Below are 55,579 nucleotides of genomic sequence, written 5' to 3'. Positions count from 1 at the left end.
GTTGGGCGTGGGGCAGGGTGAGGACGGCGGAGGTACGGTCCTCGGAGACCGTGACGCCCTTCGGGCCCACGTCACCGAGGTCCACGTAGGCGTCGACACTGCCGGCCCCCACGTAGAGCGTGCGCCTGCCGCGCACGGCATCGGGAAGGAACTTGGCGTCCTTCTCCAGGTCGACCACGACCTGGAACTGGCCACTTGCTCCTTCGAAGCGGCTCATGTCCTGGATCGCCTTGAGCACCACGGGACCACTGCGGTCCTTGGTCTCCTCGGCGAAGGGATTGGGCAGACCCGGTATCAGGTCCGCGCGCGCGACCAGGAACAGAAGTCCGCCGAGCACGACGAGCCCGGTGAGTGTACGCACCCACCACGGCAGTCTTCCGTCTACGTTCCTCAAGGGCATGACGAGGACACCTCCCATAACGTCTCTGCCCCTCAACTCCGCCTTTATGACGCCCGGGAGGGTGCCAACAGGAGGTCAACGACGGTCGAACGACTCCAGCGCGCGACGGGCCAGCGGATGCGTACGGACCAGCTCGGCGAGCGAGCTGGAACCGCGGGTGATCTTAGCGAAGGCGTTCCACGCCGGGGGGAGGGTTGTGAGAGCCGCGTGCAGCAGACCCGGACGCTTCTCGAAGACGCCCAGCATCCGGCGGCCGACGCCCATCTCGACCCCGAGGCCGGCCTTGACGGCGAACGCGTAGTTCAGGGCCTGGCGACGCGCGTCCACCGCGTCGCTCGCCTCGGCGATCCGCACCGCCCACTCCCCCGCCAGGCGGCCGGAGCGCAGCGCGAAGGAGATGCCCTCGCGGGTCCACGGCTCCAGCAGCCCCGCCGCGTCACCGCAGACCAGCACGCGGCCGCGGGAGAGCGGGGAGTCGTCGGCGCGGCAGCGGGTGAGGTGGCCGGAGGAGATGCTCGGCTCGAAGCCGGCCAGACCGAGCCGCCCGATGAAGTCCTCCAGGTAGCGCTTGGTGGCCGCGCCCTCGCCGCGCGCCGAGATGACGCCGACGGTCAGGGTCTCGCCCTTGGGGAAGACCCACCCGTAACTGCCGGGCAGCGGGCCCCAGTCGATGAGCACCCGGCCCGCCCAGTCCTCGGCGACCTCCGCGGGCACCGGGATCTCGGCCTCGAGCCCCAGGTCGACCTGGGCCATCTTGACGCCGACGTGGGCGCCTATCCGGCTCGCCGAGCCGTCGGCGCCGACCACCGCGCGGGCGAGGATCGTCTCGCCGTCGTTGAGGACCACCGCGACGGTCCGCCGGTCGGGGACGGAGGTGCCGTGCTGTTCGACCCGGGAGACCTGGGCCCCGGTCCGCAGCCGAGCGCCCGCGTCGACGGCCGCGTCCACCAGCTGGGCGTCGAACTCGGGCCTGTTGATCAGCCCGAAGAGCATCTGCCGCGACCGGCGGGTCCGGGTGAGCCGGCCGTTGAGGCTGAAGGTCACCGCGTGCACCCGGTCGCGCAGCGGGAGCTCGAAGCCCGGCGGCAACGCGTCGCGGGAGGGCCCGATGATGCCGCCGCCGCAGGTCTTGTAACGCGGCAGTTCGGCCTTCTCCAGCAGGAGCACACGGCGTCCCGCACTTGCCGCGGCGTAGGCCGCCGAGGCCCCGGCCGGCCCGGCACCCACCACGACGACGTCCCACACCGGCATGCCGTCGACGTCCTCCGCCGAACCGCCGTCCTGCGCCTGGTACTCGCTGCTCACGTGTGCTTCCCGCTCCCGTTCGACCTGCCGACTGCCGTCGCCCCTGCTCAGCCGCATACTAATCCGCGGCTGAGCGAGGCCGCCTGTGGCACCATCGATCACGACCACCGGTCCACGAACATCGCGTTCGGCCTGTCCCACCCATCAGGAGCGCCCATGTCCGCCGCACCACTCGCCGCAACCGTCGCCGCACTGATGCCGCGGGCCAGGACCGAGCTGGCCGAGCTGGTGTCGTACCGCTCGGTGGCGGATCCGCGGCAGTTCCCCAAGAGCGAGTGCGAGCGGGCCGCCTCATGGATCGCCGACGCGCTGCGCGCCGAGGGCTTCGAGGACGTCGCCCTGCTGGACACCCCGGACGGCACGCAGTCGGTGTACGGCTACCTGCCCGGGCCGGAGGGAGCGCCCACGGTGCTGCTGTACGCGCACTACGACGTGCAGCCGCCGCTGGACGAGGCCGGCTGGCTGTCGCCGCCGTTCGAGCTCACCGAGCGCGACGGCCGCTGGTACGGGCGCGGCGCGGCCGACTGCAAGGGCGGCCTGATCATGCACCTCACCGCCCTGCGCGCGCTGCGCGAGAACGGCGGGGTCCCGGTCGGCGTGAAGATCATCGCCGAGGGCTCGGAGGAGCAGGGCACCGGCGGTCTGGAGCGCTACGCGGAGGAGCACCCCGAACTGCTCGCCGCGGACGCGATCGTCATCGGCGACTCCGGCAACTTCCGCGTCGGCCTGCCGACCGTCACGGCGACCCTGCGCGGCATGGCGCTGGTCGACGTCAAGGTGACCACCCTGGAGGGCAATCTGCACTCCGGCCAGTTCGGCGGTGCCGCACCGGACGCGCTGGCCGCCCTGGTCCGCATCCTGCACACGCTCCACGACGACTCCGGTGCCTCCACCGTGGCGGGCCTCACCGCCGACGCCGCCTGGGACGGGCTGCAGTACGACGAGGGCGACTTCCGCGCCGACGCCAAGGTGCTCGACGGCGTGGAGCTGATGGGCACCGGCACGGTCGCCGACCGTCTCTGGGCCCGCCCGTCGGTCACCGTCATCGGCATCGACGCGCCTCCCGTGGTCGGCGCCACGCCGTCCGTGCAGGCCACCGCGGGTGCCAAGGTCAGTCTGCGGGTCCCGCCGGGCGTGGACGCCCAGCAGGCGGCCAAGCTGCTGATCGCCCACCTGGAGGCCGCCGCCCCCTGGGGGGCCCGCGTGGAGGTCACCCAGGTCGGCAGCGGCCAGCCGTTCCGCGCGGACACCTCCAGCCCGGCGTACGCCTCCATGGCGGAGGCGATGCGCACCGCGTACGGCACCCAGATGGAGATCGCCGGCATGGGCGGCTCGATCCCGCTCTGCAACACCCTGGCGACGCTCTACCCCGAGTCGGAGATCCTGCTGATCGGCCTGAGCGAGCCGGAGGCGCAGATCCACGCGGTGAACGAGAGCGTCTCCCCCGAGGAACTGGAGAAGCTCTCGCTCACCGAGGCGCTCTTCCTCCAGAAGTACGCCGCCAAGGCCGTCTGAGCCCCGGTGGGCGGCCGGGACGCGCCCGTCGCCCCTCAGCCGCCCACCGGCACGCCCGCCTCCAGGTTGAGCACGGTGGCCCGCTCCCGCGCCCGCAGCGCCCAGCACAGCCGGGTGTGCCGGACGGGCGGCAGCATGGAGGCGGCCTCGTCCTCCGTGGCGAAGCGCCAGCCCCGCAGCTCGGCGCCGGGCAGCAGGAGGCGCTCGGCGTCCGCGGCGGGCAGCCGCCCGCCGTCGAAGAGCAGCCGCAGACCGCCGTATCCGGGCGGCAGCGGCGGTTCCCAGTCGACGACCAGCAGCCGGGGCACCACCGGGAGCCGCAGGCCGAGTTCCTCGGCGACCTCCCGCATGCCGGCCCGGGCGGGCGGCTCACCGGGCTCGACGACCCCGCCGGGGAATTCCCAGCCGGGCTTGTAGGTCGGGTCGACCAGCAGCACCCGGTCGTCCTCGTCGAAGAGCAGCACGCCCGCCGCGAGGGTCTCGGCGGTGGGCTCCGGGGTCTGCACGATGTCGCAGGAGCCCGCGCCCTCCCGTATCGCCTCGGCGATCCGCTCGGCCGTCGCGCGGGAGGTGAGCCCCGCGGTGTCGACGACGTGGGCGTCCGCCGTGAGCCAGGGCAGTGCCTCCTGGTAGGCGGGCAGGTGGTCCAGACACCAGGCGCGGACCCCCGCGCTGGCCTCGGCGTCGCCCGGGATGTCGGCGCGCTGGTCGATCCGCTCCCGCAGAACCGTTTCCTCAGCGTGCAGCAGAACATGCCGCACAGTGATCCGGCGGGCCGCGAGCCCGCCGAAGATCTCGTCCCGGTACTCCTGCCTCAGCAGGGTCATCGGCACCACGAGCGGTCCCCCGCCCACCTCGGCGAGCAGTGCGGCGGCGGTGTCGACGACCAGCCGCCGCCACGCGGGCAGCTCCTGGTAGTCGGAGACCTCGCCCAGCCGCTTCTCCGGGAGCATCAGCCGCAGTCCGCTGCCGATGAGTTCCGGATCGTAGAGCACGCTGCCCGGCAGCAGTTCGAGCAGTTCGCGTGCCGCAGTGGTCTTCCCCGCGCCGAACGTGCCGTTGAGCCAGACGATCACGGTGCCCCCTCTTCCGTAGCCCGGTAGCCCCCTACGAATTGCCCGGATCATCGGCGTCGGCAAACGCGCAGACCCGGCCATCGGCGCATACCGGTGGCTTCGGCACCCGCGAACACCGTGGTCAGCCCTCGTTGGCCCCCGGGGTCAGTCCGGCGATGAACTGCCGCCGCAGCAGCATGGTGGTCCGGGTCCGCGAGGCCCTCGTCGTCGCCTCCCGCGACCACCACGACCACGCGGTGCCGGCCGAGGCGCCGAACGGGAGCCGCCCCGCCAACTGGTGGGCGCCTCCGAATCCCCCTCGCACGCAAGCAGGTGGTCGACGGATTCGACACGGTCCGCGTCAAGCACGTACGACCCGCCCGGAACCGTCGCCCACGAGCGCGCCTCCCTCTGGGGCATGCTCGACCACACGCCCCGGCCGATCTTGGAGATCCACGAGTTCCTGGACGGCGTCGGCACGCACCGCGACAACCGTCCCGTCGCGCTGTTCCGGGCCTACGAAACCTCCGCCGACCCGGTGGGCAAGTGCTATGACGCCCGGCACCTGCTCCTCGCTCGGCCAGGCCGTCCCCGGCGCGTCGGCGGCCGGATTCACGGCCAACCCGCTCTCGACGCTCTCCGCCTTCGTCCCGGCCGATCCGCAGCTGCGAGGTCGACAAGCCCGGGAAGCGGGCGCGGCTGACCGCGCCCACCGGGCCGTGACGGGGGCGTCGCGACAGGACGCGGTGGGCACGACTGCGCGCTCCCGCGCGAACGGGTGAATCTCCTCCTCCGCGAGGCACACCGGACCTCGCCCCCCGGCCGTAGGCCAGGAGAGGGACTGCGACGACCCGGACTAGGCGCCGGTCGCGAAGGCTTCCAGCCGCAGCGCCTGCGCCGCGGCGGCGGCCGCGCCGACCAGGCCCGCGTCCGTGCCGAGCACGGCGGGAACGACCTTCACCCCCGAGGCGAACGACAGCGTGGCGTACCGGCGCATGTGCGCGCGGAGGGGCTCGAAGAGCAGCGGGCCGGCGCCCGCGACACCGCCGCCGATCACCGCCACGTCGATCTCCACCAGGGTGGCCGTCGCGGCGATGCCCGCGGCCAGCGCCTGCGCCGCGCGGTCGTACGAGGCGAGGGCGAGGGCGTCGCCCTCACGGGCGGCCCGGGCGACGGCGGCGGCGTCGGACTCCTCGCCGTGGGCCGGACGCCAGCCGGACTCCAGGGCGCGCCGCACGATGTTGGGCCCGCTGGCCAGACGCTCGACACAGCCTCGGCTGCCGCAGGGGCACACGTCCCCGTCGAGGTTGACGCTGATGTGGCCGATGTGCCCGGCGTTGCCCGTCGGGCCGGGGTGGAGCTTGCCGCCGAGGACGAGACCGCCGCCGACGCCGGTCGACACCACCATGCACAGCGCGTTGTCGTGCCCGCGGGCGGCGCCCTGCCAGTGCTCTGCCGCGGTGATCGCGATGCCGTCGCCGGTGAGGACGACGGGCAGCCCACCGACCCGTTCGCCCACCTGGGCGACGACGGGGAAGTCCCGCCAGCCGGCGATGTTGACCGGGCTCACCGTGCCGCGGGAGGCGTCGATCGGCCCGGCGCTGCCGATGCCCACCGCGACGACCCGCGGCCAGCCCGCGGACTCCCGCAGTCCGGCCAGCACCTCCGCGAGCGATCCCATCACCGTCGCCGCGTCCCGGTCTGCGGGCGTCGGGCGCTGCACGCGTACGAGCAACTCGCCGCGGGCGTCCACCAGGGCACCCGCGATCTTGGTGCCGCCGATGTCCACGGCGGCGATCAGCGGGCCCGCACCGGCGGCACCCGACGGCGGGACGATGGACTCGGCAGAGCTCTCGAACGGCATGGGCGTAGTGTCGCCCTTTGTTGACAACGTTGTCCAGCCCATAGGATCACGCCGTGACCGATATTCCGCGTACCGCCCGTCCCACCATGAAGGATGTCGCGGCCCGGGCCGGTGTCGGCCTGAAGACGGTATCGCGTGTCGTCAACGAGGAACCGGGCGTCACCGAGGACACGATCTCGCGTGTCCAGGCGGCCATCGACGCCCTCGGATTCCGCCGCAACGACAGCGCGCGGCTGCTCCGCAAGGGCCGTACGGCCAGCATCGGGCTGGTCCTCGAGGACCTCGCCGACCCCTTCTACTCCCCGCTCAGCCGGGCCGTCGAGGACCTCGCACGGGCGCACTCGACACTGCTGTTCACCGGATCGAGTGCCGAGGACGCGGACCGCGAGCAGGAACTGGTGCTCGCCTTCTGCGCCCGGCGTGTCGACGGGCTGGTCATCGTGCCCGCCAGCGAGGACCACCGCTACCTCGAACCGGAGATCGCGGCCGGCGTCGCCACCGTCTTCGTGGACCGCCCCGCGGGCGGCATCGACGCGGACGTGGTCCTCAGCGACAACGCCGGAGGCACCCGCGAGGGCGTCGCCCACCTCATCGCCCACGGGCACCGGCGCATCGGCTTCATCGGCGACCTCCCCCGCATCCACACCGCGGCCGAGCGTCTGCGGGGATACCGGGAGGCGATGGCCGCCGCAGGGCTCCCCGTGCACGAGGGCTGGGTCTCCTGCGGGCCCACGGCCCCCGACCGCGTCCGCGCCGCCGTGGAGTCCATGCTGAGCGGCCCGGAACCGGTCACCGCCCTGTTCGCCGGCAACAACCGGATCACCGTGACCGCGGTCCGGGTCCTCGCCGACCGGCCCAGCGTGGTCGCCCTCGTGGGCTTCGACGACTTCGAGCTCGCCGACCTGCTGCGCCCGGCGGTCACCGTCGTCGCCCAGGAGCCCGGGCAGCTCGGCCGGACCGCTGCGGGCCTGCTCTTCCAGCGGCTCGACGGCTCGGCGGGCCCCCCCAAGCGGGTCGAGCTCGCCTGCCGCCTGATCCCGCGCGGCTCGGGCGAGCTCCCGCCCGTGCCGTGACGGCGCGGCGGGCGGTCAGGACGGCTCCTCCTCGACCAGCCCGCAGGTGAAGCCGAAGGACTCCAGGGCGCGGCGCCGCGCCGGGTCCGGCTCGGCCGCCGCCAGGTCGTCGAGCACCCGCAGGAACCGGGCGCGCTGACGGGGTGGCAGGTTGTGGAGCACCCACCCGGCGTGCTCCGCCGTCCTCACGGCGACATCGGGGGCTACCTCGTCGTCGGCGCAGGTGTCGAGGGAGTGGACGACGTCCACGACGATTCCGGCGAGTACCGGCACAAGCGGGTCGGTGTCCGTCGCGGGGGCACCGTGGCCGAGCGCGTGGCGCGGGCGCGCCGCGCCCGGACCGTCAGCAGGCATGTGCCATGGCGGTGAAGGTCAGCGCGGTGAAGGACCCCGGCCCGCCGTCGTACGCGACCGTCACCGTCCAGCCACCCTTGCCGAGGTTGACGTACGTACCGCCGCCGGGGCTGTTCTCCCGGCGCAGTTCCGTCCACCCGTGCTCGCGCAGGACCGCCGTCACGGCGGCGTACTCCCGCTCGCCCGCCCCCTCGGCGGCCGCCCAGGCGAGCATGCACTGCTCACTGGGCCGGTCGGACTCCTTGTCGGCGGTCACGGTCAAGCCCATCACCGTGTTCTCCGACCTGTGTACGCCGGACTGGTCCGCCGCCGCGTCGAGCTCCGCCTCCACCGCGGCACGGCTCAGCGGAACCGCCGTCACGGGCACGGCGCTTCCCGGTCCCGCAACGAGCCCCGCGAGCACGGTGACGGCACCCACCCTGAGCATCGCGCGCGTCACCGGCGAGCGGGGCGCCGGTGCCCAGCCGATCTCCTCCACGACGACACCCTCCCACGACGGACGGACAACCGGCACGCGTCGGGCGTCCGTTGACACCCCACCCCGTGAAACGATTCGATACCGGCCATGCCGCTCACCGACCTGCCGCTGGACGAACTGCGCCGCTACGCCCCGGAGATCGCCGAGCCCGGTGACTTCGACGCCTTCTGGGCCAAGACCCTGACCGCCGCCCGCGAGGCCGGCACCGACCCGGCCGAGTACCGCGCGGTCGACTCGCCGCTGGCCACGGTCGAGGTGTTCGACGTGCGCCTCCCGGGCTGGGGAGGCCAGCCGGTCGCGGCCTGGCTGCTGCTGCCCCGCGGGGCGGCCGCGCCGCTGCCCGGGGTCGTCACGTACATCGGCTACGGCGGCGGGCGCGGGCTGCACCACGAGAACCTGCTGTGGAGCGCCGCGGGCTACGCCCATCTGGTCGTCGACTCCCGTGGCCAGGGCCACGACACGCCGGACCCCGACCCCGCCCCGGGTCCGCAGTACGTCGGCGGGTTCATGACCCGCGGTGTGGAGGACCCGGAGCACTACTACTACCGCCGCCTGATGACGGACTGCGTACGCGCCGTGGACGCCCTGCGCGCGCACCCGGCCGTCGACGCGGGCCGGGTCGTCGTCTCCGGCGGCAGCCAGGGCGGCGGGCTCGCCCTCGCGGTGGCCGGGCTGGCCCCGGACGCGGTCGCGGCGGCCCTGGTCGACGTGCCGTTCCTCTGCCACTTCCGGCGGAGCGCGGAGACCGCCACCGAGGGGCCGTACCCGGAGCTCGCCCAGTACCTCGGCGTCCACCGGCGCATCGACCCCGAACGGCTCTTCGGCACCCTCGACTACTTCGACGGCGTCCACTTCGCCCCGCGCGCCACCGCGCCGGCGCTGTTCAGCGTGGGCCTGATGGACCCCGTCTGCCCGCCGTCGACGGTGTTCGCCGCGTACAACCGCTACGCGGGGCCCAAGGACATCACGGTGTGGCGGTTCGGCGACCACGGCGGCGGACGCGGCTCCCAGCCGTACGAGCAGATGCTGTGGCTGCGCGGCCTGGGACTCGCCCCTGCCACGGACCGGTAGCCGCCGCTCCCCCGGGTGGCGTGCTCAGGCGCAGGACGGGCACAGGCCGCGGTAGGTGACCTCGGCCTCGGAGACCGTGAAACCGAACCGCTCGCCGGCCGGGAGGTCTGCCAGCGGGTCGCCGGTGGGGTGGACGTCGCGGACGGTGCCGCACCTGGAGCACACCAGGTGCTGGTGCGGACGGTGCGCGTTGGGGTCGTAGCGCTTGGCGCGGCCGTCGGTGGAGACCTCTATGACCTCACCGAGGGAGACCAGCTCGCCCAGGGTGTTGTAGACGGTCGCCCGGGAGATCTCGGGCAGCAGCCGCGCCGCGCGGGCGTGCACCTCGTCGGCCGTGAGGTGCACGTGGTCGCCGTCCAGGACCTCCGCGACGACACGCCGCTGGGACGTCATGCGCCAGCCGCGCCCGCGCAGTCGCTCCAGCAGGTCGCTCATGTGTGCTCACCCGTTCCGCTCGGTGGACGTCCGGAATTCACCCCGTGGACGCGTCCGGGTTCTGATTGCCTATGGAATTGACGCTCTTCTTGACTTGGACTGCGTCCATCGTAGGATCGGTTCCGGCGCCAGCCAAGGGACAGGAAGACTCCAGTACGGCAGAAGAGAGGGACGTGACGGGACCACCGCCGAGCAGCCGCGCGGTGCCGCCTGGGAGTTACGGGCGCCCGCGTCGTACTGCCGTAGCCGGTCCTGGACCCGCTCTCCCTGTCATGCCGCCGGTGAGGCCCCCGTGCGCTCACCGCGACGACCCCCGCCAGAACGCGTCCGACGGCCCGCAGTCCTGAGCACCGTGATCCGCCAGGTCCGGAAGGATTCCCATGTCTGAGAACCACGAAGCAATCGTCACAGACGCCAAGACGGAGGGCGTGAACGGCTGCCCCGTCGCGCACGGGCGCGCCCCGCACCCGACCCAGGGCGGCGGAAACCGGCAGTGGTGGCCGGAACGGCTGAACCTGAAGATCCTCGCCAAGAACCCGGCGGTGGCCAACCCGCTCGGTGAGGACTTCGACTACGCCGAGGCGTTCAAGGCCCTCGACCTCGCCGCCGTGAAGCAGGACGTCCTCGAGGTCCTGACGACCTCTCAGGACTGGTGGCCGGCGGACTTCGGCCACTACGGCCCGTTCATGATCCGCATGGCCTGGCACAGCGCGGGTACCTACCGCATCAGCGACGGCCGCGGCGGCGCCGGCGCCGGCCAGCAGCGCTTCGCCCCGCTCAACAGCTGGCCGGACAACGGCAACCTCGACAAGGCCCGCCGCCTGCTGTGGCCGGTGAAGAAGAAGTACGGCCAGAGCATCTCGTGGGCCGACCTCATGATCCTCACCGGCAACGTCGCGCTGGAGTCGATGGGCTTCGCGACCTTCGGCTTCGCCGGCGGCCGCGAGGACGTCTGGGAGCCGGAGGAGGACGTCTACTGGGGCCCCGAGTCCACCTGGCTCGGCGACCAGCGCTACACCGGCGACCGCCAGCTGGAGAGCCCGCTCGGCGCCGTCCAGATGGGCCTGATCTACGTCAACCCGGAAGGGCCCAACGGCAACCCGGACCCGATCGCCGCGGCCCGCGACATCCGTGAGACCTTCCGCCGGATGGCGATGAACGACGAGGAGACCGTCGCCCTCATCGCCGGCGGGCACACCTTCGGCAAGACCCACGGCGCGGGCCCCGCGGACAACGTCGGTCCCGACCCCGAGGCCGCCTCGATGGAGGAGCAGGGCCTCGGCTGGCGGAACAGCTACGGCACCGGCAAGGGCGCCGACGCGATCACCAGCGGTCTCGAGGTCACCTGGACCAGCACCCCGACCCAGTGGGGCATGGGCTTCTTCGAGAACCTCTTCCGCTACGAATGGGAGCTGACGACCAGCCCCGCCGGCGCCAACCAGTGGGTGGCCAAGGACGGTGCCGGCGCGGGCACCATCCCCGACGCGCACGACTCCGCCAAGAGCCACGCCCCGACGATGCTGACCACGGACCTCTCGCTCCGGTTCGACCCGGTCTACGAGCAGATCTCGCGTCGCTTCCTGGAGAACCCGGACGAGTTCGCGGACGCCTTCGCCCGCGCGTGGTTCAAGCTGACCCACCGCGACATGGGCCCGGTCGTGCGTTACCTCGGTTCCGAGGTCCCGTCCGAGACCCTGCTGTGGCAGGACCCGCTGCCCGCGCGGACGCACGGGCTCGTCGACGCCGCCGACGTCGCCGCCCTCAAGGAGCAGGTCCTCGCCTCGGGCCTCACCGTGTCGCAGCTGGTGTCCACGGCGTGGGCGTCGGCCTCGTCCTTCCGCGGCAGCGACAAGCGCGGTGGCGCCAACGGCGCCCGTCTGCGCCTGGAGCCGCAGCGCGGCTGGGAGGTCAACGAGCCCGACGAGCTCGCCGTGGTGCTGCGCACCCTGGAGGGCGTCCAGGAGTCCTTCAACGCGGCGCAGTCCGGCAACAAGCGGATCTCGCTGGCCGACCTGATCGTGCTGGCCGGTTCCGCCGCCGTCGAGAAGGCCGCCTCGGACGGCGGTCACCGCGTCGAGGTGCCCTTCACGCCGGGTCGTGTGGACGCCGCGCAGGACCAGACGGACGTGGAGTCCTTCGCGGCGCTCGAGCCGGCCGCCGACGGGTTCCGCAACTACCTCGGCAAGGGCAACCGCCTGCCGGCCGAGTACCTGCTGCTCGACCGGGCGAACCTGCTGACCCTCAGCGCCCCCGAGCTGACGGTCCTCGTCGGCGGTCTGCGCGTCCTGGGCGCGAACCACGGGCAGTCGTCGCACGGCGCCTTCACCGCGACCCCCGGGTCGCTGACCAACGACTTCTTCGTCAACCTGCTCGACCTGGGCACGTCGTGGAAGGCGACCTCCGAGGACCAGTCCACCTTCGAGGGCCGTGACAACGTCACGGGCGAGGTCAAGTGGACCGGCACCCGTGCCGACCTCGTCTTCGGCTCCAACTCCGAGCTGCGCGCGGTCGCGGAGGTCTACGCGAGCGACGACGCGAAGGCGAAGTTCACCGACGACTTCGTCGCGGCGTGGGCGAAGGTCATGGACCTCGACCGGTTCGACCTCGTCTGACGGTCCACCTCTCCGGGACGTCCGGGCCGGCCCCAGCGGGGGCCGGCCCGGACGTCTTCGCGTGGAGGGTCCTCAGACGGCGGGGCCGCCGCGGCCCGCGAGGGCGTCGAGGTCGGCGCGGGTCAGCCCGGTGGCGGTGGCGACCTCCGCGAAGTCCACGGCGCCGCAGTCGAGTCCGCGCAGCAGGTAGCCGCTCAGGGCCCGGGCGGTGGCGGGTTCGTCCATGACGTCGCCGCCGGCCTTGGCGACGTACGCCGCGAGCCGGTCCGCCGCCGCGTCCAGGCCTTCGCGGTAGAAGGCGTAGACCGCGGCGTACCGTGTCGGCAGATGCGCGGGGTGCATGTCCCAGCCCTGGTAGTACGCGCGGGCCAGCGAACGGCGGACCAGGCCGTAGTGGAGCCGCCAGGCCTCGTGGACCTGGGGGCCCGGGCCGACGGGCAGCACATTGGTGGAGCCGTCGGAGAGCCGCACGCCCGTGCCGGCGGCCGCCACCTGCATGACGGCCTTGGCGTGGTCCGCGACCGGGTGGTCCATGGACTGGTACGCCGCGCTGACCCCGCACGCGGCGCTGTAGTCGAAGGTCCCGTAGTGCAGCCCCGTGACGCGGCCTTCGGCGGCGTCGATCAGCCGGGCGACCGTGGCCGTGCCGTCGGGCCCGAGGATGGACTGCGTGGTCTCGATCTGGATCTCGAACCCGAGGCGTCCGGCCGGGAGTCCCCGTGCCGTCTCGAACTCCTCGGCGAGCCGCACCATCGCCGTCACCTGCTGGGGGAAGGTGACCTTGGGCAGGGTCAGCACCAGGCCGCCCGGCAGCCCGCCGGAATCCATCAGGCCGGTGAGGAAGATGTCCAGGGTGCGGATGCCGCGGTCTCGCACGGCGGCCTCCATGCACTTCATGCGGATGCCGACGTACGGGGGCGCGGTCCCGTCCGCGACGGCGGCGGCCACGAGCCGCGCGGCGCGGGCGGCCGCCGCGTCCTCCTCGGCGTCGGGCCGCGGCCCGTAGCCGTCCTCGAAGTCGATCCGCAGGTCCTCGACCGGTTCGCGGCGCAGCTTGGCCCGTACGCGGTCGTGGACGGGCGCGGCGAGGGCGGGCGCCAGGCCCAGCACGCCGGCGAGCCGCACCGCGTCGGGGGCGTGCTCGTCCAGGGCGGCGAGGGCACGGTCGCCCCAGGTGCGCACGGTGTCGGCGGCGAAGGCGTCGGCAGGGACGTAGACGGTGTGCACGGGCTGCCGGGTGCCCGGGTCCCCGGGGTAGCGGCGGGCGAGTTCGGCGTCGACGGCGGCGAGCGAGGCGCCGATGTCCTGCCGGACCGTGTCGCCGAGCGATGTGCGGACCGTCTCGTTCTGCGCCATCGGGCACCCTCCCGGTCTTCAACAAATCGTTGAAGTGAAGCTAACGCCCCCTCCGTCGCACCGTCAACGACCCGCGGGGACGCCGGGAAGCGCCGGAGCCCCGTGGTGCCGTCAGGGGGCGTCACGGGGCTCCGGTGCGTGCTGCCGGCCGGTTGGTGTGCCGGGGTCAGCCCTTGCGGGCGGTGACCTCCTCGGTCAGCTGCGGTACGACCTGGAACAGGTCACCGACCACGCCGTAGTCGACCAGCTCGAAGATCGGCGCCTCCGGGTCCTTGTTCACCGCCACGATCGTCTTCGAGGTCTGCATACCCGCCCGGTGCTGGATCGCACCCGAGATACCCGCCGCGATGTACAACTGCGGCGACACCGACTTACCCGTCTGACCCACCTGATTGGTGTGCGGATACCAACCCGCGTCCACCGCCGCACGCGACGCACCCACCGCCGCACCCAGCGAGTCCGCCAGCGCCTCGATCACCACGAAGTTCTCCGCACCATTGACACCCCGACCACCGGACACCACGATCGCCGCCTCGGTCAGATCCGGACGCCCCGTCGCCTCCCGCGGCGTACGCGCCACCACCTTCGTACCCGTGGCCAGCGCACCGAAGACCACCGCCAACTCCTCCACCGCACCCCCGGCCGAAACAGCCTCCACCGGCGCCGAGTTCGGCTTCACCGTGATCACCGGCACGCCGGTCGTGACCCGCGACTTCGTCGTGAACGACGCCGCGAACGCCGACTGCGTAGCCACCGGCCCCTGCTCACCGGCCACCACATCCACCGCGTCGGTGATGATGCCCGACCCCAACCGCAACGCCAGCCGCGCCGCGACCTCCTTGCCCTCACCCGAGGACGGCACCAGCACCGCCACCGGACTCACCACACGCACGGCCGCCTCCAGCGCATCCACCTTCGGCACCACCAGATACTGCCCGAACTCCCCAGCCTCATTGACCAGCACCCGGGTCGCACCATGCTCACCCAGCACACCCGCCGCCGCACCGGCACCCGCACCCAGCGCCACCGCCACCGGCTCACCCAGCCGACGCGCGATCGTCAGCAACTCCAGCGTCGGCTTGCGGACCGCACCATCCACATGATCGACATAAACCAGGACTTCACCCATGGGACTACCTACTCCTGCGCACTCGATGAAAGGGGGCTTCAGATGAACTTCTGGCTCGCGAGGAACTCCGCGAGCTGCTTGCCGCCCTCGCCCTCGTCCTTCACGATCACACCGGCCGTCCGCGGCGGACGCGCCACCGCCTCATCCACCGTCGACCACGCACCCGCCAGACCCACCTGCCCCTCCTCGACACCCAGGTCGGACAGATCCAGGGACTCCACCGGCTTCTTCTTCGCCGCCATGATCCCCTTGAACGACGGATACCGCGCCTCACCCGACTGATCCGTCACCGACACCAACGCCGGCAACGACGCCTCAAGCTGCTCACTGGCGGTGTCACCATCCCGGCGACCGGACACCACACCACCCTCGACCTTCACCTCCGACAGCAACGTCACCTGCGGCACACCCAACCGCTCCGCCAGCAAAGCCGGCACCACACCCGCCGTCCCATCGGTGGACGCCATCCCCGTCACCACCAGATCGAACCCCGCATGCTCGACCGCCTTCGCCAGCACCAGCGACGTCCCCATCACATCACTGCCATGCAAACCGTCGTCCTCGACATGGACCGCCCTGTCCGCACCCATCGACAACGCCTTGCGCAACGCGTCCTTCGCATCCTCCGGACCCACCGTCACCACGGTCACCTCGGCGTCACCCACCGCCTCCGCGATCTGCAGCGCCTGCTCCACCGCATACTCGTCCAGCTCCGACAGCAGACCATCCACCGCATCCCGATCCGTGGTCAGATCCCCCGCAAAGTGACGATCACCCGTGGCATCAGGCACGTACTTCACTGCGACAACGATCCTCAAGCTCACGCCTGCACTCCTACTGCTGCATGGGTACGTCAACTGCCCTTGTGAAGGCAGCATAGGCGCCTTCGACGACGGCTCCCCGTTGGGACGCACGGCGCTCCGGCAGAAATATTACTCGCCAGTACAGCCGTCGGTCCCCCGGCAGGCAAGGGCGGTGGACTGTGACCTTGCCGACGCGGGTCTGATGGAGGGACTCAGTGGCGCAGCGCGTTGTAGCGCCCGTGGTGGTAGAGCAGCGGGCGGGCCGCTTCGCCGCCGGGGGCGCCCGCCACGGCCTGGGCGACGACGATGCGGTGGTCACCGGCGGGTATGCGGGCCACCACACGGGCGACCAGCCAGGCTTGGACATCCTCCAGGAGCGGTACTCCATACGGGCCGGGTCCCCACGCGGTGGGCGGCGCGAAGCGGTCGGCGCCGCTGCGGGCGAAGGTGGCGGCCACCTCCTCCTGGTGCTCGCCGAGGATGTGGACGCCCACGTGGGTGGCTTCCGCGACGGTGCGCCACGCGGAGCCGGTGGTGCTGATCCCGAAGGACAGCAGGGGCGGCTCGGCGGACACGGAGGTGAGGGAGGTGGCCGTGAAGCCCGCGGGGCGGGTGCCGGCCGCGGTGATGACCGCGACCCCGGCGGCGTGACGGCGGAAGACGGCACGGAAAGCGGTCGAGTCGAAGGCGGTCGAGTCGAAGGCGGCCGGGTCCAAGGCGCCGGTCACGGCGGGCGGCGGGGGCAGGGGGACCGGGGCGGGCGCGGGGATCGAGGTGGGCACCGCGCCCAGGGAGGTCGTGGCCGGCGTGCCGAGGTCGGGAGAGGCGGTCATGGAGTTGTCCTTCGTCGTGCTGTCGAGCCGGAGGGGTGCGGAGTCCTGGGCACTCAACGGCCGTGACAGCGGGCGCTCGCGTGCCGACCGAGGTCGACGTCGAAGCGGGAGTACAGAAGGAGGTCTCGCGACATAACGTCAGACTGACGATCAGACCGGCGCCGCGTCAAGGGCGCCCCGGCGGGTGGGACCGGGGTCATAACACCGCGCGCGGGTCACACCGCCGCGCCGAGCGCCGCGATGACGTCGGCCTTGCGCGGCGCGCCCGACGCGCGCCGCACCACGGTGCCACGGGCGTCGAGGACGAGGACGGTCGGCGTCCTGACGACGCCCAGCCGGCGCACCAGGTCGAGGTGCGCCTCGGCGTCGATCTCCACGTGCCGCACGCCGTCGACCATGCCGGCCACCTCGCCGAGGGTGCGGCGGGTGACCCGGCAGGGCGCGCAGAAGGCGGTGGAGAACTGGAGGAGCGTGGCCCGCTCTCCGAGTTCCGCGCCGATCTCACCCGCCGTCAGCTGTTGTGCCGCGTCCTTGTCCCGCACCCGTACCCTTCCGTCCCTGCGCTTGTGGAGGATGCCGAGGATCCCCGCCGCCACGAGCACGGCGACGCACACCACCAGTCCTGTCACTTCGTCCCTCCCTGCCGTTGCAGCGTTCACACGACCGCCATGATTCCCGGGGGTCCGGACGGCGTCCGTTCCGGAATCATGGCCGGCATGAGCCCTCACGCCATTGATGCCCGTGGACCGCGCTTCGGCGCAAGCCTGACCAGTGTCGTCCTGGCCGCCGTCCTCGTCACCGGAAGTGCCTGGCTGCTGGCCGTCCAGGCGCTGGTGTTCGCGGTGGGCGCCGCCGCGGGTGTCCAGAACTCACCGTACGGCCTGTTGTACCGGGTGGCGGTACGGCCCCGTCTGGGGCCGCCGACCGAGACCGAGGACCCTGCGCCGCCGCGCTTCGCGCAGGCGGTCGGACTGGCGTTCGCGGTCGTCGGGCTCGCCGGCTACGCCACGGGGCTCGCCTGGCTGGGCCTGGCGGCGACGGCCTGCGCGCTCGCGGCGGCCTTCCTCAACGCGGTGTTCGGCTACTGCCTCGGATGCGAGATGTACCTGCTGGTGCGTCGCACGACCGGGTGACGTGACGAGAATCTCGCCACACGGCGGGCACGCGGGATGACACGGCACCCGTTTACGGGGCACGATCAGCCGGCGGCCCAAACCTACGGCCGCGTAACTTCCGCCGGGGGCCACCCCCTACGAAGAAGGGGCCCCACACATGGCCGAGCTCGTCTACCCGCCCGTCATCGGCTTCGCCCGCACCATGTTCAAGGTGCAGGGACTGCGCTTCGACATCGCCGGCACCGAACATGTGCCGCGCAAGGGCGGCGCTTTGCTCGTGAGCAACCACATCGGGTACCTCGACTTCGTGTTCGCGGGGCTGACGGCGCTCCCGGCGAAGCGGCTGGTGCGTTTCATGGCGAAGGAATCGGTTTTCCGGCACAAGGTGTCGGGTCCGCTGATGCGGGCCATGAAGCACATCCCGGTGGACCGCTCCGAGGGCATGCACGCGTACAAGCACGCGCTGACGGCGCTGCGCTCGGGCGAGATCATCGGGGTCTTCCCCGAGGCGACCATCTCCCAGTCCTTCACCCTGAAGTCCTTCAAATCCGGTGCCGCGCGCCTGGCGATGGAGGCGGGCGTACCCCTGCTGCCGGTCGCCCTGTGGGGCACGCAGCGGCTGTGGACCAAGGACCAGCCGCGCCAGCTGGGCCGCAACGGCTTCCCCATCGCCATCCGGGTGGGCGAGCAGATGACGCCCCACGCGGACGAGAAGCCGGGCGCGCTGACCCGGCGGCTGCGGCTGCGCGTCCAGGAGCTGCTGGAGGACGCGCAGCGCGTGTACACCGGGCGCCCGTCGGGCCCGAACGACCACTGGTGGCTGCCCGCGCACCTGGGCGGCAGCGCCCCCACGGCGGAGGACGTCGCCGCCCGGGAGCGCGGCGCGACGGCGGAGTGACCGAGCGCGGGGGTCAGACCGGCTCGTGCACGGTGACCTCCGCGCCGGGGTTGAACCTCCCCAGGTGAGCGGCGAGTTCCTCACCGGCGGCCCGTAGGTCGGCCAACGGCATCGGATCCATCCGCTCCAGGAGGAAGAGCGCGTTGACCGACTCCTCGGTCAGCCGGGTACGGATCCCCTGCCGCCAGTTCCAGCGGCGGCAGGTGACGCCGGTCCCGTCGCGCCAGACGACCTCGCCGGGCTCGGGGTGCTCGACGGCGGGCTCACCGCCGGCCACGGTCTCGAACTTCTCGTCGCCGGTCGCCCGTACGAGGGTCATGCCGCCGTGGATGTGGTCGGTGTCCTCACCACCGACGGGCACGAGGTGGGCGACGCTGATCGCGTTGTAGAGGTCCACCAGCCGGTTGATGCGGGGCAGTCCGCCCTCGGCGAGGGCGCGTTTGGCCAGCGCCTCCGCGGAGTTGCGGGTGCGCGAGGGCTTGGCGCCGAAGGCGGTGTACGCCGCGCGCCAGGCGGCCATGTGGGGGTCCTCGTGCGGGGCGCGGCCGCCGAGGCGCTCGGCGAGGCGGCGGGCCGCGTCGTCGAGGAGGGCCGCGCTCGTGTCGTCGCTCGGCCCGTTGACCAGGCCGCGGGCCTCCACGGCGAGGTGGGCGAACCCGGGGGCCAGAGCGCGCACGGCGGGGTCGACGGTCAGGGTCAGGGGGGTGTGTGAGGTCATCGGTCTTCTTGGTCCGGTAGGTCGGTGGGCAGCAGCCGCCACAGATGCGGCCGGTCGACAGCCTGCCGCAGGGCGGTGAGTACGGCGGGCGGCGGGGTGGCGTGGAGACCGGGGTAGTCGCGTTCGCCGAGTCCGGGGCGGGGCACCCAGGCCAGCCGTTCCTCCCGGAGGGAGAACCGGGCGTCGACACCGGGCTTGTTGCCGCGCGGGTCCTGCCGGGCCCAGCGGTCGTGTCCGGGCAGCTTGAGGGCGATGAGCCCGTGGACGAGGGCGCCGGTGCCGTCGTCGTCGGTGAGCCGCTGGTAGCACAGCCCCGCGGGGATGCCCTCGGCGCGCAGCAGCGCGGTCAGGGCGTGGGCCTTGGCGTGGCAGATGCCGGTGCGCTGCTCCAGGACGTCGGAGGCGCGCCAGGTGACGCGCGGGTCCCCGGAGTCGGCGGAGTGCGGGATGGCGTCGCGGACGAAGGTGTAGGCCGCCTCGGCATAGCCATACGGATCGGAGGCTTCCGCCCGCAGCCGGGCGGCGGTCGCCCGCACCAGCGGGTGGTCGTGGTCGATCACCTCGTCCGCTGCGAGGTAGGCGGTCGCGTCCGCCGTCTGGGGTACCGGCTCCATGTGGCGGATACTAGGAATACGCGCAGCGATTCGGCAAATGGCTTTTCCGTAGGCAGCATACCTATGCAGCACGGGGGTGGCCGTCGTGGCCCGAGCACCCAGACGTCCCGCGAGAGCGGCGATCCTGGTCGTGCTGGCGGTGTTCACCGTGTTCCTGGTGAGCCGGGGCTGCGGCGGCCCCGAGCGGACGCCCGGCGGGCCCTCCCCCTCCTCGACGGGCTCGGCGCCCGGCACCACCGCGGTCGCGCGCTCGCCCTTCACCGGACTGCCCGGACGCACCGGCGGCCCGGTCCTCGCGGTGAAGATCGACAACGTCGGACCCGCCCGCCCGCACACCGGGCTGGACCGGGCCGACCTCGTCTACGTGGAGCAGGTGGAGTCCGGTCTCACCCGTCTGCTCGCCGTCTTCTCCTCCCAACTGCCCGATCGGGTCGGCCCGGTGCGCAGCGCCCGGGAATCGGACCTGGAACTGCTCCGCCAGTTCGGCCGCCCCGCCCTCGCCTTCTCCGGGGCGCAGTCCAGGTTGCTGCCGGTGGTGGCGGCGGCTCCGGTGCACGACGTCTCCCCCGCCCACGCCTCCGGCGCCTACGTACGCGACGGCTCGCGCCCCGCCCCGCACAACCTGTACGCCACCCCGGAACGGCTGCTCGCCGCGGCCCCGGACGCCTCCGCCGCCCGGGACATAGGCTTCCGCTTCGGTGCCGCGCCGCCCGGTGGCACCCCCGAGCGCGACCGCACCGTCCGCTACCCGAACGGCTCGGTGGGCCTGCACTGGTCGGCCGACGGCGACCGCTGGCTGATCTCGTTCGACGGCGACCCGGCCACCACCACCGACGGCGGCAGGCTGGGCGCGCCGACGGTGGTCGTGCAGTACGTCACGGTCCGTTCCTCCGGCTTCCAGGACCGGTGGGGGAACACCTCCCCGTACAGCGAGACCGTGGGCACCGGGCGCGCGGTGGTGCTCCGCGACGGCAAGGCCTACGACGCCCGGTGGTCACGGTCCGATGCGGCCGGGGGCACGCACTTCACCACGCCCGACGGGCAGCCGGTGAACTTCGCCCGCGGCCAGGTCTGGATCGTGCTGGCGCCGCTGCCCGGGTGAGCTCACGCTATGGCGCCGTCCGCCGCGGGGGGATCGGGGGCGCCCGGCGCGGCCAGCGCGGAGGCCAGGTCGTCGTGCACGGTGAAGACCCGGATCGTCCGGGTGAGCCGCAACAGCCGCAGCACGCAGGGACTGTCGCCGACGATGCCGAACCGGCCACCGCGGTCGAGGGTCCGCTTCCGCGCCCGGATGAGCACCGACAGACCACTGCAGTCGATGAAGCTCACCCCGCGCAGGTCCACCACGACGTCGGGCCGCTGCCCGCCGGTGACCGCGTCCAGACGCGCGGCCGCCCGCACGCCGGCGCACAGGTCGAGCTCCCCCGTCAGTTCCACCACGGTCGTGCCGCCGACCGTCCACTGCCGCACCCCGAAGTCATGCTCGTCGTCGAACATGCCCGGCCCCCCGACTGCCGCTTCCTGCTGGGCCCTTGACACGACGTGTGCGCCGCGCGCGGCGAACGCACCGCGCACACGGTCGCGTGTACGGAATACCCCCTGCCGTACCGGGAGTCAACACATCGGACTAAACAGACAGGACGACCAGGTCCCGGGAGGTCTGGTTGAGCCGTTCCCCGCCCTCGGGCGTGCAGACGGCGATGTCCTCGATGCGGGCACCGAAACGGTCCGGGAGGTAGATCCCGGGTTCGACGGAGAAGGCCATGCCCGGCTCCAGCGGACGGGAGCTGCCCGCGACGATGTACGGCTCCTCGTGCGTCTCCAGACCGATGCCGTGCCCGGTGCGGTGGATGAAGTGCTCGCCGTAGCCGGCCGCCGCGATGATGTCCCGCCCGATCGCGTCGAGTTCCTCCGCGGTGATGCCGGGGCGGACGGCCTCGGTCTGGGCGTGCTGCGCGCGCCGCAGCACCTCGTACATCTCGCGGAACTCGGCGGGCGGTTCACCGACCGCGTAGGTGCGCGTGGAGTCGGAGCAGTAGCCCTCCTGCGTGGTGCCGCCGATGTCGACGACGACCGGGTCGCCGGCCCGGATCACCCGGTCGGAGACCTCGTGGTGGGGGCTGGCGCCGTTCGGGCCCGAGGCGACGATGACGAAGTCGACGGTGGTGTGCCCCGCCTCGATGACGGCGTCGGCGACGTCCCGGGCGACCTCGCGCTCGGTGCGCCCGGCCCTGAGCCACTCCCCGATGCGGCGGTGCACCCGGTCGATGGCGCCGGCGGCCCGGCGCAGCGCCTCGGTCTCCGCCGGCGACTTGCGCATCCGCAGTTCGCGCAGCACGTCGCCGGCCAGGCTCTGCTCGGCGCCGGGGAGGGCCGCGCGGAAGGCGAGCACCTTCTCGGCCCACATGTGGTTGTCGACGGCCACCCGCGCGGTCCCCCGCGGCAGCCGGCCGGCGACCAGGGCGTACGGGTCCTCGGTCTCGCCCCAGCCGACGACCTCGACGCCGAGCGCGCCCAGCGGGGAGGCCTCGGCGCCGGGCTTCTCCAGGTGGGGCACGACGAGGAAGGGGTCGCCGAGCACCGGCAGCGCCAGGCACACCAGGCGCTCGGTGAGGTGGGCGTGGTAGCCGGTGAGGTAGCGCAGATCGGGTCCCGGTGAGACGAGCAGCGCGTCGAGTCCCGCGTCGGCGGCGGCCTTGCGGGCGAGTTCGAGTCGCTCCGGGGGGTACAGGGATGCGGCAGAGTCGGTCACGACTCTTACCGTAGACGCCCCTGGCACCCACCGCAGTCCCTTGCGTCGGCGCAGGTCGTAGGCTGGGGCCGATGGACCACCAGACCACCCCCGGGGCGCTCCGCGCGCTCGCCGCCCGGCTGCGCGCCCTTCCGCCGTCCTGCGGGCCGGTGCGGCTCGTTGCCGTGGACGGCCACGCCGGATCCGGCAAGACGACCTTCGCCGCCGCGCTGGCGTCCGCACTGGACGGTGCTCCCGTCGTCCACCTCGACGATCTGGCCACGCACGAGGAGTTGTTCGAGTGGACCGGGCGGCTGCGCGAGCAGGTGCTGGAGCCGCTGCGCCGCGGTGACACCGCCCGGCCCTCGAAGTACGACTGGGTGGCCCGGCGGTTCGCGACGACCCTGGAGGTGCCGCCGGCCCCCGTGGTCCTGCTGGAGGGTGTGGGGGTGGGCCGCCGCGCGCTGCGTCCCCGGCTGGCGAGCCTGCTCTGGCTGGAGGTCTCCCGGGACACGGCACGGGAGCGCGGCGAGCTCCGCGACGGCCCCGCCCTGTCCGGGTTCTGGGCCGGCTGGATGCGGGCGCAGGACGCGCACTTCGCCGCCGACCCCTCCCGGCCGTTCGCGGACCTGCTGGTCCACCAGCGTCCGGAGGGCTACGAGGTACGGGAACAGCACGCGGAGAGCCCGCTCGCCGACACCCTCCGTCACTGACCGTGACCGCGTGCAGCCGGTGCGCCGCACCCGCCCTGCGACCGCCGGAGCGACGCCCCAAGGTGGCTTGACCCGGGAGCCGTACAGGACTTACGTTCTCAATGCGCGGTCATCGTCGACCGCACCTCGTACGCGAAGCCCCCGGTTGTTCCCCCGTGACCGGGGGCTTCGTTCTGCCTACAGCCGGTGATCCGGCCCCGTACGGCGGCGGATCGCTCACCCACCGTCACCACCCGCGTCGCTCTACGGCCCGCCAGGCTCGCACGGGTACCATGCCAACGGGTGCGCCGCCCCGCGAAGGCGGTGCTCACCTGGCACCAACTCCCGCTTCGCGTAACCTGGTTGGAGCGGCGTACGGCGGGCGGCACCGGGGGGAACGGGCTGGTGGGGACCTGATGGACTTCGGCACAGAGCATTCCGGCGCCCCCTCCGACCTCGCCTGGGTGCGGGCTGTCGACGCCTACACCATGGGCGCCTACACCCAGGCCGAGGAGGAGTTCCGCGTCGCGGTCCGCCTCGACCCCGGCATGGCGGACGCCTGGCTCGGGCTGCACGCGCTGCGGGCGGACACCTCCACCGCGCTGCTGCAGATGTACCGGCACCGCGACCGTTTCGGCGAGCAGCGCAGCGCGCACCGCCGCTCCATGAACTCCTGGTACTGGCTGGGCTGGTGGGTGCAGCCGGTGCTGGAGACCCGCCGCGACCTGCTGCTCGCGCACGCCTCCCACTGGCTCGACGGCCGCCACATCGCGGAGCTGGACCGGGCCCTGGCCGAGTGCCCGCCGATCGACACCGATCCGCACGTCCGTTTCCTGCACGCCTGCCGGGCCTACCTGGTCAAGGACTGGGACCAGCTGGTGCGCCACACCGAACCGCTCCTCGGCGACCAGGTGCTGGGCATCGAGGCCGGCCTGTTCGGCGGCATGGCCCGGGTCCGGCTGGAGCTGTACGGGCAGGCCGAACCGCTGCTGGCGACGGCCCTGATGCGCTGCCGCAGCGAACAGCCGCAGCGCAAGGAACTCCGCTACTGGCTGGCCCGCGCGTACGAGGGCACGGGCCGCACCGCGGCCGCGCTCCCCCTGTACCGGGCGGTGCACCGGGTCGACCCGGCGTTCATGGACACCGCGGCCCGGCTCGCCGCGATCGACGAGTCCGACGGCCTCACCGACGGGACGGCCGACCTGGCCCCGGTCACCCTGCAGGGCTACGGCCAGACCGGGCCCGACGCGCTGCCGCCCGACCCCGATCCGCTCGACGCCCGGGCCGGGGCGGCCGCCATGCCCGGTGGCCTCGGGGCGGGCTCGGTGCTGGACGACCCGCTGGGCGCGGTCGGCCCGATCGACGACGACATCCGGGAGAAGGCGATCCTGCCCGTCTCCCCCGTCCCGCCGCAGGTCCCGGTCACGGCCCCGGACCCGGTGCTGCTCTCCCAGGCCCTGGCCGAACTCGACCGCATGGTGGGCCTGGAGCCGGTCAAGCGCCAAGTGCGGGCGCTGTCGGCGCAGTTGCGGATGGCGCGGCTGCGGGCGGGACAGGGCCTGCCGGTGCAGCCGCCCAAGCGGCACTTCGTCTTCTCGGGCCCGTCCGGCACCGGCAAGACCACGGTGGCGCGCATCCTCGGCCGGGTGTTCTACGCCCTCGGTCTGCTGGGCGGCGACCATCTGGTCGAGGCGCAGCGCGCGGACCTCGTGGGCGAGTTCCTGGGTCAGACGGCCGTCAAGGCCAACGAGCTGATCGACTCCGCGCTCGGCGGGGTGCTGTTCGTCGACGAGGCGTACGCGCTGTCCAACTCCGGCTACAGCAAGGGCGACGCCTACGGCGACGAGGCGCTGCAGGTCCTGCTGAAGCGCGCGGAGGACAACCGGGACCGCCTGGTCGTGATCCTCGCCGGCTACCCCGAGGGCATGGACCGCCTGCTCGCGGCCAACCCCGGCCTCGGCTCGCGCTTCACCACCCGGGTCGACTTCCCCAGCTACCGGCCGCACGAGCTGACCAGCATCGGCGAGGTCCTCGCCGCCGACAACGGGGACCGCTGGGACGGCGAGGCCCTGGAGGAGCTGCTCGCCATCAGCGGCCACGTCGTCGAGCAGGGCTGGATCGACGAACTGGGCAACGGCCGCTTCCTGCGCACCCTGTACGAGAAGAGCTGCGCCTACCGCGACCTGCGGCTGTCCGGCTACGCGGGACAGCCGTCCCGGGACGACCTGTCCACGCTGCGGCTGCCCGACCTCATGCAGGCCTACGGCGAGGTGCTGTCGGGCCGCGGCCCCGGGCTGACGCCGCCCGAGCCGCTGGAGTGAACGACACGGGAGGGGCCCGGGCGCATACGCCCGGGCCCCTCCCGCGTGGGTCCCCGTGTCAGCTCGCCATCACACGTGAGGGCCGGGCGACCTCGCCGGGCTCCGGGGCGGCCGCGGTGCCGGCGGTCTGCACAGGCTCCGGGACCTCCCGGTGTGCCGGGTCGCGGACCTCGCCGACCAGCATCTCCAGCACGTCCTCCAGGGCGACCAGACCCAGCACACGCCCGCTGGAGTCCGCGACCGACGCCAGGTGGGACGCGGCCCGCCGCATCTGGGTGAGCGCGTCGTCCAGCGGCAGCTCCGCGCGGAGGGTGGCCATCGGCCGCCACAGCCGCGCCGGGACGGGCCGGCCGGTGTCCTCCAGGTCGAGGACGTCCTTCACGTGGAGGTAGCCGAGGTAGGCGCCCTCCGGTCCGGCCACCGGGAAGCGCGAGTAGCCGGTGCGGACGGTCAGCTCCTCGACCTCGGCGGGGGTGACGGACGCGTCGACCGTCACCAGCTCCTCCGGGGACAGCAGGACGTCCGTGACCGGGCGGGTGCCCAGCTCCAGCGCGTCCTCCAGGCGTTCCTGGGCGTCGTCGTCGAGGAGTCCGGCCTGCCGGGCGTCCTCGACGAGCACGGTCAGCTCCTCGCTGGTGAAGACCGCGTCGATCTCGTCCTTGGGCTCGACCCGGAACAGCCGCAGCACGAGCTTGGCGCACCAGCCGAGCACCGCGATGACCGGCCGGAACAGCCGGGCGAAGCCGACGAGTCCGGGGCTGAGCCACAGCGCGGTCTTCTCGGGCGCGGCCATCGCCAGGTTCTTGGGGACCATCTCGCCGATGACGAGGTGGAGGAAGACCACGACGGCGAGCGCGATGACGTAGCCGAGCGGGTGGATCAGCCCCTCGGGCAGGTGGATCGCCTCGAAGAGCGGCTCCAGCATGTGGGCCACGGTCGGCTCGGCGACCGCACCCAGCGTCAGGGAGCAGACCGTGATGCCGAACTGGGCCGCCGCCATCATCTGCGGCAGGTTCTCCAGCCCGTGCAGGACCGTACGGGCCCGCCGCTGGGTGCCGGCGAGCGGCTCGATCTGGCTGCGCCGTACGGAGACCAGGGCGAACTCGGCGCCGACGAAGAAGCCGTTGCCCAGCACCAGCAGGCCGGCGAAGAACAGCTGCAGGAAGCTCATCGCCCGCCCTCCTGCCCGTCCTCGGGCTCCTCGAACCCGACGCGTACCAGGCGGACCCTCTCGGCACGGTGGTGCGCGACCTCGCGCACCCGCAGCTCCCAGCCGGGCAGCAGCGCGGTGTCCCCCGGCTCGGGAATGCGTTCGAGGAGGTCGGCGACGAGGCCGGCCACCGTCTCGTACGGCCCCTCGGGGGCCTCGAGCCCTATGCGCTCCAGCAGGTCGACCCGGCAGCCGCCGTCGGCGTCCCAGGCGGGGTTGCCGTTCTCCGCGGGGGCGGCCGCCAGCTCGGGCAGGTCGGCGCCGTCGTGCTCGTCGCGCACCTCGCCGACGAGTTCCTCGACGATGTCCTCCAGGGTGACGACGCCGGCGGTGCCGCCGTACTCGTCGACGACCACGGCGATCGGCTGCTCGCGGCGCAGCTGCTCCAGGAGCGGCTGCACCGGCAGCGTCTCCGGGACGAGCAGCGGGGCGACCGTGACCCGGCCGACCGGTGTGCGGTCGCGCAGGTGGGCCGGGACCGCGAGCGCGTCCTTCAGGCTCGCCATGCCGACGATGTCGTCCAGCCGCTCCCGGTAGACCGGGAAGCGGGACAGCCCGGTGGCCCGGGTCAGGTTGAGGACGTCGGCGGCGGTGGCGGTGTCCTGCAGGGCGCTGACCCGCACGCGCGGGGTCATCACGTTCTCCGCCGTGAGGTCGCCGAGGGAGATGGTGCGGACGAAGAGGTCCGCGGTGTCCTGTTCGAGGGCCCCGGCACGGGCGGAGTGGCGGGCCAGCGAGACCAGCTCGGTGGGGGTGCGCGCGGAGGCCAGCTCCTCGGCGGGCTCCACGCCCAGCGCCCGCACCAGGCGGTTCGCGGCGGCGTTGAGGGCCTCGATGACCGGGCGGAACAGGGCGGAGAAGGCCCGCTGCGGCCCGGCCACGAAACGGGCCACCTCCAGCGGACGGGACACCGCCCAGTTCTTCGGGACGAGCTCGCCGATGACCATCTGGACGGCCGAGGCGAGGATCATGCCGATCACGACAGCGACGGCGGGCGCCGCGCCCTCGGGCACGCCCACCGAGGTGAGCGGTCCGGCGAACAGGTCGGCGAGGGCGGGCTCGGCCAGCATGCCGACCACCAGTGAGGTGATCGTGATGCCGAGCTGGGTGCCCGAGAGCTGGAAGGACAGCTTGCGCAGCGCCTCCACGACACTGCGGGCCCTGCGGTCACCCTCGGCGGCGGCGCGTTCGGCGGCCGGCCGTTCGACGGTCACCAGGCCGAATTCGGCGGCGACGAAGAAGCCGTTCGCGAGGATCAGGAGGAAGGCTGCCGCGAGCAGCAGCAACGGGGCGCTCATGCCGCCGCTCCGGTATGTCGGGGGGGAGAGGCGGCGCGGGTACTACCGGACGATCCGTCCATCGTGGATTGGGTGTCACTCCTCGGGTCGTTGCGAAGGTTCCAGAGTAATGAAGAAGCGGGCCGGGGCGGCAGGTCTAGTGCGCCGTCGGCTTGCCGGTACCGTACGCCTCCGCGAGGGCCCGCAGGGCGCGCGCGTCGCGCAACGCGCGGGCGCGTCCGATCCCGGGCTGGATCCCCATGGCGGCCAGGCTGGTCCCGTCGGCCAGGTCGAGGTACACCCACGGATCGCCGGGGCGCAGGTTCACCCGGAGGACCTGCGCCCATTCCAGCCGGCGCCGGGTCGTCAGGTTGACGAGGGTCACACCGTCGCGGTCGGCGGCCACCTTGGGCCGGCTGAGCAGCACGAGCACCCCGGCGATCAGCAGCCCGGTGAGCACGAGCCAGATCCGGTCCGAGGCGTGCCAGGGCCGTGCGCCGTCCGCGGGGAGCAGCACGGCGATGACGACGAAGGCCGCGAGCAGCCCGGCAGCCAGGCCCAGCAGCACCGCGCGGGTGCGGGCGGGCCGGAAGGTGACGGGCAGTTCGGGGAGTTCCACGGGCATGGCGTGCGGGGTGGACGAGGTCACAGACGGCACGCGTGGATCCCGGTGGTGAGGATGGCCCGCGCGCCGAGGTCGTACAGCTCGTCCATGATCCGCTGGGCCTCGCGGCTGGGGACCATGGCGCGCACGGCGACCCAGCCCTCGTGGTGCAGCGGGGAGACGGTCGGCGACTCCAGGCCGGGCGTGAGGGCGATGGCCCGCTCGACGTGCTCGACGCGGATGTCGTAGTCCATCATCACGTAGCGGCGGGCCACCAGGACGCCTTGGAGGCGGCGCAGGAACTGCTGCACCTTCGGCTCGGCCGACGCGTCCTCGCCGCCGGCGCCGGCCCGGCGGATGACGACCGCCTCGGAGTCGAGGATCGGCTCCCCGATGACCTCCAGGCCGGCGTTGCGCAGGGAGGTGCCCGTCTCGACGACGTCGGCGATGACGTCCGCCACACCGAGGTGGATGGAGGTCTCGACGGCGCCGTCGAGGCGGACCACCGAGGCCTCCACCGAGTGGTCGGCGAGGTGCTTCCTGACGATCTCCGGGTAGGACGTGGCGACCGTCTTCCCGCCGAACTCCTTCACGTCGCTCACGCCACCGGGTGTGGTGGCGTAGCGGAAGGTGGAGTGGGCGAAGCCGAGCTGCAGGATCTCCTCGGCGTTGGCACCCGAGTCCAGCAGCAGGTCGCGGCCGGTGATGCCGATGTCGAGGCGGCCCGAGCCGACGTAGATGGCGATGTCGCGCGGGCGCAGGTAGAAGAACTCGACGTCGTTCTCGCCGTCGACGAGGACGAGTTCCTTGGAGTCCTTGCGCTGGCGGTAGCCGGCCTCATGCAGCATCGCCGACGCAGGTCCGGACAGTGAACCCTTGTTGGGGACGGCGATGCGCAGCATGACAGCGTTCCTTTGCAGCTCGGATGTGGGTGGGAAAGGGCGCGTGGGGCGGGTCCGGCCCGGGGTGATCCGCTCAGAGATGAGCGTAGACGTCGTCGAGGCCGATGCCCCGGGCGACCATCATCACCTGCAGGTGGTACAGCAGCTGGGAGATCTCCTCCGCGGTGCGGTCGGCGCCTTCGTACTCGGCTGCCATCCACACCTCGGCGGCCTCCTCGACCACCTTCTTGCCGATCGCATGCACTCCCTTGCCGACCAGTTCGGCGGTGCGGGAGCTGCTGGGGTCGCCGGTGGCGGCCTTGTGCTGGAGCTCGGCGAAGAGCTCCTCGAATGTCTTCTTGGCCATGGTGGTCCCCACCCTACGCGGAAGTCCCCTTACCTCACCGCCACGGCTCGGATACTGAACGCAGGACGGTCGCGGTGGCGATCGCGGCGGTGACAGCCTCGTGCCCCTTGTCCTCGTTCGAGCCGGGCAGTCCGGCCCGGTCCAGGGCCTGCTCCTCGGTGTCGCAGGTGAGCACGCCGAAGCCGATCGGCACGCCGGTGTCGACCGAGACCTGGGTCAGGCCCTGGGCGACGCCCTGGCAGACGTACTCGAAGTGCGGCGTACCGCCGCGGATGACGACGCCGAGGGCGACGACCGCGTCGTAGCCCCGGCTCGCCAGCACCTTGGCGGCGACCGGCAGTTCGAAGCTGCCGGGAACGCGCAGCAGGGTGGGCTCGTCGATGCCCAGGTCGCTCAGGGCGCGCAGGGCGCCGTCGACCAGCCCGTCCATCACCTGCTCGTGCCACTGCGCCGCGATCACGGCCACGCGCAGGTCACCGCAGTTCTTCACGGTCAGCTCGGGGGCGCCCTTACCGCTCACGTCCGTCTTCTCCTTGCTCGTTCTTGCTCTGGTCGTTCGGGTCGTACAGGTCGTACAGGTTGTCGTGGTGCTGCTTGAGGGGCCTACTGGTTGCGGCAGGCACCGGTGGGGGCCGGGTCCAGCCAGGGCAGGTCGTGGCCCATGCGGTCCCGCTTGGTGCGCAGGTACCGCAGGTTGTGCTCGCCGGCCGCGATCGGCATGGCGACGCGCTCGGCGACCTTCAGGCCGTGCCGCTCGAGGGCCTCGGTCTTGTCGGGGTTGTTGGTCATCAGGCGCAGGGAGTGCACGCCGAGGTCGGACAGCATCTGGGCGGCGGCGCCGTAGTCGCGGGCGTCGGCGGGCAGTCCGAGTTCCAGGTTGGCGTCGAGCGTGTCCCGGCCGCGCTCCTGGAGTTCGTACGCGCGCAGCTTGGACATCAGGCCGATGCCCCGGCCCTCGTGGCCGCGGAGGTAGACCACGACGCCCCGGCCCTCGGCTGCCACCCGTTCGAGTGAGGCCTGGAGCTGCGGTCCGCAGTCGCAGCGCAGCGAGTGGAAGACGTCGCCGGTGAGGCACTCGGAGTGGACGCGGACGAGGACGTCCTCGCCGTCGCCGATCTCGCCGGCCGCGAGGGCGATGTGCTCGACGCCGTCGACGGTGCTGCGGTAGCCGTACGCGCGGAAGTCGCCGAAGGCGGTGGGCAGCCGGGTCTCGGCCTCGCGGCGCACGGTCGGCTCCGAGCTCCGGCGGTAGGTGACCAGGTCCTCGATGGAGATGATGGCCAGGCCGTGCTTGCGGGCGAAGTGGACCAGCTCGGGGAGGCGGGCCATCGTGCCGTCCTCGTTGGCGATCTCCACAATGGCGGCGGCCGGGCGCAGTCCGGCGAGCCGGGCCAGGTCGACGCCCGCCTCGGTGTGGCCGTTGCGGGTGAGGACGCCGCCGGACTTTGCGCGCAGCGGGAAGACGTGGCCGGGCCGGACGAAGTCACCGGGGACGGAGTCGCCGGAGGCCAGCAGCCGGATGGTGGTCGCCCGGTCGGCGGCGGAGATGCCGGTGGTGACCCCGTGGACGGCGCTCGCGTCGACGGAGACGGTGAACGCGGTCTGCATGGACTCGGTGTTGGAGTCCACCATCTGCGGCAGGTCGACCCGGTCCAGGTCGTGCTCCTCCATGGGCACGCAGATCAGACCACGGCACTCGGTCATCATGAAGGCGACGATCTCCGGCGTGGCCTTCTCCGCCGCGATGATGAGGTCGCCCTCGTTCTCGCGGTTCTCGTCGTCCACGACGACGACGGGCCGGCCGGCCGCTATGTCGGCGATCGCACGCTCGACGGGGTCGAGGACGATCGGGGCGTCCTCCGCCACGTAGAGGGTGTGCAGTGCGGTGGTCATGCGGCCGCTCCTTCCAGGACGGGCCCGCCGTGCCGCGGGACCCGGGTCTGCTGCCACCAGGCGTACATGCCGGCGATCACGAGAACGAAGTAGATGACGTACACGAGCGCGGAGAACTTCAGGTCGCTGTTCCAGGCGAGGGGGACGCCGACCGCGTCGACGGCGAGCCAGGCGAACCAGAACTCGACCCAGCCCCTGGCCATGGCCACCATCGCGGCGACGGTGCCGACGAAGATGTAGGCGTCCGGCCAGGGGTTCCAGGACAGCGACGGGTAGAGCGTGAAGATGCCGACGACCGCGAACAGTCCGGCCGCCGTGCCGGCGACCAGCGCGCCCCGCTCACGCCAGGTGGCGAAGCGGACCCGGATCTCGCCGCCGTCCCGGACGCCGCGGCGCCACTGGAACCAGCCCCACACTGCGACGCCGATGACGAGCAGCTGCTTGCCGACGCCGCCGGTGAGCTGCGCCGACCAGTACGCGGCGACGAGCACCGCACCGGACAGCAGCTGGACCGGCCAGGCCCACACCGAGCGGCGCCATCCCAGGGCGAGACCGGCCAGGCCGAGGCCGTTGCCGACCACGTCGGTCCACTTGAAGTGCTCACCGAAGGCGGAGAAGGCGACACTGTTCAGGGTGTCGAGGGCACTCATTCCGCCGGAGCCCCCTTCGGTGCCCCGGCCCGCTCCCCGTACAGCCGCTCGACGTACTTGGCGATCACGTCGACCTCGAGGTTCACCGGGTCGCCGGGCTGCTTGAAGCCGAGCGTGGTGAGGTCGAGGGTGGTCGGGATCAGGCTGACGGAGAAGAAGTCGGGGCCGGCCTCGACGACGGTCAGGCTGATGCCGTCGACGGTGATCGAGCCCTTCTCGACCACGTAGCGGGACAGCTCCGCCGGCAGCGAGATCCTCACGATCTCCCAGTGCTCGGCGGGGGTCCGCGAGATGACCGCGCCGGTGCCGTCCACATGGCCCTGGACGAGGTGACCGCCGAGGCGGCCGCCCAGCTCCATCGGGCGCTCCAGGTTGACCCGGCTGCCGGGGTTCAGCGCGCCGAGGCTGGAGCGCTTGAGGGTCTCGGCCATCACGTCGGCGGTGAACTCGCCGTCCGCGGTGTCGACGACGGTGAGGCACACCCCGTTGACCGCGATCGAGTCGCCGTGCTTGGCGCCCTCGGTGACGACCGGCCCGCGCAGACGGAAGCGGGAGGCGTCGCCCAGGTCCTCGACGGCGACGACGTCGCCCAGCTCTTCGACGATTCCGGTGAACACGTCAGTTCTCCTCGGTGCGGCTCGGGTAGGCAGTAATACGCAGGTCGGGGCCGATGCGTTCGATCTCGGCGACGTCGAGCCGCAACGCGTGCGCGATGGTGGTGATTCCCGCGTCCCCCAGGGCCGCGGGTCCGGCCCCCAGGAGGGCCGGCGCGAGGTAGCCGACGACCTTGTCGACGGTCCCGGCGGCGACGAAGGCGCCGGCGAGCGTCGGGCCGCCCTCCAGCAGCACGGAACGGACGCCGCGGCCGTACAGCTCGGCGAGCAGCGCGGGCACGGCGACGCCGCTGCCGGTGCGGGGCAGGCGGGCCACGTCGACGCCCGGCAGGTGGGCGGTGTCGGTGTCCTCGGCGACGGCGACCAGGGTCGGGGCGGTGCCGTCCAGCACCCGGGCGCCGGGGGTGATCTTGGCGTTGGTGTCGACGACCACCCGCAGGGGCTGTGTGAAGGTGCCCTCCACTCCGCGCACGGCCAGGTGGGGGTCGTCGGCGCGCAGGGTGCCGGAGCCGACGACGACGGCGTCGGACTCGGCGCGCAGTCGGTGCACGTCGGCGCGGGAGGCCGCGGAGCTGATCCAGCGGCTGGTGCCGTCGGCGGCGGCGATGCGGCCGTCGAGGGTGCTCGCGTACTTCCACAGCACGAAGGGCCGCTGCTCGCGGGAGGCGGTGAGCCACACCTCGTTGCCGCGGGCGGCCTCGGCCGCCATGAGCCCGCTCTCCACGGCGATCCCGGCGGCGGCCAGCGTGGCGCCGCCTCCGGTCGCCGCGGGGGTGGGGTCCGCGACGGCGTACACGACGCGGGAGACGCCGGCCGCGATGAGGGCCTGGGCGCACGGGCCGGTGCGACCGGTGTGGTTGCAGGGTTCGAGGGTGACGACGGCGGTACCGCCGCGGGCCGCGTCGCCGGCCGCGCGCAGGGCGTGGACCTCGGCGTGGGGGCCGCCCGCCTGCTGGTGCCAGCCCTCGCCGGCGATCTCGCCGCCTGCGTCGAGGATCACGGCGCCGACGACGGGGTTGGGGCTCGTGGAGCCCACGCCGCGGGCGGCGAGCTCTATGGCCCGGCGCATCGCGTCGGCTTCACCGGGTGTTGCCACCGGGTCCTCCTGCCTCATCGGGCACGGACTCCGGGGCTGTGCGGAACACAGAGCGGACGTGAGCCTCGGGGACACCGCGGTCGGTCTGGGGCGGCGTCCGCCCGTGTCACCCGTTTCCGGGGGACACGCACCCACGCTGCCGCCGACGGCGGTGTACCGATGCCCGCCCGCCGCGCACTGCCTCCCATCCGGACTTTAACCGTCGGTCCAGGAATTTCACCTGGTCAACCGGCCGCTGGATGCGGACGGGTCGCGGACTGTAACCGCCGGTTCGGAGTTTCACCGACCCCGGAGTGCGCTGAACGTCACTGGTACTGCTCCACCAGTCTGCCACGAAGGTTCCTTGCGGACGCAAGGGATCGCTGTGGATTGGCTCACACGGGATCGGTCCGACCGCTCGGACCCCGCGGCCCGTCGCCATGACTTCCGGCCAACACGGCCCACGGGAGCGCCCGTTGAGGCCGGCGCGCACCGCGTGGGCGGTGCGGGTTCACCCGGGGGACTCCGGTCGTGCGCCGGCGCCGGCGAACGTCCGGCGCCCGATGGGCGGTTGTCCCGAGGCGCCGGACGTCACACCTCGGGTGTGAACAGCGCGTCCTGCGCCGCGTCCATCGCCGAGAGGACCGCGCCGCGCAGCACCGCGCTGCCCGCGACGGTCCCCGCCCGCACCTGGGTCGGCAGCGGGGACATCCGCGCGAGCCGTTCCTCCACCCGGGCGGCCAGGTCCTCGCCCCCGGCCCGGCCCACCTCGCCGCCCAGCACCACGCAGCCGGGGTCGAGCACGGCGGTGACGGCTGCCACCCCGATCACCACCCGGTCCGCCAGCGCGTCGAGGAAGAGCTCGCCCTGCTTGCCGTCCGCCCGGGCCGCGGTCACCACCGCCTCGGCCGCCAGGGCGTCGTCGTCGCCGGACACCGGCATCCCGTGCGAGCGCGCCAGAGCGCACACGGCCGCGCTGCCCGCCAGCGAGTGGAAACCGCCCTCGCACCCGCTGGCCGTCGGCAGTTGGAAGGTCCCCGGCACGGGCAGGAAGCCGATCTCCCCCGTACCGCCCGAGGCACCGCGCCGCAGGATCCCGCCGAGCACCACCGCGGCACCCACCCCGTGACCCAGCCACAGCAGGACGAAGTCCTCGCGGTCGCGCACCGCGCCCAGGCGCCGCTCGGCGACGGCCGCGAGGTTGACCTCGTTCTCCAGCAGCACCGGGAGGGAGAGCCGCCTGCGCAGTTCGGCGACGAGCGCCGAGTGCCAGGCCGGCAGCTGCCCGGTGGCCCGCAGTTCGCCGGTGGCCGGGTCGACCAGGCCGGGCGCGCCGACCGCGACGGTGTGCAGCGCGCCGGCGCCGGCGGTGCGCGCGGTCCGCTCCAGCAGCGCCACCGAGCGCCGCACCGTGCGCTGAGGATCGCCGAACGGGTCCACCGGAAGGACGGCGCTGCCGATGGTGTTCCCCAGCAGGTCGGCCACCTCGAGGGCGACGCTGTGGGTGCGGACGTCGAAGGCGGCCAGTTGCGCCCGGTCGGCGACGATCCCGTACACCCGCGCGTTGGGGCCGCGCCGGTCGGCTCCCGTCTCGCCGACCACCGTGATCAGCCCGGACTCCTGCAGCCGCTCGACCAGATCCGCGACGCTCGGACGGGACAGCCCGGTGAGGGACTTGAGCTGGGCCGCCGTCAACGGGCCCTCGCGCTGCAGCAGTTCCAGAGCCAGCCGGTCGTTGATCGCCCGGGCCGTGCGGGGGGAGGCGGTGCGCCCGGCGTGGGATCGCATGGCGGTCATGGACGGATCCTTCCAGAAGCCGTCGCGCGGGTGCGAGGCGGGCGAGAGGGGGCCCGGTGCGGGACCGCGGCAGGAGGCAGTCTATCTTTCAGGAAGCCTGCCTGATAATTTATGGCCCGAGCACGGCGGGACCAGACTGGAGGGAACATGCCGACGAAGCCGACGACCCCGACGGGGAAGACCGACCCGCGACTGCGGCGCGCCCATCTCGCCGTCGCCGCGGTGTTCGCCGTGCACGGCGCGGTGACCGGCAGCTTCGCCACCCGGGTGCCCTGGATCCAGGAGCACGCGGGGCTCAGCGCCGGACAGCTCGGCTTCGCGCTCGTCTTCGCGGCCCTCGGCGCCTCCGTCGCGATGCCGCTCGCCGCCCGCGTCGCCCACCACATGGGCATGCGCAACGCCCTGCGCCTCCTGCTGGGTCTGTGGTGCGCCTCGCTGGCGCTGCCCGCCCTCTCCTCCGGACTGGGCTGGCTGTGCGGGGCGATGCTCGTGTACGGGGCCTCGGCCGGCATGGCCGACGTCGTCATGAACGCCCAGGGCGTCGAGGTCGAGGAACGCCTCGGCCGCTCGATCATGTCCGGCCTGCACGGCATGTGGAGCGCCGGCACCCTGCTCGGCTCCCTCTTCGGCGTCCTCGCCGCCCACGCGGAACTCGACGCGCGCGTCCACCTCACCGCCGCGGCCGTCCTGCTCGTCGTGCTGGGCCAGGTGGTCTGCGGCGGAGTGCTCGACCTGCGGCCCGCCGCGTCGGAGGAGGCCCCCGCGCGCTTCGCCCTGCCGCCCCGCGCGGCCCTGGTCATCGGCGCCATCGGTTTCTGCGCCGTCTTCGCCGAGGGCGCCAGCATGGACTGGAGCGCGGTCTACCTCCGTGACATCGCCGGCGCCTCCCCCGGCGTCGCCGCCGCGTCCTACACCGCCTTCGCGTGCACCATGGCCGTGTCCCGCCTCCTCGGCGACCTCGTCGTCCGCCGTTTCGGGCCGGTCCGCACCGTACGCTTCGGCGGCCTGCTCGCCACGGTGGGCGGCGTCCTCGTCGCCACGGCGTCCACGCAGGTCACCACCATCGTGGGCTTCGCCCTCATCGGGGTGGGCATCGCCGTCGTCGTGCCGCTGTGCTTCGCCGCGGCCGGCCGCAGCGGGCCCAACCCGAGCCAGGCCATCGCGGGCGTCGCCACGGTCACCTACACCTCCGGCCTGGTCGCACCGGCCGCCATCGGCTCCATCGCGGAGGCCAGCTCCCTGCAGGTCTCCTTCGGCCTCGTCACCCTGCTCGCCGCCGGGCTCGCCGTGGGCGCGGGCGTGCTCCGGCGCGCGGGCACCGTCTCCGTGGAGGGCGACCGCAAACCCGTGGCGGCGACGACCCCGCAGGCCTAGCGTGCCGCTCATGCACATGCGGATCTTCCTGGAGACGGAACGGCTGCGGCTGCGGCACTTCACCGACACCGACGCGGACGCCGAACTGCTCGTCGCGCTCGACAGCGACCCCGAGGTCATGCGCTACCTGGGCAACGGCCGCCCCACGCCCTCGGACGTCATCCGGCACGAGGTCCTGCCCCGCTTCGCGCGCTCCCAGGTCTGGGCCGCGGAGGAGCTCTCCACCGGGCACTTCGTCGGCTGGTTCGCCCTCACCCCCCGCCCCGGCGGCCCCGCCGACGACCTCGAACTCGGGTACCGCCTGCGCCGCGCCGCCTGGGGTCGCGGCTACGCCACGGAGGGGTCCCGCGCGCTGGTCCGCAAGGCCTTCACCGACCTGGGCGCGGGGCGCGTCCACGCGGAGACGATGTTCGTCAACGGGCGGTCGCGGCGCGTGATGGAGAAGGCGGGGCTGTCGTTCGTCCGGGTCTTCCACGAGGAGTGGGACGAGGCGTTGCCGGGCGCCGAGCACGGCGAGGTCGAGTACGCGATCACGCGCACGGCGTGGGCCGACTAGGCGGCTGCACCGGGCTGCCCGGGTGTTTGTGTGCCGGTTGTTTGCGCCTGCGGGTGGCTGCACCGGGCTGCCCGGGTGTTTGTGTGCCGGTTGTTTGCGCCTGCGGCGGGCATCCCCCGCCCTCCCTCCCGATTGCCCGGCGCGGTCAGTGACCGCCTCGCTGCGTTCGTTGTGGGTCGGTGCCGCGCCGGCGCACGCCCCCAGCCTTCGGCCGGGGGACCCCCACCTCGGCGCTCGCGGCGCTGCCCCACATCATCCGGCACCGCGCCCACCGCTCGTCGCCTGCGGGGGCACCCCGCCACACCCCCTCCAGTCGTGTTGGCGACTAACGGCCGGACGGGGTCAGAAGGCGGTCCGGGGTCGCCGCAAGTGCCCTACTAACCCCCCACCGGCCGTCATGCGCCCCGACAACCGGAGGGGGTGTGGCGGGGTGCGCCCATGGGGGTCCCCCCGGCCGAAGGCTGGGGGAGACGAGCGGCGAACGCGGTGCCGAATGACGTAGGGCCAAACCGCGAGCGCTGAGGACGTGCGCTGGCGCGGCCCCGACCCAGGCACACGATGCGCAGACCCGCACTGACCGCGCCGGGCAATCGGGAGGGCGGCGGGGAAACCCCCAACAGCAACCACAACGCACCCGCACACACCAACTCACCGCACCGCAAGGTCCTGCAGGCCCACAACGCGAAGCAACCGCAACCGCTCGTAGGACTCGCTCCCCGGCCGCGCCGTGTACACGATCAACCGCTGATCATGCTCCGCACTGAGCAGCACCTCGCACTCCAGCTCCATCAGCCCCACCACCGGATGCTGGAACCGCTTCACATCCGCGCGCCGCACGGCGACCTCGTGCTCGTCCCACAGCCTCGAGAACTCGGCGCTGCGCCCCCGCAGTTCCGCGACCAGCGCGCCCGCGCGCGCGTCGTCGGGCCGGGCGGCCAGCACCGCGCGCAGGTGGGCGACGTGACGCCGGGCGTGCTCCTCCCGGTCCCCCGGAGGGAAGAGTTCGCGCGCCGCCGGGTCGAGGAAGAAGCGGCGGACGATGTTGCGCTCCCCCGGCGGCCGGGAGGCCGCGTCGCCGACGAGCGCCGCGGCCATCGCGTTCTGGGCGAGGACGTCCCCCGCGTCGCTGACGACCTGCGCCGGGGTGTCGTCGAGCCGGTCCAGCACCAGCAGCAGCCCGGGCCGTACGTGCCCCGTGGCGCCGACGTCGCCGACGTCGCGGGTGTCACGGGGCGGTTCCTCGCCGGCCAGGTGGAAGAGGTGGTCCCGTTCGTCCTCGGACAGGCGCAGCGCACGGGCGAGCGCGCCCAGGATCTGCCGGGACGGCCGGGGGCCCCGTGACTGCTCGAGCCGGGTGTAGTAGTCCGCGGACATCCCGGCGAGCTGGGCGACCTCCTCGCGGCGCAGCCCGGGGGTGCGCCGCCGGAGGCCGACCGCCAGGCCCACGTCGGAGGGGGCGAGGCGGGCGCGGCTGCGGCGCAGGAAGTCGGCGAGCTGCGCGCGGTCGATGTCCACGTTTCAAGCATCCCGCCGGGCCGGGACCTTATCCAGGGAGTGTCGGTCCCCGGATGCGGAGGTCTCTCCCGCGGCGCCGCAGGCCGCCGCAGCCTGGTCGCATGACGGCGACGAGAGGGGACCGAGGATGCTGACGCTGGTGACGGGGGCGACCGGTCGGGTCGGCAGCCGCTTCGTGCCGAGGCTGCTGCAGTGGTGCCGCCCGGGCGAGGAGGTGCGGGTGCTCGTGCGGGACGCGGAACGGGGCGAGGGGCTCGCCCGGCTGGGGGCGCGGATCGCGACCGGGGACCTGCGGGACCCGGAGGACCTGCGCAAGGCCCTGGCGGGCGTGGACACGGTCGTGCACCTGGCGGCGGTGTTCCGGGACGGCTCCGAGGAAGGCACCTGGGCGGTGAACCGCGATGCCACGCTGGCCCTGGCGCGGGCGGCCGCCGAGGCCGAGGCGACGCGTTTCGTGCAGGCGAGCACGAACCTGGTGTACGGCGAGGGCCGGGGCCGCCCCCTGGTGGAGGACGACCCGAGCGTGCCGGGCGGCCCGATGTGGGGCGCGTACCCCGCGTCGAAGGCGGAGGCCGAGCGGGGGCTGCTGGAGCTCCACCGCGAGCTGGGCCTGGACGTCCGCATCGGCCGGCTGGCCTTCGTGTACGGCGACGGCGATCCGCACCTGGCGCAGTCCCTGCGCTGGGCGGGCGGCTGGGCGGCGCACCAGCGGCTGCACATGGTGCACCACGCGGACGTGGCCCAGGGCCTGCTGCGGCTGCTGCGGGCCCCCGGCATCGGAGGCCGGGCGTACAACATCGCCGACGACGCGCCGGTGTCGGCGGTGGAACTGCACTGGGTGAACGGCGCCGAGGTCCCTGGCGGCATGGCGGAGCGTGCGTCGGACGATCCGTGGGACGGCGTGGTGTCGAACCTGCGCATCAGGGAGGAGCTGGGCTTCCGCCCGCAGTATCCGTCGGTGTGGACGGCCCGCGACGCGGGCGCGCTCTGACTCACCCGATCCGGGGACGCCACGGCCGCCGTACCGCGCACGCCGCCCGGCCTGCTGGGACGCTGTGCCCATGACGACGGCACGGCGGCCGGCCCCGGTGGGGGTGGGCCAGGTGGTGGCGCGCATGCGCGCGCTCGGCACGACGCTCCCGCCGGGGGACGGGGTGGCGGTGTTCAACCGTGTCTACCTGTCGGTCACGGAGGAAATGGACGGCCGGCTGGCGGCGGGCGGCTTCGGTGATCCCGTCGCCGCCGCCGTGCTGGCCGCCCGTTTCGCCGCCCGTTACCTGCGGGCGGTCGACGGCGCGACCGACCGCCGTGCCGTCCCGGCCTGCTGGCGGCCGCTGCTGCAGTTGCGCGGGCACCGAGGCGTCCGCCCGCTGCAGTTCGCGCTGGCCGGGATCAACGCGCACGTGGGTCACGACCTGGCGCTCGCGGTGGTGGACACCTGCTCCGCCCTGGGGTGCGAGCCGCCTTCCCTGGAACGGGACTTCGACCGCGTGGGCGATCTGCTGACGTCCGTGGAGGAACGCGTCAGGGAGGAGCTGATGCCCGGCCCCGATCTGCTGGACCTCGCCGACCCGCTGACCCATCTCGCCGGTTCCTGGAGCCTGGAACGCGCGCGGGACGCGGCGTGGGCCGCGTCCCGCGTGCTGTGGTCCCTGCGCGGACTGCCCGAGGTGTACGAGGAGTTCGCCGAGAAGCTCGACTCCGGGGTCGGGCTGGTGGGGCGCTTCCTGCTGACCCCGCTGGGCCGCTGAGGGGTGGCGTGTCAGTCCTCGTCGAGCATGACCGGCGCGATCTCGTCGTAGAGGTCGCCCGGGCCCGGGTTGGTCGGGTCCGTGGTGCCGCCGAACTGGTGCATCACGCCCCACACGGCGTTGAGCGCGGTCTGCACGGCGCCCTCGGCCCAGCCCGCGGTCCAGGAGATGTCGTCGCCTGCGAGGTAGATGCCGCGCTTGTCCTCGGGGAGGGTGTCCTGCATGAAGTGGGTGAACAGGCGCCGCTGGTAGCGGTAGTGACCGGGCAGGTTCGCCTTGAACGCGCCCATGAAGTAGGGCTCGTTCTCCCAGGACACGGTCACCGGGTTGCCGATGATGTGCCCCCGGATGTCGACCTTCGGGTAGATCTCGCCGAGCGACTTGAGCATGACCTCCATGCGCTCGGACGCGCTCAGCGGCAGCCACTTGAGGCTGTCGTCGCACCACGTGTACGACAGGCAGATCACGGCCGGCTCGTCGGGGCCGTTGTCCAGCAGGTAGGTGCCGCGGGTCATGCGGTCGGTGAGCGTCATGCTCATCACGTCGCGGCCCGTCTGCTCGTCCTTGTCCAGCCAGAACGGCCGGTCGACCGGGACGAAGAGCTTGCTGGACTCCATGTAGTGGGTGCGCTCGATCGCCGTCCAGTGGTCGATCGGGAAGAGCGAGTCGTCGCAGTCGATCTTGCTGAGCAGCATCCAGCTCTGCGCGGTGAAGATCGCCGCACGGTAGGTGCGGATGTCCCCGTCGGCGTCGGTGACGGTGATCCGGTTGCCGGCGGTGCGGTGCAGGCGGGTCACGGCCGGGCGGGGGTGGCCGCCGTGCAGGGACTTCAGCGAGGTACCCAGCGGCCAGTGGACGATCTTCTGCGGTTCGCGCTCCCACAGCCGCAGCGGCAGCTGCTGACTGCCGCCGACGATGCCGCGGTGGTGGTCGTCGGCCTCGGTGTAGACGACGCGCAGGATCTCCAGGATGGAGTTGGGGAAGTCGGTGTCCCAGCCGCCGGTGCCGAAGCCGACCTGGCCGAAGATCTCGCGGTGGCGGAAGGACTTGAACGCCTCGGAGTCGCAGAGGAACCCGTAGAAGGTCTGGTTGTCGAGCTTCTCGACCAGCTTCGCCCAGATCTCGCGGATGCGCGGGACGTCGCGCTCACGCATGGCGCGGTTCATGTCGGAGAAGTCCGCGCCCTCCTCCAGGCAGGCGTTCCAGGCGTGCGCGACGTCGCGGTAGACCTGGGGCAGGTCGTCGATGGTCTGCGCGTAGTGGGACTCGCCCTTGAGGTCGACGACGGTCGACGGGGTCTCGGGGGCCAGCGGGTTGGGGAACGGCGTGGTCTCCAGGCCCACCAGGTCGATGTAGTGCTGCAGGGCGGTGGAGGACGGCGGGAAGCGCATCGCGCCCATCTCCGCGGTCAGGTTCTCGTCGCAGCCCTCGAAGCCGACGGTGCGCAGCCGGCCGCCGATCCGGTCGGCCTCGTAGACGACGGGCCTCAGGCCCATCTTCATCAGCTCGTACGCGGCGACGATGCCTGACAGGCCGCCGCCGATGACCGCGACCTCCGCGCCGTGCCCGGTCGCCGGTATGGAGCCGAGGCCCGCGGCGCTCGCCAGGAAGTCGTCGTAGGCGAAAGGGAAGTCCGGGCCGAACATGGTGATCGGCGGGGCCGACCGCACCTCGGGGTGCTGCTCGTCGTGGACCGCGGTGGGCACCGTGGACGTCATGGCGTGGTTCTCCTGGCTGTGAAGCGGTGAAGCGGGGCGGTGGCGGGGGCGGGGATCAGCCCAGCGAGCGGTACAGCTCGGGGCGGCGGTCCTCGAGGTAGGGCGTCTCCTCGCGGACCGCGCGCAGGAGATCCGGGTCGGCGTCGGCGACGACCAGTTCCTCGGTGGCTCCGGCCCGGGCGCGTACGGCGCCGTCGGGTCCGGCGAGGCAGCTCTGCCCCGCGAAGTCGAAATCGCCCTCGGGGCCGCAGCGGTTGGCGTAGGCGACGTGCAGCTGGCTCTCGTACGCGCGGGCCGGCACCAGGGTCTGCGGGACGAACTCGAAGGGCCGCATCAGCGCGGTGGGCACGGCGAGCAGCTGGGTGCCGGCGAGGGCGTGGGCCCGCACGGTCTCCGGGAACTCGACGTCGTAGCAGATGAGGATGCCGATCCGGACGCCGTCGAGTTCGGCCTGGACGACGGCGTCGTCGCCGGGGGTGAACCAGGTGCGCTCGAAGTCGCCGAAGAGGTGGGTCTTGCGGTAGTTGGCGAGGCGTTCGCCGTCCGGGCCGATCAGCTGGGCGGAGTTGAAGACGCCGCAGCCGTCGCGCTCGGGGTAGCCGTAGACGATGCCCAGGCCGTGCTCGGCGGCGATCCGGCCGACCCGGGCGGCGGCGGGCCCGTCGGCCGCCTCGGCGAGGCCCGGGACCGCGTCGCCGAGGGCGTAGCCGGTCAGGTACATCTCGGGCGTGACGAGCAGGCGGGCTCCCGCGGCCGAGGCCCGGCGCGCGGCGGCGTCGAGCGCGGCCAGGCTGTCGTCCACGGAGGAGGGGACGCCGCTCGGGCCTTGGTACAGCGCGGTGCGCAGCGGCGCCATGAAGCCTCTTTCGCCTGGTGGGAAGCCTGTTCCGGGTCTGCCTCGACGGTACGATTCCGGGCGTCGTGGCGACAAGACGCGTCCGTTGCGCACCGACCGCCGATTCGTTGCGCGCCGGGGCCCGACAGCGGCGATTCGTTGCGCGGGGGCGGCCGGACCCGGCTCCCCGGCCCGGCCCGCCCTCGGTCACGGCTCCGGCTGGTCCGGCACTCCCGTGTAGCGGCGCAGCAGCGGCGACAGCACCAGGACGGACTTGGTGCGCTCCACGAAGGGCTCGCCGGCGATCCGCTCCAGGACGCGCTCGAAGTGGCGCACGTCGGCGGCGTAGATCTGGACGACGGCGTCCGCCTCGCCGGTGACGGTCGAGGCGGACGCCACCTCCGGGTAGCGCGACAGGCCGCGCCGGATGTCGTCGGGCGAGGTGTTGTGGCGGCAGTAGAGCTCGACGAACGCCTCGGTCTCCCAGCCCAGCGCGGAGGGCTCGACACGGACGGTGAAGCCCGTGATGGCGCCCTCCGCCAGCAGCCGGTCGACCCGGCGCTTGACGGCGGGGGCGGAGAGCCCGACGAGGGCGCCGATGTCGGCGAAGGAGCGGCGGGCGTCCTCGGCGAGGGCGTGGACGATGCGTTCGTCGAGTTCGTTCAGTCGCACTGGGGGTGGGTCACTTCTCTTCGCGAGCGAGCTGGGAACGGCGCGTGCCGTACGCACACCAGACTACGAGGCCGACCGCCGTCCACCCGGCGCAGCACTCCCGGGTGATCGCGTCGAGGCGGGAACGCGGGTGCCCCCGTCCGCGGAAGCGGACGGGGGCACCCGGGGCAGCGGTGCCGGCTACTGCCAGCTGGCGTGCAGCGGCTTGCCCTCGGCGTAGCCGGCGGCGCTCTGGATGCCGACGACGGCCTTCTCGGCGAACTCGGCGAGGTTGGCGGCCCCGGCGTAGGTGCAGGAGCTGCGGACGCCCGCGATGATCGAGTCGATGAGGTCCTCGACACCCGGGCGGCCCGGGTCGAGGAACATCCGCGAGGTGGAGATGCCCTCCTCGAACAGCCCCTTGCGGGCGCGGTCGTACGCGGACTCCTCGCTGGTGCGGTTGGCCACGGCGCGGGCGGAGGCCATGCCGAAGCTCTCCTTGTACGGCCGGCCGTCGGCGGTCTGCTGCAGGTCGCCGGGCGACTCGTAGGTGCCCGCGAACCAGGAGCCGATCATGACGTTGGACGCGCCGGCGGCGAGCGCCATCGCGACGTCGCGCGGGTGCCGGACGCCACCGTCGGCCCAGACGTGCTTGCCGTGCCGGGCGGCCTCGGCGGCGCACTCCATGACGGCGGAGAACTGGGGCCGGCCCACGCCGGTCATCATGCGGGTGGTGCACATGGCGCCCGGGCCCACGCCGACCTTGACGATGTCGGCACCGGCCTCGATCAGGTCGCGCACGCCCTCCGCGGAGACGACGTTGCCGGCCACGACCGGCACCTGCGGGTCCAGGGCGCGGACGGCCTTCACGGCCTGGATCATGCTCTCCTGGTGACCGTGGGCGGTGTCCACGACGAGCGTGTCCACCCCCGCGTCGAGCAGCTGCTTGGCCTTGCCCGCCACGTCGCCGTTGATGCCGACGGCGGCGGCGATGCGCAGCCGCCCGCCGGCGTCGGTGGCGGGGGTGTACAGGGTGGCGCGCAGCGCTGCCTTGCGGGTGAGGATGCCGGCCAGCCTGCCGTCGGCGTCCACCGCGGGGGCGAGCTTGCGGTTGGCCTCCTCCAGGCGGTTGAAGGCCTCGCGCGGGTCGATGTCCGCGGGCAGCAGCAGGAGGTCCTTGGACATCACCACGGAGACCTGGGTGAAGCGGTCCACGCCGGTGAGGTCGTGCTCGGTGACGATGCCGACCGGACGGCCGTCCTCGACGACGACCGCGGCGCCGTGCGCCCGCTTGGGCAGCAGCGCCAAGGCGTCGGCGACGGTGGCGTGCGGGCCGAGCACGATCGGGGTGTCGAGCACGAGGTGCCGCTGCTTCACCCAGGTGATCACCTCGGCGATCACCTCGATCGGGATGTCCTGGGGGATGACCACCAGACCTCCGCGCCGGGCGACGGTCTCGGCCATGCGGCGACCGGCGATGGCGGTCATGTTGGCGACCACGAGCGGGATGGTGGTACCGGTGCCGTCCGGGGCCGAGAGGTCGACCGCTTGGCGGGAACCCACCGCCGAGCGGCTGGGGACCATGAACACGTCGTCGTACGTCAGGTCGTACGGAGGCTTTGCATCATTGAGGAAACGCACGTACTTCATTTTTGCACGGACCGGGCCGGAACGAACACGGAGGAAACTCCGGCGCTCACGAAGGGTCGCTCGTAGGTTCCTCCAGGACGACGTCGAAGGGGAGCACGGCCCGGTCGTGGAAGGCGGCGGCGTCCGCGAGGACCCGGCGCGCGGTCCGCCACTCCCCCGGTTCGGCCGCCGCGAAGTCGGGCCAGCCGCGGACGACCAGGCGCAGCCCGCCCCGCGCGGGGTCCGGCAGGTCGGTGAGGCAGTCGTACAGGGCGTCCCAGTTGCGGCCGAACCAGCCGGGCAGCCGCAACTGCTCGGCGCAGCGGTCCATGAACGCGCTCTTGGTGGTGACCCCGTGCAGGTCCAGCACCGTCGTTGCCGTCATCTGCGGACCGCCCTGAAGCTCTGGTAGTGGTCGTCGGTGTAGTAGACCTCCCCGCCGGAGCCGGTCACGAAGCGCCGGGCGCCGCGGTCGCTCGCCCCCGGGGTCGGGACGGTGTACTCGTGGTAGTAGCCGCGTGGGTGCGCGGGCAGCAGGCCCTCGAAGTTGTTGAAGACGGTGCCGTCCTTCGCGTACGGGAAGGGGCCGCCCGCGTCGATCAGCAGGAGCGTCTCGCGGGCCTCCGGCGGCAGGCTCGTGACCGCCACCGTGGGCAGCGCCCCCACGGGTTCGGTGGCGGGCGGGGAGCAGCCGGTGAGCAGCAGCGCGAGGCAGCCCAGCAAGGCGGCGGCGATCACGGTGGCACGGCGGACGGGGCCGGTCGGCATGCCGCGATGCTGCCACAGCCCACGACGCCCGCCGCGCAGGGCACGCGCGCGGACGGTGGGCGGTGGGCGGTGGACTAGAACTCGCGGAGCGCCTCGGGGTCCACGCGGTCGAGGGCGGGCCGCGGCATGGGCGCGGTGGAGTCCAGCAGGTAGTCGGCGGCGGCGGTGTCCGTCACGATGCTGGTGACCAGGCCGGACCGGAGCACGGCGTCGACCGCGGCGGCCTTGCGCAGCCCGCCGGCGATGGCGAGCACCTCGGGGATGCGGCGCAGCCGGTCCGCCTCGATCGTGATGCAGCGCTCGCCCAGGTCACGGCCGACCAGCAGGCCCTCGGCGTCGAAGAGGTGCGAGGACATCTCCGCGGCGACGCCGAGGGAGGCGTAGTGCTCCCGCTCGGCGTCGGTCAGGGCGTCGTGGACGGTGGAGATGCCGGCCGCCCAGGAGCCGATCGACACCACGGCCACGGTGACCTTGTCGAAGTAGCTCATGGCGGCCGCGATGCCGCTCTGGGCGCGCAGCGCCGCCGCCGTCGCCGGGTCGGGCAGCACCATGGGGGCGTACATGGGGTGGGCCTCGCCGCCGGAGACGGCCGCGGCGGTGCGGACCGCCTCGACCGAGCCGCGGTCGGCGGTGCCGGCGTCGTACACGCCGGTGAGCTGGACGACGGTGCACGGCGGCAGCCGGTCGAGGGCGTTGGCCATGGTGATGATGGAGCGCCCCCAGGCGAGGCCGAGCACGTCGCCCTCGCTGACCAGCTCGCCGAGCAGCTGCGCGGCGACCGCGCCCAGGTTCTCCGGGTCGGGTCCGTCGGTCTCGTCGGCGGGCGACTCGACGACGACGGCGTGCCGCAGCCCGTAGCGGGCGCGCAGGGCGTCGGAGCGTTCGGCGTCGAGCTCGGCCGGGACCCTGATCTCGATGCGCACGAGGTCACGTTCGAGGGCCGTCTCCAGGACCCGCGCCACCTTGAAGCGGCTCACGCCGAACTCCTCGGCGATCTGGATCTTGGATTTTCCCTCCAGGTAGAAGCGGCGCGCCATCGCCGCCGCCTGGACCATCTCGCCGGGGCCCATGCGCACCCCTGTGCGGCCTGTGGTCACGTTCTCTCCCCAGTTGCCCATCTGATCGGCTCCGCGCTCATCCTCGCACGTACTACGGAGTACCGGAGCACGCTGCTCACGGAGTGGTCAGTGCGCGCAGGCGGCCGCCGCCTGCTTGCGCAGCCCCCGTACGGCCTCGGCCGGGTCCTCGGCTCCGTAGACGGCCGAACCGGCCACGAAGACGTCCGCTCCGGCCTCGGCGCAGCGCTCGATGGTGGCGGCCGAGACGCCCCCGTCGACCTGCAGCCACAGGTCCAGCCCGTGCTTGTCGATCAGCTTCCGGGCGCGCCGGATCTTGGGCAGCATGATGTCGAGGAAGGCCTGACCGCCGAAGCCCGGTTCCACGGTCATGATCAGCAGCATGTCGAGCTCGGGCAGCAGGTCCTCGTACGGCTCGACCGGCGTCGCCGGCCTGAGCGCCATCGAGGCCCGCGCGCCCTTGGCGCGGATCTCCCGGGCCAGGCGCACCGGCGCGGCGGCCGCCTCGACGTGGAAGGTGACGGAACCCGCGCCCGCCTCGACGTAGGCCGGGGCCCAGCGATCCGGATCGGCGATCATCAGATGGCAGTCGAGCGGGGTCTTGGTCGCCTTGTGGAGGGACTCCACGACCGGCACGCCGAGCGTCAGGTTGGGGACGAAGTGATTGTCCATCACGTCGACGTGGAGCCAGTCCGCGCCTTCGACGGCCCGCGCCTCGTCGGCGAGGCGCGCGAAGTCGGCGGAGAGAATACTGGGGTTGATCTGCACGGCCATGGTCCCAGTATGGCGGTGCCGGGCCCCTCCCCGCGCACCGGGCGGACGGCTGTGGAAAACCACCCCGCACGGCCCTTCCGGGCGTGGGATGCTGTGCGGATCGGGAGCACTCCTCGGGGGACGCCTTGGCGAGGCGGAGGTGGCGGGTGTGAAGGCTCCACACGGCTGGGCGGTCCTGGTCTGCGGCCGGCGCGGCAAATGGGTCGTGCTCGCGCTCTGGCTGGTCCTGCTGGTGGCGGTGGCGCCGCTGGCCCAGAAGCTCACGGACGCGCAGCAGAACGACTCCTCCTCCTGGCTGCCGGGCAACGCGGAGTCCACCCAGGTCCTGGAGCTGCAGAAGCGGTTCCTGCCCGACACCGCCCCCGCCGTCGTGGTCTACGCGCGCCCCGGCGGACTGACCGAGGACGACCGTGCGACGGTCGGTCAGGACGCCGCGCAGATACGGCGGATGACCGATCACGGCGTCTTCGGCGGCCGCACCGTCGGCCCGGTGTACGAGGAACGCGCCGCCGGCCCGCGCGCCGCGCAGCTCATCGTCCCCATCGGCGTGGACGAGGGCGGCTGGACGGGCATCGCGGACGCGGTCGCCGGCATCCGCGCCGTCACCGGCGACGACACCGGCGGCCTCGAGGTGCACATCACCGGACCCGGTGGCTTCGCGGCCGACTCCGCCGAGGCCTTCGAGGGCATCGACGGCACCTTGCTGTACAGCGCGCTCGCCGTGGTCGTCGTCATCCTGCTGCTGACCTACCGCAGCGTCACCCTCATCCTGCTGCCGGTCATCTCGGTCGTCGGGGCGCTGTTCACCGCGCAGGCGGCGGTCTACCTGCTGGCCGAGCACGCCGACCTCGTCGTCAACGCGCAGAGCGCGGGCATCCTCACCGTCCTGGTGTTCGGCGCCGGCACGGACTACGCGCTGCTGCTGGTCGCCCGCTACCGCGAGGAGCTGCGCCGCCACGAGGACCGCCACGAGGCCATGGCGCTGGCCCTGCACCGGGCGGGGCCTGCGATCGTCGCCAGTGCCGCCACGGTCGCGGTGAGCATGCTGTGCCTGCTGGCCGCCGAGATGAACTCGACCTCCGGGCTCGGGCCGGTCGCCGCCGTCGGCGTCGTCATCGGCCTGGCCGCCATGCTGACGCTCTTCCCCGCCCTGCTGGTCGTCGTGGGCCGCTGGGTGTTCTGGCCCGCCGTCCCGCACGCCGGTTCCGTCGAACCCACCCGGAACGGTGTGTGGTCCCGGGTGGGCCGCCGCATCGACCGCCGGCCGCGCGCGGTGTGGGTGGGCACCGCCGCCGTGCTGGCCGCGCTCTCGCTGGGCCTGATCGGCCTGGAGGCGGCGGGCCTGAGCAACGCCCAGAGCTTCACCGGGACCCCCGACTCCGTCACCGGCCAGCAGGTCGAGTCCCGCTACTTCCCCGCCGGCTCCGGACAGCCGCTGGTGGTGATCGCCGACGCGGATGCGGCGGAGCAGGTCAAGGCCGCGCTCGACGGCATCGAGGGCATCGCACCGGGCTCAGCGCTCGTGCCGAAGGGCGCACCCGCGCAGAAGGACGGCCGGGTCTACCTGGAGGCCACGCTCACCGACCCGGCCGACAGCCAGGCCGCCAAGGACACCGTGGACCGCGCCCGCGGGATCCTGCACGCCGTGCCGGGTGCCGACGCCAAGGTCGGCGGCGGTACGGCGGCACTGCTCGATGCGGGCCGCGCCGCGGCGCACGACAACAAGCTGCTCATCCCCATGATCCTCGTCGTCGTGCTGGTGATCCTGAGCATCCTGCTGCGGGCCCTCACCGCCCCGCTGGTGCTCATCGCGACCGTGGTGCTCTCCTTCGCCGCCGCGCTCGGAGTCAGCGTGCTCGCCTTCCGCCACGTCTTCGGCTTCCAGGGCGAGGACACGGCCTTCCCGCTGTTCGTCTTCGTGTTCCTGGTGGCGCTGGGCATCGACTACAACATCTTCCTGATGACGCGGATCCGCGAGGAGAGCGCGCAGTCCGGGACCCGCGAGGGAACCCTCACCGGCCTCGCGGCGACCGGCGGTGTCATCACCTCCGCGGGCCTGGTGCTCGCCGGCACGTTCGCGGCCCTGGCGACACTGCCCGTCGTGGGCTTCGCGGAGATCGGCTTCGCGGTGGCCTTCGGCGTCCTGCTGGACACCCTGGTCGTGCGGTCGGTGCTGGTCACCGCGCTCACCCTCGACCTGCGGCACCGCGTGTGGTGGCCGAGCCGCCTGGACCGCCCCCGCGCCGCGGCACCGGCCGGGGAACCGGCCGCGCCCGCCGCCCCGCACGCCGGTTCGTGACGTCCGCCGGACAGCAGTGACCCCCCGCGCCGGGCGCGGGGGGTCACGTGCGGCACGGCGGGTGTCACGCGTTGGGACGCTTGCCGTGGTTGGCGCCCTTCTTCTTCCGGGCGCGCCGCTTGTTGCCTCGCTTGGACATGATGCCCAACCCTCTCGTACAGGACATTTCGACCGCGGTCAGTCTATGACCGCCCCCGGCGTGCGGCACGTCAGCGACGCTCCGCGCGGACGCCCGGTCAGTCCGGGAAGTGCTCGCGCATGAAGGTGTTGCGGAAGACCTCTGCGGGGTCGAACCGGGCGGCGAGCCGCCGGAAGTCGTCGTAGCGCGGGTAGAGCTCGCGCAGTGCGGCGGGCGACGGGGTGAAGAACTTGCCCCAGTGCGGTCGGGCGGAGAAGGGACGCAGGGCCTCCTCGACGACCTGGACCGCCAGCGTCACCGCCGGGACGTCCGGGATCCAGGTGAAGTGGAAGGCGACGCTGTCGCGTCCGTGGGCGGGGCTGAGCCAGAGGGAGTCGGCCGCCACGGTGCGGATCTCGCCGATCAGCACTTCGGACGAGAACCGCTCCCGCACCCGCCACAGGGCGTCGAACGCCGCCACCGCGTCCCGCCGGTCGACGAAGAACTCCGACTGGATCTCCTCGCCGCTGCTCGGGGTGAACTCCAGGCGGAAGTGCGGCAACCGCTCGTACCAGGGGCCGACCAGGCCCTGCTGCGGGGTGCAGTGCGTGCCGGGCATCCCCGGGATCGGGTGCCGTGGCCCGTCGGCCGCGGTGGCCCCGAACCACGTCTGCGGTACGGACTCCGCCCCGTCGGCCTCGACCCGCTCCTTGCGCCACACCTGGTCGACGGCACGGTCGCGCCAGCGGGTGAAGACCGACACGCTGTACCCCGCCGACATCACCGTGTCGAAGTTCCCGAGGAACTCCTCCTTCGGCATGTCCTCGTAGACGGTCTGGCGCACGGCGAAGGACGGGACGAGGTCGAGGGTCAGCCGTGTCACGACGCCCAGGGCGCCCAGGGCGACGACGGAGCCGTCGAAGTCAGGATCGCCGCGATGGATTTCGGCGAGCTCGCCGTCGGCGGTGACCATGGTCAGCGCGCTGACCGCGCCGGCCAGGCTGCGCCGCCCGGTGCCGGAACCGTGCGTGCCGGTGGCGCACGCACCGGCGACGGAGATGTGCGGCAGGGAGCCGAGGTTGTGCAGCGCCAGACCCGCCTCGTCGATCGCGCGGACGATCTCGCCGAAGCGCAGCCCCGAGGCGACCGTGGCGGTACGGGCGGTGCGGTCGACGTCGATCACGGCGGGCAGCCGCGAGGTCGAGACGTGCTCGCCGTCGGTGTCGGCGACGGTGCTGAAGGAGTGCCGGGTCCCGAGGGCGCGCACCCGTGGGGACCGGGCCACGATCTCCTGCAGCTCGGTGACGGACTCGGGGTGGTGGAGGCTTCGTGCGGTGAAGGCGACGTTGCCGCCCCAGTTGCTCTCCGCGGGCATCGCGGTCGTTCCTTCCTGTACGGCCCGGCTGCCGGCGGCCGCGCGGCGCGCGGCCTGCCGGATCAGCGGTTCGGGGCCTGCCGTTCCAGGATGATTCTCGCCGCTGGGGCCGGGGGCGCAGGACAGGGGTGTGTCGTGGCGCCGCGGGCGCCGGCCCGCACGTTCCTTCAAGTATTGACGTGACCCCGTCACCCTGGCATGGTCTAGACCTAGCTGGGCTCAACGGGACGGCGCAGCAGGGAAGTTCACGCCGTCCCGGACACGACGCACGCCGCGCCGCGCCCGTGCGTGACCTCCTCGGAAAGACCCGTGCCCGCCGTGCGGAGCACCCCCGCCAAGCTCCCTCCCCCACGACCGCGGCCTCTGGCCGGGTAAGGAGCGACTCCCCCATGTCCACGTCCCTCGCCGGACGGCTCCCCGCAGGGCGTACCGTCCTGGGCCCGTCCGCGGTGTTCGCCGTCCTCGCGGCGCTCCTGGCCACCTTGTTCGTCGCGACGCCGACCGCCCGCGCGGCGGACGGCCAGATCAGCGGCCTGGCGGGCAAGTGCGTCGACGTCGCCGCGGCCAGCAGCGCCAACGGCACCGCCGTACAGCTCTACGACTGCAACGGGACCAACGCCCAGCGCTGGTCCAACCCCGGTGACGGCACGCTGCGCGCGCTCGGCAAGTGCCTCGACGTCGTCGACCGCGGCACCGCCGACGGGGCCGCGGTCCAGTTGTGGGACTGCGCGGGCAGCGCCAACCAGCAGTGGGTCGTCACCGCGGCGCGCGACATCGTCAACCCCGCCGCCAACAAGTGCCTGGACGTCCGGGACAACAACTCCGCCAACGCCACCCGGCTGCAGATCTGGACCTGCACCGGCGGGGCGAACCAGAAGTGGAACGCCCCCGCGAGCGGCGGTGGCGGCACGAACCCGTCCGGATTCGTCGTCAGCGAGGCCCAGTTCAACCAGATGTTCCCGGGCCGCAACGGCTTCTACACCTACAGCGGCCTGGTCGCGGCCCTGAGCTCCTACCCGGGCTTCGCCAACTCCGGCAGCGACACCGTGAAGAAGCAGGAGGCCGCCGCCTTCCTCGCCAACGTCAGCCACGAGACGGGCGGGCTGGTGTACGTGGTCGAGCAGAACACGGCCAACTACCCGCACTACTGCGACTGGGGCCAGCCCTACGGCTGCCCGGCCGGCCAGGCCGCGTACTACGGCCGCGGCCCGATCCAGCTCAGCTGGAACTTCAACTACAAGGCGGCGGGCGACGCCCTCGGCATCGACCTGCTGGGCAACCCCTGGCGCGTGGAGCAGGACGCGGCCGTGGCCTGGCGCACGGGTCTTTGGTACTGGAACACCCAGAGCGGCCCCGGCACCATGACCCCGCACAACGCCATGGTGAACCAGGCGGGCTTCGGCCAGACGATCCGCTCCATCAACGGATCGCTGGAATGCGACGGCCGCAACCCGGCGCAGGTGCAGAGCCGGGTGAGCAAGTACCAGCAGTTCACGGCGATCCTGGGCGTCAGCCAGGGTGCCAACCTCTACTGCTGAGTCTCCGCCGCGCGGGTGCGGCCCGGATGTCCGGGCCGCACCCGCGCGGTCATTCCCCTGTGCGGCGCAGCAGGGCGAGGTACATCGCGTCGGTGCCGTGCAGGTGGGGCCAGAGCTGGACGTCGGGGCCCTCGCCGAGGTCGGGGACCCCGGGCATGAGGGGGCGGGCGTCGACGAATTCGGCGGGGACGGCCCCCGGCTGGCCCAGGACGTCCTCCACGACGGCACGGGTCTCGGCCGGATGCGGGGAGCAGGTCGCGTAACCGACGACCCCGCCGACGCGCACCGCGCGCAGGGCGGACTCCAGCAGGCCGCGCTGCAGGGGCGCGAAGCCCGGGACGTCCTCGGCGCGCCGGCGCCAGCGCGCCTCGGGGCGGCGGCGCAGGGCGCCGAGGCCGGTGCAGGGCACGTCGACCAGGACACGGTCGAAGGCGCCCGGGCGCCAGGCGGGCCGGGTGCCGTCGGCGACGATCACCTCGAACGGCCCGGGGTTGCCGGCCAGGGCGCGGGCCACCAGGCGGGCCCGGTGCAGCTGCTTCTCGGAGGCGACCAGGGCCGCCCCACGCTCCGCGGCGAGCGCGCCGAGCAGGGCCGCCTTGCCGCCGGGGCCGGCGCAGCCGTCCAGCCAGAGCCGGTCGGGGCCCTCGCCGAGCGGGGCCGCGGCCAGGGCGGCGGCGACGAGCTGGCTGCCCTCGTCCTGGACGCCGGCGCGGCCCTCCCGCACCGCCTCGATGGTCGCGGGGTCGCCGCCCTCGGCGAGCCGGACCGCCCACGGGGACCAGCGGCCGGGGAGGGTGGCGTCCGCGGGAAGCGCGTCGGCGAGCTCCTGCGGGGTGGCGCGGCCGGGGCGCGCGACGAGGGTGACCTCGGGGCGCTCGTTGTCGGCCGCGAGCAGCTCCTCCATGCCCGCGCGGCCGCCGCCGAGGGCGTCCCACAGGGCCGAGACGATCCAGCGCGGGTGCGAGTGGACGACGGCGAGGTGGTCCTCGGGGTCCTCGTCGTAGGGCGGCGCCACCTCGTCCAGCCAGGCGTCCAGCTCCTGTGCGGCGATCCGGCGCAGCACCGCGTTGACGAACTTCGCGCGCCCGTCGCCGAGGACCACGCGGGCCAGCTCGACGGTGGCGGAGACGGCGGCGTGGCTGGGGATGCGGGTGCCCAGCAGCTGGTGGGCACCGAGCGACAACACGTCCAGCACGGGCGGGTCGACCTCGCGCAGCGGCCGGTCGACGCAGGCCGCGATCACGGCGTCGTACGTGCCCTGACGGCGCAGGGTGCCGTAGACCAGCTCGGTGGCGAGCGCCGCGTCGCGCCGGTCGAACTCCCGGCCCTTGCGTGCCGCCTCGGCCTCGGCCTCGCGCAGCAGCGAGGGCAGGACGAGGTTGGCGTAGGCGTCGCGCTCGTCGACCGCCCTCAGCGCCTCGAACGCCAGGATGCGCACGGGGTCGCGCTGGGGCTTGCGGTAGGGCCGGCCGCCCTGCGGGGGCCTGCCCTGGGTGCGGCCCTGACGGGCGGCGGGCTGCGGTCGGCGGCGTGACGGTTCGCTCACGTGGAAGGTGCTCCGGAAGTGTCGGTGGTACGGCGGGGCGCGGTGCGCCCCGCTTCGAGCGTACGTGGGAGGCGCGGTCAGGCGCCGAGCCGGTCGCCGGAGGGGACGCGGACGCCGCGCGCCCAGTCGGCGGCGGGCATCGGCTTCTTGCCCTGCGGACGCACCTCGCCGAGCTCCACGGCGTGGCTGCCGGTGCCCACGTACACGGCGCGCTTGGTGACCTCCAGCTCGCCGGGCGCCAGGTCGGTGCGCTCGGGCAACAGGGTGACGGGGCCGACCTTGAGGCGCTCGCCACCGATCAGGGTCCAGGCGCCGG

At 73.1% G+C, this 55,579-nt stretch carries 55 protein-coding genes and 1 riboswitch (2 of these 56 only partly in view); of the genes, 15 read left to right on the top strand and 40 right to left on the bottom strand.

The annotated features are described in order from the left end of the window. Window positions 1-418 carry the 5' portion of a DUF4230 domain-containing protein gene (locus tag OG937_34830; protein WUD76498.1) on the bottom strand. 254 nt of this gene lie to the left of the window's left edge, so 418 of the gene's 672 nt are visible here — the first part of the coding sequence; the start codon lies at window positions 416-418; its stop codon lies beyond the left edge, outside the window. Between the two features lie 57 nt (window positions 419-475). Beyond that, the gene (locus OG937_34825) at window positions 476-1,651 is read right to left on the bottom strand and encodes a geranylgeranyl reductase family protein (protein ID WUD78987.1); all 1,176 of its coding nucleotides are present in this window, start codon (window positions 1,649-1,651) and stop codon (window positions 476-478) included. Between the two features lie 210 nt (window positions 1,652-1,861). Between OG937_34825 and OG937_34820 the strand changes: the two genes are divergently transcribed. Beyond that, a complete protein-coding gene (locus tag OG937_34820) occupies window positions 1,862-3,220 on the top strand; it encodes a dipeptidase (protein WUD76497.1) in 1,359 nt (452 codons plus the stop codon). Between the two features lie 35 nt (window positions 3,221-3,255). Here the strand turns inward: OG937_34820 and OG937_34815 are convergent, their stop codons facing one another. The 3 genes from OG937_34815 to OG937_34805 form a co-directional block, all read right to left on the bottom strand. Next, window positions 3,256-4,296, bottom strand: a complete 1,041-nt coding sequence (locus OG937_34815; protein WUD76496.1) for an NUDIX domain-containing protein — start codon at window positions 4,294-4,296, stop codon at window positions 3,256-3,258. Between the two features lie 121 nt (window positions 4,297-4,417). After that, window positions 4,418-4,600 (bottom strand): hypothetical protein, encoded by a 183-nt coding sequence (locus OG937_34810; protein WUD76495.1) that lies wholly within the window; start codon window positions 4,598-4,600, stop codon window positions 4,418-4,420. Window positions 4,601-5,131: 531 nt separating this feature from the next. After that, a complete protein-coding gene (locus OG937_34805) occupies window positions 5,132-6,139 on the bottom strand; it encodes an ROK family protein (protein ID WUD76494.1) in 1,008 nt (335 codons plus the stop codon). 86 nt (window positions 6,140-6,225) lie between these two features. Between OG937_34805 and OG937_34800 the strand changes: the two genes are divergently transcribed. After that, a complete protein-coding gene (locus OG937_34800; protein ID WUD78986.1) occupies window positions 6,226-7,212 on the top strand; it encodes a LacI family transcriptional regulator in 987 nt (328 codons plus the stop codon). A 15-nt stretch (window positions 7,213-7,227) separates the two neighbouring features. Here OG937_34800 and OG937_34795 read toward each other — a convergent pair whose 3' ends face one another. Together OG937_34795 and OG937_34790 are read right to left on the bottom strand one after the other, a co-directional pair. Continuing rightward, window positions 7,228-7,566 carry a hypothetical protein gene (locus OG937_34795; protein WUD76493.1) on the bottom strand — a complete coding sequence of 113 codons (339 nt, stop codon included), beginning with the start codon at window positions 7,564-7,566 and terminating at the stop codon, window positions 7,228-7,230. Next, window positions 7,556-8,080, bottom strand: a complete 525-nt coding sequence (locus tag OG937_34790; GenBank protein ID WUD76492.1) for a hypothetical protein — start codon at window positions 8,078-8,080, stop codon at window positions 7,556-7,558. The genes OG937_34795 and OG937_34790 overlap by 11 nt, the downstream gene beginning before the upstream one ends. 51 nt (window positions 8,081-8,131) lie before the next feature. Here OG937_34790 and OG937_34785 point away from each other — a divergent pair, with 51 nt between their 5' ends. Then, the gene (locus OG937_34785) at window positions 8,132-9,115 is read left to right on the top strand and encodes an alpha/beta fold hydrolase (protein ID WUD76491.1); all 984 of its coding nucleotides are present in this window, start codon (window positions 8,132-8,134) and stop codon (window positions 9,113-9,115) included. Window positions 9,116-9,139: 24 nt separating this feature from the next. On the opposite strand, the gene OG937_34780 is transcribed toward OG937_34785, so the two are convergent. Further along, entirely contained in the window at window positions 9,140-9,550 is a 411-nt protein-coding gene (locus OG937_34780) for a transcriptional repressor (GenBank protein WUD76490.1), read from the bottom strand. A 380-nt stretch (window positions 9,551-9,930) separates the two neighbouring features. Here OG937_34780 and katG point away from each other — a divergent pair, with 380 nt between their 5' ends. After that, window positions 9,931-12,162, top strand: a complete 2,232-nt coding sequence (katG, locus tag OG937_34775) for a catalase/peroxidase HPI (GenBank protein ID WUD76489.1) — start codon at window positions 9,931-9,933, stop codon at window positions 12,160-12,162. A gap of 72 nt (window positions 12,163-12,234) precedes the next feature. On the opposite strand, the gene OG937_34770 is transcribed toward katG, so the two are convergent. The 5 genes from OG937_34770 to OG937_34750 all read right to left on the bottom strand — a co-directional run bounded on the left by OG937_34770 (window position 12,235) and on the right by OG937_34750 (window position 16,912). Beyond that, entirely contained in the window at window positions 12,235-13,518 is a 1,284-nt protein-coding gene (locus tag OG937_34770; protein ID WUD76488.1) for an aldolase/citrate lyase family protein, read from the bottom strand. Window positions 13,519-13,684: 166 nt separating this feature from the next. Beyond that, window positions 13,685-14,647, bottom strand: a complete 963-nt coding sequence (locus tag OG937_34765) for an electron transfer flavoprotein subunit alpha/FixB family protein (protein ID WUD76487.1) — start codon at window positions 14,645-14,647, stop codon at window positions 13,685-13,687. A 38-nt stretch (window positions 14,648-14,685) separates the two neighbouring features. Continuing rightward, window positions 14,686-15,471, bottom strand: coding sequence for an electron transfer flavoprotein subunit beta/FixA family protein (locus OG937_34760; protein ID WUD76486.1), 786 nt, complete (start codon window positions 15,469-15,471; stop codon window positions 14,686-14,688). A gap of 191 nt (window positions 15,472-15,662) precedes the next feature. After that, window positions 15,663-16,283, bottom strand: coding sequence for a flavin reductase family protein (locus tag OG937_34755; protein WUD76485.1), 621 nt, complete (start codon window positions 16,281-16,283; stop codon window positions 15,663-15,665). A gap of 215 nt (window positions 16,284-16,498) precedes the next feature. Continuing rightward, complete coding sequence (locus OG937_34750; protein ID WUD76484.1) at window positions 16,499-16,912, bottom strand: thioredoxin family protein; 414 nt, start codon at window positions 16,910-16,912, stop codon at window positions 16,499-16,501. A gap of 87 nt (window positions 16,913-16,999) precedes the next feature. Here OG937_34750 and OG937_34745 point away from each other — a divergent pair, with 87 nt between their 5' ends. After that, window positions 17,000-17,416, top strand: coding sequence for a DUF4395 domain-containing protein (locus OG937_34745; GenBank protein ID WUD76483.1), 417 nt, complete (start codon window positions 17,000-17,002; stop codon window positions 17,414-17,416). Between the two features lie 139 nt (window positions 17,417-17,555). Beyond that, a complete protein-coding gene (locus OG937_34740) occupies window positions 17,556-18,296 on the top strand; it encodes a 1-acyl-sn-glycerol-3-phosphate acyltransferase (protein ID WUD76482.1) in 741 nt (246 codons plus the stop codon). Window positions 18,297-18,309: 13 nt separating this feature from the next. On the opposite strand, the gene OG937_34735 is transcribed toward OG937_34740, so the two are convergent. Continuing rightward, window positions 18,310-19,014 carry a phenylalanine--tRNA ligase beta subunit-related protein gene (locus tag OG937_34735; GenBank protein WUD76481.1) on the bottom strand — a complete coding sequence of 235 codons (705 nt, stop codon included), beginning with the start codon at window positions 19,012-19,014 and terminating at the stop codon, window positions 18,310-18,312. Then, a complete protein-coding gene (locus OG937_34730) occupies window positions 19,011-19,628 on the bottom strand; it encodes a transglutaminase-like domain-containing protein (GenBank protein WUD76480.1) in 618 nt (205 codons plus the stop codon). The genes OG937_34735 and OG937_34730 overlap by 4 nt, the downstream gene beginning before the upstream one ends. A gap of 85 nt (window positions 19,629-19,713) precedes the next feature. On the opposite strand from OG937_34730, the gene OG937_34725 reads away from it, so the two are divergent. Further along, a complete protein-coding gene (locus tag OG937_34725; protein WUD76479.1) occupies window positions 19,714-20,730 on the top strand; it encodes a DUF3048 domain-containing protein in 1,017 nt (338 codons plus the stop codon). Window positions 20,731-20,732: 2 nt separating this feature from the next. Here the strand turns inward: OG937_34725 and OG937_34720 are convergent, their stop codons facing one another. Beyond that, the gene (locus OG937_34720; protein ID WUD76478.1) at window positions 20,733-21,125 is read right to left on the bottom strand and encodes an STAS domain-containing protein; all 393 of its coding nucleotides are present in this window, start codon (window positions 21,123-21,125) and stop codon (window positions 20,733-20,735) included. Between the two features lie 130 nt (window positions 21,126-21,255). After that, entirely contained in the window at window positions 21,256-22,380 is a 1,125-nt protein-coding gene (locus tag OG937_34715) for a Xaa-Pro peptidase family protein (protein WUD76477.1), read from the bottom strand. 71 nt (window positions 22,381-22,451) lie between these two features. On the opposite strand from OG937_34715, the gene OG937_34710 reads away from it, so the two are divergent. Further along, on the top strand, window positions 22,452-23,072 hold the full coding sequence (locus OG937_34710) for a hypothetical protein (protein ID WUD76476.1): 621 nt from the start codon (window positions 22,452-22,454) through the stop codon (window positions 23,070-23,072). Between the two features lie 395 nt (window positions 23,073-23,467). Continuing rightward, window positions 23,468-25,372 (top strand): AAA family ATPase, encoded by a 1,905-nt coding sequence (locus OG937_34705; GenBank protein ID WUD76475.1) that lies wholly within the window; start codon window positions 23,468-23,470, stop codon window positions 25,370-25,372. Window positions 25,373-25,430: 58 nt separating this feature from the next. Here the strand turns inward: OG937_34705 and OG937_34700 are convergent, their stop codons facing one another. The 11 genes from OG937_34700 to OG937_34650 form a co-directional block, all read right to left on the bottom strand. Continuing rightward, window positions 25,431-26,543: a hemolysin family protein gene (locus OG937_34700; GenBank protein ID WUD76474.1), complete on the bottom strand. Its 1,113-nt coding sequence runs from the start codon at window positions 26,541-26,543 to the stop codon at window positions 25,431-25,433. Continuing rightward, the gene (locus tag OG937_34695) at window positions 26,540-27,880 is read right to left on the bottom strand and encodes a hemolysin family protein (protein WUD76473.1); all 1,341 of its coding nucleotides are present in this window, start codon (window positions 27,878-27,880) and stop codon (window positions 26,540-26,542) included. The genes OG937_34700 and OG937_34695 overlap by 4 nt, the downstream gene beginning before the upstream one ends. 136 nt (window positions 27,881-28,016) lie before the next feature. Then, the gene (locus tag OG937_34690; GenBank protein ID WUD78985.1) at window positions 28,017-28,484 is read right to left on the bottom strand and encodes a PH domain-containing protein; all 468 of its coding nucleotides are present in this window, start codon (window positions 28,482-28,484) and stop codon (window positions 28,017-28,019) included. A gap of 20 nt (window positions 28,485-28,504) precedes the next feature. Beyond that, window positions 28,505-29,365 (bottom strand): ATP phosphoribosyltransferase, encoded by an 861-nt coding sequence (gene hisG, locus OG937_34685; GenBank protein ID WUD76472.1) that lies wholly within the window; start codon window positions 29,363-29,365, stop codon window positions 28,505-28,507. A 73-nt stretch (window positions 29,366-29,438) separates the two neighbouring features. Then, on the bottom strand, window positions 29,439-29,711 hold the full coding sequence (locus OG937_34680; protein ID WUD76471.1) for a phosphoribosyl-ATP diphosphatase: 273 nt from the start codon (window positions 29,709-29,711) through the stop codon (window positions 29,439-29,441). Between the two features lie 34 nt (window positions 29,712-29,745). Beyond that, a complete protein-coding gene (ribH, locus tag OG937_34675) occupies window positions 29,746-30,231 on the bottom strand; it encodes a 6,7-dimethyl-8-ribityllumazine synthase (protein ID WUD76470.1) in 486 nt (161 codons plus the stop codon). 83 nt (window positions 30,232-30,314) lie between these two features. Beyond that, complete coding sequence (locus OG937_34670) at window positions 30,315-31,604, bottom strand: bifunctional 3,4-dihydroxy-2-butanone-4-phosphate synthase/GTP cyclohydrolase II (protein WUD76469.1); 1,290 nt, start codon at window positions 31,602-31,604, stop codon at window positions 30,315-30,317. Continuing rightward, the gene (locus OG937_34665) at window positions 31,601-32,254 is read right to left on the bottom strand and encodes a nicotinamide mononucleotide transporter family protein (protein ID WUD76468.1); all 654 of its coding nucleotides are present in this window, start codon (window positions 32,252-32,254) and stop codon (window positions 31,601-31,603) included. Before OG937_34665 ends, OG937_34670 begins: the two co-directional genes overlap by 4 nt. After that, window positions 32,251-32,871: a riboflavin synthase gene (locus tag OG937_34660; GenBank protein ID WUD76467.1), complete on the bottom strand. Its 621-nt coding sequence runs from the start codon at window positions 32,869-32,871 to the stop codon at window positions 32,251-32,253. The genes OG937_34665 and OG937_34660 overlap by 4 nt, the downstream gene beginning before the upstream one ends. 1 nt (window position 32,872) lies before the next feature. Further along, window positions 32,873-33,964 (bottom strand): bifunctional diaminohydroxyphosphoribosylaminopyrimidine deaminase/5-amino-6-(5-phosphoribosylamino)uracil reductase RibD, encoded by a 1,092-nt coding sequence (ribD, locus tag OG937_34655; protein ID WUD76466.1) that lies wholly within the window; start codon window positions 33,962-33,964, stop codon window positions 32,873-32,875. A gap of 170 nt (window positions 33,965-34,134) precedes the next feature. After that, window positions 34,135-34,265: riboswitch (FMN riboswitch) on the bottom strand. A 269-nt stretch (window positions 34,266-34,534) separates the two neighbouring features. After that, window positions 34,535-35,740: an ROK family transcriptional regulator gene (locus OG937_34650; protein WUD76465.1), complete on the bottom strand. Its 1,206-nt coding sequence runs from the start codon at window positions 35,738-35,740 to the stop codon at window positions 34,535-34,537. Between the two features lie 147 nt (window positions 35,741-35,887). Between OG937_34650 and OG937_34645 the strand changes: the two genes are divergently transcribed. Together OG937_34645 and OG937_34640 are read left to right on the top strand one after the other, a co-directional pair. Next, complete coding sequence (locus tag OG937_34645) at window positions 35,888-37,114, top strand: MFS transporter (GenBank protein WUD76464.1); 1,227 nt, start codon at window positions 35,888-35,890, stop codon at window positions 37,112-37,114. Window positions 37,115-37,130: 16 nt separating this feature from the next. Further along, on the top strand, window positions 37,131-37,670 hold the full coding sequence (locus tag OG937_34640; protein WUD78984.1) for a GNAT family N-acetyltransferase: 540 nt from the start codon (window positions 37,131-37,133) through the stop codon (window positions 37,668-37,670). Window positions 37,671-38,318: 648 nt separating this feature from the next. Here OG937_34640 and OG937_34635 read toward each other — a convergent pair. Then, window positions 38,319-39,179: a helix-turn-helix transcriptional regulator gene (locus tag OG937_34635; GenBank protein ID WUD78983.1), complete on the bottom strand. Its 861-nt coding sequence runs from the start codon at window positions 39,177-39,179 to the stop codon at window positions 38,319-38,321. A gap of 133 nt (window positions 39,180-39,312) precedes the next feature. Here OG937_34635 and OG937_34630 point away from each other — a divergent pair, with 133 nt between their 5' ends. Next, window positions 39,313-40,176 (top strand): NAD(P)-dependent oxidoreductase, encoded by an 864-nt coding sequence (locus OG937_34630; GenBank protein WUD76463.1) that lies wholly within the window; start codon window positions 39,313-39,315, stop codon window positions 40,174-40,176. Between the two features lie 70 nt (window positions 40,177-40,246). Further along, the gene (locus tag OG937_34625; protein ID WUD76462.1) at window positions 40,247-40,936 is read left to right on the top strand and encodes a DUF5995 family protein; all 690 of its coding nucleotides are present in this window, start codon (window positions 40,247-40,249) and stop codon (window positions 40,934-40,936) included. 11 nt (window positions 40,937-40,947) lie between these two features. On the opposite strand, the gene OG937_34620 is transcribed toward OG937_34625, so the two are convergent. From OG937_34620 to rpe, 8 genes are all read right to left on the bottom strand, one after another. Further along, a complete protein-coding gene (locus OG937_34620; protein WUD76461.1) occupies window positions 40,948-42,654 on the bottom strand; it encodes an FAD-dependent oxidoreductase in 1,707 nt (568 codons plus the stop codon). A 55-nt stretch (window positions 42,655-42,709) separates the two neighbouring features. Further along, entirely contained in the window at window positions 42,710-43,510 is an 801-nt protein-coding gene (locus OG937_34615; protein ID WUD76460.1) for a carbon-nitrogen hydrolase family protein, read from the bottom strand. Window positions 43,511-43,696: 186 nt separating this feature from the next. Beyond that, window positions 43,697-44,161, bottom strand: a complete 465-nt coding sequence (locus tag OG937_34610; GenBank protein WUD76459.1) for an Lrp/AsnC family transcriptional regulator — start codon at window positions 44,159-44,161, stop codon at window positions 43,697-43,699. Between the two features lie 180 nt (window positions 44,162-44,341). Further along, window positions 44,342-45,790: a GuaB1 family IMP dehydrogenase-related protein gene (locus OG937_34605; protein WUD76458.1), complete on the bottom strand. Its 1,449-nt coding sequence runs from the start codon at window positions 45,788-45,790 to the stop codon at window positions 44,342-44,344. Window positions 45,791-45,836: 46 nt separating this feature from the next. Continuing rightward, window positions 45,837-46,154, bottom strand: a complete 318-nt coding sequence (locus tag OG937_34600) for a barstar family protein (GenBank protein ID WUD76457.1) — start codon at window positions 46,152-46,154, stop codon at window positions 45,837-45,839. Next, window positions 46,151-46,537, bottom strand: a complete 387-nt coding sequence (locus OG937_34595) for a ribonuclease N1 (GenBank protein ID WUD76456.1) — start codon at window positions 46,535-46,537, stop codon at window positions 46,151-46,153. Before OG937_34595 ends, OG937_34600 begins: the two co-directional genes overlap by 4 nt. Before the next feature lie 74 nt (window positions 46,538-46,611). Beyond that, complete coding sequence (locus OG937_34590) at window positions 46,612-47,607, bottom strand: sugar-binding domain-containing protein (GenBank protein ID WUD78982.1); 996 nt, start codon at window positions 47,605-47,607, stop codon at window positions 46,612-46,614. 114 nt (window positions 47,608-47,721) lie between these two features. Beyond that, window positions 47,722-48,387, bottom strand: a complete 666-nt coding sequence (rpe, locus tag OG937_34585; protein WUD76455.1) for a ribulose-phosphate 3-epimerase — start codon at window positions 48,385-48,387, stop codon at window positions 47,722-47,724. A 148-nt stretch (window positions 48,388-48,535) separates the two neighbouring features. On the opposite strand from rpe, the gene OG937_34580 reads away from it, so the two are divergent. Beyond that, window positions 48,536-50,686, top strand: coding sequence for an MMPL family transporter (locus OG937_34580; protein WUD76454.1), 2,151 nt, complete (start codon window positions 48,536-48,538; stop codon window positions 50,684-50,686). Between the two features lie 236 nt (window positions 50,687-50,922). Here OG937_34580 and OG937_34575 read toward each other — a convergent pair whose 3' ends face one another. Beyond that, entirely contained in the window at window positions 50,923-52,179 is a 1,257-nt protein-coding gene (locus tag OG937_34575; protein WUD76453.1) for an FAD-binding protein, read from the bottom strand. 389 nt (window positions 52,180-52,568) lie between these two features. Between OG937_34575 and OG937_34570 the strand changes: the two genes are divergently transcribed. Continuing rightward, complete coding sequence (locus OG937_34570) at window positions 52,569-53,717, top strand: ricin-type beta-trefoil lectin domain protein (GenBank protein WUD76452.1); 1,149 nt, start codon at window positions 52,569-52,571, stop codon at window positions 53,715-53,717. A gap of 49 nt (window positions 53,718-53,766) precedes the next feature. Here the strand turns inward: OG937_34570 and OG937_34565 are convergent, their stop codons facing one another. Continuing rightward, on the bottom strand, window positions 53,767-55,155 hold the full coding sequence (locus OG937_34565) for an rRNA cytosine-C5-methyltransferase (protein WUD78981.1): 1,389 nt from the start codon (window positions 55,153-55,155) through the stop codon (window positions 53,767-53,769). Between the two features lie 185 nt (window positions 55,156-55,340). After that, a protein-coding gene (fmt, locus tag OG937_34560; GenBank protein WUD76451.1) for a methionyl-tRNA formyltransferase crosses the window boundary here: on the bottom strand, window positions 55,341-55,579 show its 3' portion. 694 nt of this gene lie beyond the right edge of the window; 239 of the gene's 933 nt are visible here — the last part of the coding sequence; the start codon falls outside the window, past its right edge — the gene reads right to left on this strand; its stop codon occupies window positions 55,341-55,343.

This window comes from Streptomyces sp. NBC_00510 (genome assembly GCA_036013505.1).
Lineage (GTDB): Bacteria > Actinomycetota > Actinomycetes > Streptomycetales > Streptomycetaceae > Actinacidiphila.
The sequence above is the reverse complement of the archived record's forward strand: the minus strand, read 5'-3'. Positions and strand labels throughout refer to the sequence as shown.

Coding starts and splice junctions, on each gene's coding strand:
- OG937_34825 (WUD78987.1), bottom strand. CDS start 1,651: ATGCCGGTGTGGGACGTCGTCGTGGTGGGTGCCGGGCCGGCCGGGGCC.
- OG937_34820 (WUD76497.1), top strand. CDS start 1,862: ATGTCCGCCGCACCACTCGCCGCAACCGTCGCCGCACTGATGCCGCGG.
- OG937_34805 (WUD76494.1), bottom strand. CDS start 6,139: ATGCCGTTCGAGAGCTCTGCCGAGTCCATCGTCCCGCCGTCGGGTGCC.
- OG937_34800 (WUD78986.1), top strand. CDS start 6,226: ATGAAGGATGTCGCGGCCCGGGCCGGTGTCGGCCTGAAGACGGTATCG.
- OG937_34795 (WUD76493.1), bottom strand. CDS start 7,566: ATGCCTGCTGACGGTCCGGGCGCGGCGCGCCCGCGCCACGCGCTCGGC.
- OG937_34785 (WUD76491.1), top strand. CDS start 8,132: ATGCCGCTCACCGACCTGCCGCTGGACGAACTGCGCCGCTACGCCCCG.
- OG937_34780 (WUD76490.1), bottom strand. CDS start 9,550: ATGAGCGACCTGCTGGAGCGACTGCGCGGGCGCGGCTGGCGCATGACG.
- katG (WUD76489.1), top strand. CDS start 9,931: ATGTCTGAGAACCACGAAGCAATCGTCACAGACGCCAAGACGGAGGGC.
- OG937_34770 (WUD76488.1), bottom strand. CDS start 13,518: ATGGCGCAGAACGAGACGGTCCGCACATCGCTCGGCGACACGGTCCGG.
- OG937_34765 (WUD76487.1), bottom strand. CDS start 14,647: ATGGGTGAAGTCCTGGTTTATGTCGATCATGTGGATGGTGCGGTCCGC.
- OG937_34755 (WUD76485.1), bottom strand. CDS start 16,283: ATGACCGCCTCTCCCGACCTCGGCACGCCGGCCACGACCTCCCTGGGC.
- OG937_34745 (WUD76483.1), top strand. CDS start 17,000: ATGAGCCCTCACGCCATTGATGCCCGTGGACCGCGCTTCGGCGCAAGC.
- OG937_34740 (WUD76482.1), top strand. CDS start 17,556: ATGGCCGAGCTCGTCTACCCGCCCGTCATCGGCTTCGCCCGCACCATG.
- OG937_34735 (WUD76481.1), bottom strand. CDS start 19,014: ATGACCTCACACACCCCCCTGACCCTGACCGTCGACCCCGCCGTGCGC.
- OG937_34730 (WUD76480.1), bottom strand. CDS start 19,628: ATGGAGCCGGTACCCCAGACGGCGGACGCGACCGCCTACCTCGCAGCG.
- OG937_34720 (WUD76478.1), bottom strand. CDS start 21,125: ATGTTCGACGACGAGCATGACTTCGGGGTGCGGCAGTGGACGGTCGGC.
- OG937_34710 (WUD76476.1), top strand. CDS start 22,452: ATGGACCACCAGACCACCCCCGGGGCGCTCCGCGCGCTCGCCGCCCGG.
- OG937_34705 (WUD76475.1), top strand. CDS start 23,468: ATGGACTTCGGCACAGAGCATTCCGGCGCCCCCTCCGACCTCGCCTGG.
- OG937_34700 (WUD76474.1), bottom strand. CDS start 26,543: ATGAGCTTCCTGCAGCTGTTCTTCGCCGGCCTGCTGGTGCTGGGCAAC.
- OG937_34695 (WUD76473.1), bottom strand. CDS start 27,880: ATGAGCGCCCCGTTGCTGCTGCTCGCGGCAGCCTTCCTCCTGATCCTC.
- OG937_34690 (WUD78985.1), bottom strand. CDS start 28,484: ATGCCCGTGGAACTCCCCGAACTGCCCGTCACCTTCCGGCCCGCCCGC.
- hisG (WUD76472.1), bottom strand. CDS start 29,365: ATGCTGCGCATCGCCGTCCCCAACAAGGGTTCACTGTCCGGACCTGCG.
- OG937_34680 (WUD76471.1), bottom strand. CDS start 29,711: ATGGCCAAGAAGACATTCGAGGAGCTCTTCGCCGAGCTCCAGCACAAG.
- OG937_34670 (WUD76469.1), bottom strand. CDS start 31,604: ATGACCACCGCACTGCACACCCTCTACGTGGCGGAGGACGCCCCGATC.
- OG937_34665 (WUD76468.1), bottom strand. CDS start 32,254: ATGAGTGCCCTCGACACCCTGAACAGTGTCGCCTTCTCCGCCTTCGGT.
- OG937_34650 (WUD76465.1), bottom strand. CDS start 35,740: ATGACCGCCATGCGATCCCACGCCGGGCGCACCGCCTCCCCCCGCACG.
- OG937_34645 (WUD76464.1), top strand. CDS start 35,888: ATGCCGACGAAGCCGACGACCCCGACGGGGAAGACCGACCCGCGACTG.
- OG937_34640 (WUD78984.1), top strand. CDS start 37,131: ATGCGGATCTTCCTGGAGACGGAACGGCTGCGGCTGCGGCACTTCACC.
- OG937_34630 (WUD76463.1), top strand. CDS start 39,313: ATGCTGACGCTGGTGACGGGGGCGACCGGTCGGGTCGGCAGCCGCTTC.
- OG937_34625 (WUD76462.1), top strand. CDS start 40,247: ATGACGACGGCACGGCGGCCGGCCCCGGTGGGGGTGGGCCAGGTGGTG.
- OG937_34620 (WUD76461.1), bottom strand. CDS start 42,654: ATGACGTCCACGGTGCCCACCGCGGTCCACGACGAGCAGCACCCCGAG.
- OG937_34615 (WUD76460.1), bottom strand. CDS start 43,510: ATGGCGCCGCTGCGCACCGCGCTGTACCAAGGCCCGAGCGGCGTCCCC.
- OG937_34605 (WUD76458.1), bottom strand. CDS start 45,790: ATGAAGTACGTGCGTTTCCTCAATGATGCAAAGCCTCCGTACGACCTG.
- OG937_34600 (WUD76457.1), bottom strand. CDS start 46,154: ATGACGGCAACGACGGTGCTGGACCTGCACGGGGTCACCACCAAGAGC.
- OG937_34595 (WUD76456.1), bottom strand. CDS start 46,537: ATGCCGACCGGCCCCGTCCGCCGTGCCACCGTGATCGCCGCCGCCTTG.
- OG937_34590 (WUD78982.1), bottom strand. CDS start 47,607: ATGGGCCCCGGCGAGATGGTCCAGGCGGCGGCGATGGCGCGCCGCTTC.
- rpe (WUD76455.1), bottom strand. CDS start 48,387: ATGGCCGTGCAGATCAACCCCAGTATTCTCTCCGCCGACTTCGCGCGC.
- OG937_34575 (WUD76453.1), bottom strand. CDS start 52,179: ATGCCCGCGGAGAGCAACTGGGGCGGCAACGTCGCCTTCACCGCACGA.
- OG937_34570 (WUD76452.1), top strand. CDS start 52,569: ATGTCCACGTCCCTCGCCGGACGGCTCCCCGCAGGGCGTACCGTCCTG.